The organism is Pseudalkalibacillus sp. NRS-1564, from assembly GCF_050467905.1.
GTDB classification, from domain to species: domain Bacteria; phylum Bacillota; class Bacilli; order Bacillales; family Guptibacillaceae; genus Guptibacillus; species Guptibacillus hwajinpoensis_B.
Window position 1 is genome coordinate 1 of the sequence record NZ_JBITPM010000050.1, and the last position, 56,068, is coordinate 56,068.

At 39.8% G+C, this 56,068-nt stretch carries 63 protein-coding genes (1 of these 63 cut by a window edge); 44 read left to right on the plus strand and 19 right to left on the minus strand.

From position 1 onward, the window contains the following. The 3 genes from ACIFPW_RS21240 to ACIFPW_RS21250 all read left to right on the plus strand — a co-directional run. Positions 1-1,226: cytochrome ubiquinol oxidase subunit I (locus ACIFPW_RS21240; RefSeq protein ID WP_430247059.1), on the plus strand; the 1,226-nt coding region annotated here is incomplete at its 5' end. Between the two features lie 26 nt (positions 1,227-1,252). Continuing rightward, a complete protein-coding gene (locus ACIFPW_RS21245; RefSeq protein WP_194221262.1) occupies positions 1,253-2,278 on the plus strand; it encodes a cytochrome d ubiquinol oxidase subunit II in 1,026 nt (341 codons plus the stop codon). Between the two features lie 104 nt (positions 2,279-2,382). Further along, positions 2,383-3,048 carry a potassium channel family protein gene (locus ACIFPW_RS21250; protein ID WP_430247060.1) on the plus strand — a complete coding sequence of 222 codons (666 nt, stop codon included), beginning with the start codon at positions 2,383-2,385 and terminating at the stop codon, positions 3,046-3,048. A 51-nt stretch (positions 3,049-3,099) separates the two neighbouring features. Here the strand turns inward: ACIFPW_RS21250 and rnjA are convergent, their stop codons facing one another. Both rnjA and ACIFPW_RS21260 read right to left on the minus strand, forming a co-directional pair. Further along, complete coding sequence (rnjA, locus tag ACIFPW_RS21255; RefSeq protein WP_194221264.1) at positions 3,100-4,767, minus strand: ribonuclease J1; 1,668 nt, start codon at positions 4,765-4,767, stop codon at positions 3,100-3,102. A 3-nt stretch (positions 4,768-4,770) separates the two neighbouring features. Continuing rightward, the gene (locus tag ACIFPW_RS21260) at positions 4,771-4,980 is read right to left on the minus strand and encodes a DNA-dependent RNA polymerase subunit epsilon (protein WP_194221265.1); all 210 of its coding nucleotides are present in this window, start codon (positions 4,978-4,980) and stop codon (positions 4,771-4,773) included. Between the two features lie 430 nt (positions 4,981-5,410). Here ACIFPW_RS21260 and ACIFPW_RS21265 point away from each other — a divergent pair, with 430 nt between their 5' ends. Then, on the plus strand, positions 5,411-6,316 hold the full coding sequence (locus ACIFPW_RS21265; protein WP_430247061.1) for a DMT family transporter: 906 nt from the start codon (positions 5,411-5,413) through the stop codon (positions 6,314-6,316). Between the two features lie 57 nt (positions 6,317-6,373). Beyond that, entirely contained in the window at positions 6,374-7,150 is a 777-nt protein-coding gene (locus tag ACIFPW_RS21270) for a Cof-type HAD-IIB family hydrolase (RefSeq protein WP_430247062.1), read from the plus strand. A gap of 48 nt (positions 7,151-7,198) precedes the next feature. Here the strand turns inward: ACIFPW_RS21270 and def are convergent, their stop codons facing one another. Next, positions 7,199-7,741, minus strand: a complete 543-nt coding sequence (gene def / locus ACIFPW_RS21275) for a peptide deformylase (RefSeq protein WP_430247063.1) — start codon at positions 7,739-7,741, stop codon at positions 7,199-7,201. A gap of 421 nt (positions 7,742-8,162) precedes the next feature. On the opposite strand from def, the gene ACIFPW_RS21280 reads away from it, so the two are divergent. The 6 genes from ACIFPW_RS21280 (at position 8,163) to ACIFPW_RS21305 (ending at position 14,780) form a co-directional block, all read left to right on the plus strand. After that, positions 8,163-8,834: a YkyA family protein gene (locus tag ACIFPW_RS21280; RefSeq protein ID WP_430247064.1), complete on the plus strand. Its 672-nt coding sequence runs from the start codon at positions 8,163-8,165 to the stop codon at positions 8,832-8,834. A 537-nt stretch (positions 8,835-9,371) separates the two neighbouring features. Next, positions 9,372-10,454 (plus strand): pyruvate dehydrogenase (acetyl-transferring) E1 component subunit alpha, encoded by a 1,083-nt coding sequence (pdhA, locus tag ACIFPW_RS21285; RefSeq protein ID WP_194221270.1) that lies wholly within the window; start codon positions 9,372-9,374, stop codon positions 10,452-10,454. Positions 10,455-10,457: 3 nt separating this feature from the next. Then, complete coding sequence (locus tag ACIFPW_RS21290; RefSeq protein ID WP_159782242.1) at positions 10,458-11,435, plus strand: alpha-ketoacid dehydrogenase subunit beta; 978 nt, start codon at positions 10,458-10,460, stop codon at positions 11,433-11,435. 99 nt (positions 11,436-11,534) lie between these two features. Then, complete coding sequence (locus tag ACIFPW_RS21295) at positions 11,535-12,848, plus strand: dihydrolipoamide acetyltransferase family protein (RefSeq protein WP_430247065.1); 1,314 nt, start codon at positions 11,535-11,537, stop codon at positions 12,846-12,848. Between the two features lie 4 nt (positions 12,849-12,852). Then, positions 12,853-14,262, plus strand: a complete 1,410-nt coding sequence (gene lpdA / locus ACIFPW_RS21300) for a dihydrolipoyl dehydrogenase (RefSeq protein ID WP_430247066.1) — start codon at positions 12,853-12,855, stop codon at positions 14,260-14,262. Positions 14,263-14,546: 284 nt separating this feature from the next. Then, on the plus strand, positions 14,547-14,780 hold the full coding sequence (locus ACIFPW_RS21305) for a hypothetical protein (protein ID WP_194221273.1): 234 nt from the start codon (positions 14,547-14,549) through the stop codon (positions 14,778-14,780). 121 nt (positions 14,781-14,901) lie between these two features. On the opposite strand, the gene ACIFPW_RS21310 is transcribed toward ACIFPW_RS21305, so the two are convergent. Further along, a complete protein-coding gene (locus ACIFPW_RS21310; RefSeq protein WP_430247067.1) occupies positions 14,902-16,416 on the minus strand; it encodes a glycine betaine uptake BCCT transporter in 1,515 nt (504 codons plus the stop codon). 355 nt (positions 16,417-16,771) lie between these two features. Here ACIFPW_RS21310 and ACIFPW_RS21315 point away from each other — a divergent pair, with 355 nt between their 5' ends. Further along, a complete protein-coding gene (locus ACIFPW_RS21315) occupies positions 16,772-17,647 on the plus strand; it encodes a polysaccharide deacetylase family protein (RefSeq protein WP_430247068.1) in 876 nt (291 codons plus the stop codon). A 16-nt stretch (positions 17,648-17,663) separates the two neighbouring features. Here the strand turns inward: ACIFPW_RS21315 and ACIFPW_RS21320 are convergent, their stop codons facing one another. Next, positions 17,664-18,044: a DUF1885 family protein gene (locus ACIFPW_RS21320; protein ID WP_430247069.1), complete on the minus strand. Its 381-nt coding sequence runs from the start codon at positions 18,042-18,044 to the stop codon at positions 17,664-17,666. A 199-nt stretch (positions 18,045-18,243) separates the two neighbouring features. On the opposite strand from ACIFPW_RS21320, the gene ACIFPW_RS21325 reads away from it, so the two are divergent. Further along, positions 18,244-18,357 (plus strand): GapA-binding peptide SR1P, encoded by a 114-nt coding sequence (locus ACIFPW_RS21325; RefSeq protein WP_098443236.1) that lies wholly within the window; start codon positions 18,244-18,246, stop codon positions 18,355-18,357. Between the two features lie 39 nt (positions 18,358-18,396). Here the strand turns inward: ACIFPW_RS21325 and ACIFPW_RS21330 are convergent, their stop codons facing one another. Continuing rightward, positions 18,397-19,872 (minus strand): aminotransferase class I/II-fold pyridoxal phosphate-dependent enzyme, encoded by a 1,476-nt coding sequence (locus ACIFPW_RS21330; RefSeq protein WP_430247070.1) that lies wholly within the window; start codon positions 19,870-19,872, stop codon positions 18,397-18,399. Between the two features lie 388 nt (positions 19,873-20,260). Between ACIFPW_RS21330 and ACIFPW_RS21335 the strand changes: the two genes are divergently transcribed. Continuing rightward, positions 20,261-21,214, plus strand: coding sequence for an NAD(P)H-dependent flavin oxidoreductase (locus ACIFPW_RS21335; protein ID WP_430247071.1), 954 nt, complete (start codon positions 20,261-20,263; stop codon positions 21,212-21,214). Positions 21,215-21,234: 20 nt separating this feature from the next. Then, positions 21,235-21,507 (plus strand): UPF0223 family protein, encoded by a 273-nt coding sequence (locus ACIFPW_RS21340; RefSeq protein WP_430247072.1) that lies wholly within the window; start codon positions 21,235-21,237, stop codon positions 21,505-21,507. 23 nt (positions 21,508-21,530) lie between these two features. On the opposite strand, the gene ACIFPW_RS21345 is transcribed toward ACIFPW_RS21340, so the two are convergent. After that, complete coding sequence (locus ACIFPW_RS21345; RefSeq protein ID WP_430247073.1) at positions 21,531-22,160, minus strand: YktB family protein; 630 nt, start codon at positions 22,158-22,160, stop codon at positions 21,531-21,533. A gap of 262 nt (positions 22,161-22,422) precedes the next feature. On the opposite strand from ACIFPW_RS21345, the gene ACIFPW_RS21350 reads away from it, so the two are divergent. From ACIFPW_RS21350 to ACIFPW_RS21360, 3 genes are all read left to right on the plus strand, one after another. Next, the gene (locus tag ACIFPW_RS21350; RefSeq protein ID WP_194221280.1) at positions 22,423-22,611 is read left to right on the plus strand and encodes a hypothetical protein; all 189 of its coding nucleotides are present in this window, start codon (positions 22,423-22,425) and stop codon (positions 22,609-22,611) included. Positions 22,612-22,702: 91 nt separating this feature from the next. After that, a complete protein-coding gene (locus ACIFPW_RS21355) occupies positions 22,703-23,545 on the plus strand; it encodes an inositol monophosphatase family protein (protein ID WP_430247074.1) in 843 nt (280 codons plus the stop codon). A gap of 2 nt (positions 23,546-23,547) precedes the next feature. Then, entirely contained in the window at positions 23,548-24,000 is a 453-nt protein-coding gene (locus ACIFPW_RS21360; RefSeq protein WP_430247075.1) for a GNAT family N-acetyltransferase, read from the plus strand. A gap of 53 nt (positions 24,001-24,053) precedes the next feature. Here ACIFPW_RS21360 and ACIFPW_RS21365 read toward each other — a convergent pair whose 3' ends face one another. Beyond that, positions 24,054-24,227, minus strand: a complete 174-nt coding sequence (locus ACIFPW_RS21365; protein ID WP_430247076.1) for a DUF5325 family protein — start codon at positions 24,225-24,227, stop codon at positions 24,054-24,056. Between the two features lie 151 nt (positions 24,228-24,378). Here ACIFPW_RS21365 and typA point away from each other — a divergent pair, with 151 nt between their 5' ends. The 3 genes from typA to ACIFPW_RS21380 all read left to right on the plus strand — a co-directional run bounded on the left by typA (position 24,379) and on the right by ACIFPW_RS21380 (position 27,066). Further along, the gene (gene typA, locus ACIFPW_RS21370; RefSeq protein ID WP_194221284.1) at positions 24,379-26,211 is read left to right on the plus strand and encodes a translational GTPase TypA; all 1,833 of its coding nucleotides are present in this window, start codon (positions 24,379-24,381) and stop codon (positions 26,209-26,211) included. A gap of 239 nt (positions 26,212-26,450) precedes the next feature. After that, a complete protein-coding gene (locus ACIFPW_RS21375; RefSeq protein WP_194221285.1) occupies positions 26,451-26,771 on the plus strand; it encodes a YlaH-like family protein in 321 nt (106 codons plus the stop codon). Positions 26,772-26,793: 22 nt separating this feature from the next. After that, entirely contained in the window at positions 26,794-27,066 is a 273-nt protein-coding gene (locus ACIFPW_RS21380; RefSeq protein WP_430247077.1) for a hypothetical protein, read from the plus strand. A 44-nt stretch (positions 27,067-27,110) separates the two neighbouring features. Here ACIFPW_RS21380 and ACIFPW_RS21385 read toward each other — a convergent pair whose 3' ends face one another. Both ACIFPW_RS21385 and ACIFPW_RS21390 read right to left on the minus strand, forming a co-directional pair. Then, positions 27,111-27,548: a hypothetical protein gene (locus ACIFPW_RS21385; RefSeq protein ID WP_430247078.1), complete on the minus strand. Its 438-nt coding sequence runs from the start codon at positions 27,546-27,548 to the stop codon at positions 27,111-27,113. Continuing rightward, complete coding sequence (locus tag ACIFPW_RS21390) at positions 27,538-27,738, minus strand: YlaI family protein (RefSeq protein ID WP_194221287.1); 201 nt, start codon at positions 27,736-27,738, stop codon at positions 27,538-27,540. Before ACIFPW_RS21390 ends, ACIFPW_RS21385 begins: the two co-directional genes overlap by 11 nt. A 100-nt stretch (positions 27,739-27,838) precedes the next feature. Here ACIFPW_RS21390 and ACIFPW_RS21395 point away from each other — a divergent pair, with 100 nt between their 5' ends. Further along, the gene (locus ACIFPW_RS21395; protein WP_430247079.1) at positions 27,839-28,306 is read left to right on the plus strand and encodes a pyridoxamine 5'-phosphate oxidase family protein; all 468 of its coding nucleotides are present in this window, start codon (positions 27,839-27,841) and stop codon (positions 28,304-28,306) included. Between the two features lie 56 nt (positions 28,307-28,362). Here ACIFPW_RS21395 and ACIFPW_RS21400 read toward each other — a convergent pair whose 3' ends face one another. Then, entirely contained in the window at positions 28,363-28,953 is a 591-nt protein-coding gene (locus ACIFPW_RS21400) for a YhcN/YlaJ family sporulation lipoprotein (protein ID WP_430247080.1), read from the minus strand. Between the two features lie 172 nt (positions 28,954-29,125). On the opposite strand from ACIFPW_RS21400, the gene ACIFPW_RS21405 reads away from it, so the two are divergent. Next, positions 29,126-30,454 (plus strand): PhoH family protein, encoded by a 1,329-nt coding sequence (locus ACIFPW_RS21405; protein ID WP_430247081.1) that lies wholly within the window; start codon positions 29,126-29,128, stop codon positions 30,452-30,454. Here ACIFPW_RS21405 and ACIFPW_RS21410 read toward each other — a convergent pair. Continuing rightward, entirely contained in the window at positions 30,451-30,945 is a 495-nt protein-coding gene (locus tag ACIFPW_RS21410; protein WP_430247082.1) for a peptidyl-prolyl cis-trans isomerase, read from the minus strand. The two genes, ACIFPW_RS21405 and ACIFPW_RS21410, sit on opposite strands and share 4 nt — an antisense overlap. A gap of 118 nt (positions 30,946-31,063) precedes the next feature. On the opposite strand from ACIFPW_RS21410, the gene glsA reads away from it, so the two are divergent. The 5 genes from glsA (at position 31,064) to pyc (ending at position 38,232) form a co-directional block, all read left to right on the plus strand. Beyond that, complete coding sequence (glsA, locus tag ACIFPW_RS21415; protein WP_430247083.1) at positions 31,064-31,993, plus strand: glutaminase A; 930 nt, start codon at positions 31,064-31,066, stop codon at positions 31,991-31,993. Between the two features lie 105 nt (positions 31,994-32,098). Beyond that, positions 32,099-32,368 carry a YlaN family protein gene (locus ACIFPW_RS21420; RefSeq protein WP_098445722.1) on the plus strand — a complete coding sequence of 90 codons (270 nt, stop codon included), beginning with the start codon at positions 32,099-32,101 and terminating at the stop codon, positions 32,366-32,368. 183 nt (positions 32,369-32,551) lie between these two features. Beyond that, positions 32,552-32,986, plus strand: a complete 435-nt coding sequence (locus ACIFPW_RS21425; protein ID WP_430247084.1) for a site-2 protease family protein — start codon at positions 32,552-32,554, stop codon at positions 32,984-32,986. Positions 32,987-33,613: 627 nt separating this feature from the next. Beyond that, positions 33,614-34,774: a putative lipid II flippase FtsW gene (ftsW, locus tag ACIFPW_RS21430; RefSeq protein WP_430247085.1), complete on the plus strand. Its 1,161-nt coding sequence runs from the start codon at positions 33,614-33,616 to the stop codon at positions 34,772-34,774. A gap of 17 nt (positions 34,775-34,791) precedes the next feature. Further along, positions 34,792-38,232, plus strand: a complete 3,441-nt coding sequence (pyc, locus tag ACIFPW_RS21435) for a pyruvate carboxylase (protein WP_430247086.1) — start codon at positions 34,792-34,794, stop codon at positions 38,230-38,232. A 33-nt stretch (positions 38,233-38,265) separates the two neighbouring features. Here the strand turns inward: pyc and ACIFPW_RS21440 are convergent, their stop codons facing one another. Continuing rightward, a complete protein-coding gene (locus ACIFPW_RS21440; RefSeq protein WP_430247087.1) occupies positions 38,266-39,159 on the minus strand; it encodes a COX15/CtaA family protein in 894 nt (297 codons plus the stop codon). 386 nt (positions 39,160-39,545) lie between these two features. Between ACIFPW_RS21440 and cyoE the strand changes: the two genes are divergently transcribed. The 5 genes from cyoE to ACIFPW_RS21465 all read left to right on the plus strand — a co-directional run bounded on the left by cyoE (position 39,546) and on the right by ACIFPW_RS21465 (position 44,449). Further along, on the plus strand, positions 39,546-40,487 hold the full coding sequence (gene cyoE / locus ACIFPW_RS21445; protein WP_194221298.1) for a heme o synthase: 942 nt from the start codon (positions 39,546-39,548) through the stop codon (positions 40,485-40,487). Between the two features lie 108 nt (positions 40,488-40,595). Beyond that, positions 40,596-41,621, plus strand: a complete 1,026-nt coding sequence (coxB, locus tag ACIFPW_RS21450) for a cytochrome c oxidase subunit II (protein WP_194221299.1) — start codon at positions 40,596-40,598, stop codon at positions 41,619-41,621. Positions 41,622-41,647: 26 nt separating this feature from the next. Next, complete coding sequence (ctaD, locus tag ACIFPW_RS21455; RefSeq protein ID WP_430247088.1) at positions 41,648-43,486, plus strand: cytochrome c oxidase subunit I; 1,839 nt, start codon at positions 41,648-41,650, stop codon at positions 43,484-43,486. Further along, positions 43,483-44,100: a cytochrome c oxidase subunit 3 gene (locus ACIFPW_RS21460; protein WP_430247089.1), complete on the plus strand. Its 618-nt coding sequence runs from the start codon at positions 43,483-43,485 to the stop codon at positions 44,098-44,100. The genes ctaD and ACIFPW_RS21460 overlap by 4 nt, the downstream gene beginning before the upstream one ends. Positions 44,101-44,104: 4 nt before the next feature. Then, positions 44,105-44,449: a cytochrome C oxidase subunit IV family protein gene (locus tag ACIFPW_RS21465; RefSeq protein WP_430247090.1), complete on the plus strand. Its 345-nt coding sequence runs from the start codon at positions 44,105-44,107 to the stop codon at positions 44,447-44,449. 47 nt (positions 44,450-44,496) lie between these two features. Here ACIFPW_RS21465 and ytvI read toward each other — a convergent pair whose 3' ends face one another. Next, complete coding sequence (ytvI, locus tag ACIFPW_RS21470; protein WP_430247091.1) at positions 44,497-45,555, minus strand: sporulation integral membrane protein YtvI; 1,059 nt, start codon at positions 45,553-45,555, stop codon at positions 44,497-44,499. Between the two features lie 154 nt (positions 45,556-45,709). Here ytvI and ACIFPW_RS21475 point away from each other — a divergent pair, with 154 nt between their 5' ends. After that, positions 45,710-46,075 (plus strand): Asp23/Gls24 family envelope stress response protein, encoded by a 366-nt coding sequence (locus ACIFPW_RS21475; RefSeq protein WP_430247092.1) that lies wholly within the window; start codon positions 45,710-45,712, stop codon positions 46,073-46,075. Positions 46,076-46,117: 42 nt separating this feature from the next. On the opposite strand, the gene safA is transcribed toward ACIFPW_RS21475, so the two are convergent. Beyond that, on the minus strand, positions 46,118-46,747 hold the full coding sequence (safA, locus tag ACIFPW_RS21480) for a SafA/ExsA family spore coat assembly protein (protein ID WP_430247093.1): 630 nt from the start codon (positions 46,745-46,747) through the stop codon (positions 46,118-46,120). A 218-nt stretch (positions 46,748-46,965) separates the two neighbouring features. Here safA and ACIFPW_RS21485 point away from each other — a divergent pair, with 218 nt between their 5' ends. Together ACIFPW_RS21485 and ACIFPW_RS21490 are read left to right on the plus strand one after the other, a co-directional pair. Beyond that, positions 46,966-47,697 (plus strand): YugN family protein, encoded by a 732-nt coding sequence (locus tag ACIFPW_RS21485; RefSeq protein ID WP_430247094.1) that lies wholly within the window; start codon positions 46,966-46,968, stop codon positions 47,695-47,697. Between the two features lie 130 nt (positions 47,698-47,827). Then, complete coding sequence (locus ACIFPW_RS21490; RefSeq protein ID WP_430247095.1) at positions 47,828-48,910, plus strand: CAP domain-containing protein; 1,083 nt, start codon at positions 47,828-47,830, stop codon at positions 48,908-48,910. Here the strand turns inward: ACIFPW_RS21490 and ACIFPW_RS21495 are convergent. Continuing rightward, the gene (locus tag ACIFPW_RS21495) at positions 48,897-49,391 is read right to left on the minus strand and encodes a PaaI family thioesterase (RefSeq protein WP_430247096.1); all 495 of its coding nucleotides are present in this window, start codon (positions 49,389-49,391) and stop codon (positions 48,897-48,899) included. The genes ACIFPW_RS21490 and ACIFPW_RS21495 overlap by 14 nt on opposite strands. Before the next feature lie 147 nt (positions 49,392-49,538). Here ACIFPW_RS21495 and ylbD point away from each other — a divergent pair, with 147 nt between their 5' ends. The 3 genes from ylbD (at position 49,539) to ACIFPW_RS21510 (ending at position 50,675) form a co-directional block, all read left to right on the plus strand. Then, a complete protein-coding gene (gene ylbD, locus ACIFPW_RS21500; RefSeq protein WP_226612721.1) occupies positions 49,539-49,928 on the plus strand; it encodes a YlbD family protein in 390 nt (129 codons plus the stop codon). 11 nt (positions 49,929-49,939) lie between these two features. Further along, on the plus strand, positions 49,940-50,173 hold the full coding sequence (locus tag ACIFPW_RS21505) for a YlbE-like family protein (protein WP_226612723.1): 234 nt from the start codon (positions 49,940-49,942) through the stop codon (positions 50,171-50,173). 109 nt (positions 50,174-50,282) lie between these two features. Then, positions 50,283-50,675: a hypothetical protein gene (locus ACIFPW_RS21510; protein WP_430247097.1), complete on the plus strand. Its 393-nt coding sequence runs from the start codon at positions 50,283-50,285 to the stop codon at positions 50,673-50,675. A 23-nt stretch (positions 50,676-50,698) separates the two neighbouring features. Here the strand turns inward: ACIFPW_RS21510 and ACIFPW_RS21515 are convergent, their stop codons facing one another. Then, positions 50,699-51,502: an ATP-grasp domain-containing protein gene (locus ACIFPW_RS21515; RefSeq protein ID WP_430247098.1), complete on the minus strand. Its 804-nt coding sequence runs from the start codon at positions 51,500-51,502 to the stop codon at positions 50,699-50,701. A 297-nt stretch (positions 51,503-51,799) separates the two neighbouring features. Between ACIFPW_RS21515 and ACIFPW_RS21520 the strand changes: the two genes are divergently transcribed. Continuing rightward, positions 51,800-52,240, plus strand: coding sequence for a YlbF family regulator (locus tag ACIFPW_RS21520; RefSeq protein ID WP_194221313.1), 441 nt, complete (start codon positions 51,800-51,802; stop codon positions 52,238-52,240). A gap of 22 nt (positions 52,241-52,262) precedes the next feature. Here ACIFPW_RS21520 and ACIFPW_RS21525 read toward each other — a convergent pair whose 3' ends face one another. Further along, the gene (locus ACIFPW_RS21525) at positions 52,263-52,583 is read right to left on the minus strand and encodes a hypothetical protein (protein ID WP_194221314.1); all 321 of its coding nucleotides are present in this window, start codon (positions 52,581-52,583) and stop codon (positions 52,263-52,265) included. Between the two features lie 115 nt (positions 52,584-52,698). Between ACIFPW_RS21525 and ACIFPW_RS21530 the strand changes: the two genes are divergently transcribed. Further along, positions 52,699-52,974, plus strand: coding sequence for a YlbG family protein (locus ACIFPW_RS21530; protein WP_098443273.1), 276 nt, complete (start codon positions 52,699-52,701; stop codon positions 52,972-52,974). A gap of 240 nt (positions 52,975-53,214) precedes the next feature. Beyond that, complete coding sequence (locus tag ACIFPW_RS21535) at positions 53,215-54,444, plus strand: MFS transporter (protein ID WP_430247099.1); 1,230 nt, start codon at positions 53,215-53,217, stop codon at positions 54,442-54,444. A gap of 44 nt (positions 54,445-54,488) precedes the next feature. On the opposite strand, the gene ACIFPW_RS21540 is transcribed toward ACIFPW_RS21535, so the two are convergent. Next, positions 54,489-54,875, minus strand: coding sequence for a DUF7147 family protein (locus ACIFPW_RS21540; protein ID WP_430247100.1), 387 nt, complete (start codon positions 54,873-54,875; stop codon positions 54,489-54,491). A 114-nt stretch (positions 54,876-54,989) separates the two neighbouring features. Here ACIFPW_RS21540 and ACIFPW_RS21545 point away from each other — a divergent pair, with 114 nt between their 5' ends. Further along, positions 54,990-55,310, plus strand: a complete 321-nt coding sequence (locus ACIFPW_RS21545; RefSeq protein ID WP_430247101.1) for a hypothetical protein — start codon at positions 54,990-54,992, stop codon at positions 55,308-55,310. A 302-nt stretch (positions 55,311-55,612) separates the two neighbouring features. Next, on the plus strand, positions 55,613-56,068 hold the 5' portion of the coding sequence (rsmD, locus tag ACIFPW_RS21550) for a 16S rRNA (guanine(966)-N(2))-methyltransferase RsmD (protein WP_194221318.1). It continues 123 nt past the right edge of the window; only the first 456 of its 579 coding nucleotides appear in the window; it begins with the start codon at positions 55,613-55,615; the stop codon falls past the right edge of the window.

Consider the following 56,068-nt stretch of genomic DNA (forward strand, 5'->3'; position numbering starts at 1 on the left):
CTGAATGGATAGGGATTAAACGGAACGATCCTTATTACACATTGCTAGCGCGCCGCTGGGCTAGAGGATTCGTTGTTACCGTTGCTGTTGGTGTTGTAACTGGTACAGCAATAGGGCTCCAACTATCACTTTTATGGCCGAATTTCATGCAGTTAGCAGGGCAGGTCATTAGTTTACCGTTATTCCTTGAAACGTTCGCTTTCTTCTTTGAAGCAATTTTTCTTGGAATTTATCTTTATACGTGGGATCGATTCAAAAAACCGATCTATCACTGGTTTATATCAATTCCGGTTGTAATTGGCTCTACACTGTCTGCTTTCTTTATTTCCACTGTAAATGCTTTTATGAACTCTCCGCAGGGGTTTGATATAGTTGATGGTGTATTAACAAATATTGAACCACTCGCAGCGATGTTCAACCCAGCAACACCAACGAAAGTAGGCCACGTGGTCATGTCGGCATACCTTACTTCTGCTATTGTACTAGCTGCCATAACGGCATTTAAAATGCTTAAGGGTAAGCGTAGTACTTATTATAGGAAAGCTCTAAAGCTTACAATGACCGCAGGATTTATCTTTGCGGTTGGGACGGCCGTGATTGGTGACTTTTCTGGTAAATTTTTAGCTGAATATCAACCAAGTAAGCTTGCAGCCGCAGAATGGCACTTTGAAACATCTGAAAATGCAGATCTTGTCGTGGGCGGATTTCTCGATAAAGAAACGGATGAAGTCAAATATGGGTTAGTATTACCAAACTTTTTAAGTATCCTTGCTCATGGTAATCCAAATGCGGAAGTAATGGGACTTGATCAAGTACCTGAAGATGAAGTGCCACCGCTATTTATTCATTACCTTTTTGACGGGATGGTCGGAATCGGAATGTTTCTCGCTGCTTTAACCTTTTTCTACGTGATTGCGCTAAGATTAAAACGATTTAACACGGAAAACAAATGGTTTTTACGGTTAATTGTTTTGGCGGGACCACTCTCAGTCCTTGCGATTGAATTTGGATGGATTTTCTCAGAAGTAGGCCGCCAGCCATGGATCTTATGGGATATTCTCAGAACAGGACAAGCTGCAACAACTGCGGATAGCGTCGGATGGATGTTTATCTTATTCCTTCTTCTTTACATTGTTCTTGGAACGCTTACTGTTACTGTTCTTAAGAAAATGTTCAATACTAATCCAGCTGAGAATGAACTTGAGGAAATCGCTAAATTGAAATAATTGCTTCGATTGAGAGGGGTGAAAATATGGACATTCAATTAGTAGGAATAACGGTACTATGGGTTTTTCTATATGGGTATTTGATCACAGCCTCGATAGATTTCGGGGCAGGATTCTTTGCCTATTATGGAGAACTCTCAGGAAAAGATCATATTATTAATAAAATTATTAGTCGTTATTTATCCCCGGTGTGGGAAGTGACGAATGTGTTCTTTGTTTTCTTTTTTGTTGGCCTAGTAGGCTTTTTCCCTGATACTGCCTATTATTATGGAACAGCTTTGCTTGTTCCAGGTAGTATCGCGATCATACTACTTGCCATTCGAGGCTCATTCTATGCCTTTGGAAATTACGGCGCAAAGAAAAGCAGAGTCTATACTTTTTTATATGGAGTGACAGGATTACTAATTCCAGCTTCTCTGTCCACAGCGTTAACTTTATCAGAAGGTGGATTTATTGAAGAGGTGAACGGTGAAGTTAAGTTTTTGGCAGGGGAATTATTTTCAAGCTTTTACTCCTGGTCAGTCGTGCTCTTAGCGATCGTATCGGTTCTATTTATTAGCGCCGCCTTTCTAACTTATTATGCTAGTCGAGCGAATGATCAACCTGCGCTTGAGCTTTTAAGAAAATATGCACTGTTCTGGAGCGCTCCAACCATTTTATCTAGTATACTTGTGTTCGTAGCTCTTCAGCAGCATAATCCAGTTCACTTTGAGCGAATTCTTGATTATGCCTGGTTCTTTATCGCATCTCTTTTTTGTTTCCTTGTTGCAACATATCTCATTTTCAATCGGAAAAGATATGGTACGGCTTTTATCTTTGTTATGTTGCAATTTTTCTTCGCGTTCTTTGGATACGGTATATCACATCTACCGTGGATTTTGTATGACTATATTACAATCTATTCAGGATATACGAATGAAACGACGGGGATCTACCTAGTCTTCGCTTTTATTGCAGGACTCTTTCTCCTAGTTCCTTCTTTAATATTGCTGATGAGACTCTTTTTATTTGATGCAGAGTATGTCAAAGGGAATAAGAATAATAAGTCTTAGAGAGAATATTGACACTGATGATAAGAGTGGTAGGATAGTATTGATAGTGCGTCAGCATATTTGCTGGCGCGCGTTTCTTTCTGAATGAGTAGGAGGAGTGTGCGTTGAAAAAGCAGTTTGCCGTAATTGGACTCGGCCGTTTTGGAGGAAGCATTTGTAAGTCACTAAGTCAGCAGGGGATGGAAGTCCTCGCAATTGATATGGATGAAGATAAAGTGAATGAATTTTCTTCAGTGGCTACACATGCTGTGATCGCAGATTCAACAGATGAGAGTGTTCTAAAGAACCTCGGTATTCGAAACTTTGATCACGTTATCGTAGCGATCGGGGGTAACATTCAATCAAGTATTTTAACAACTTTAATTCTAAAAGAGCTTGGCGTTAGCAAAATTACGGTTAAAGCACAAAATGATTATCACGAGAAGGTTTTGAATAAGATCGGTGCTGATAAGATTGTCCACCCGGAACGTGATATGGGTGTCCGAATTGCACACAGTATGGTCTCAAATAGCGTTTTAGACTATTTAGAGCTATCTGATGAACACAGCATTGTTGAGCTTATTGCTAACTCTAGAATGGATAATAAGACGATTATTGAACTTGATATTCGAGCGAAGTATGGTGCCAATATTGTCGCCATTAAAAAAGGTGATGAGATTATTGTATCTCCTCAAGCTGATCAGAAGATCTCCAAAGGAGACATTCTTATTGTAATAGGATCAGATCAGGACATTAATCGCCTTGAACGCCAAATTTTGAACCGAGATTAGTGAATAACAAAAAAGAGCCTGTCGCTTTTCGCGACAGGCTCTTTTGTATAATTAAATTTCCATAATGATCGGAAGGATCATAGGGCGACGTTTCGTTTTCTCGTATAGGAATGGTGCAAGAGTATCTGTAATTTCATTTTTAATTTCAGACCACTGACTTGTACGCTTTTCCATGACACCATTAAGATGTTTCGATAATAGCTCTTGAGCATCATTAATCAAATCACCAGATTCTCTCATATAAACAAATCCTCGTGAAATGATATCTGGACCTGAAAGAATCTTAAACTCTTTCATGTTAATGGAGACAACGACAATAACTAGACCTTCTTCAGAGAGAATTTTACGGTCTCTAAGAACAATGTTTCCAATATCCCCGATCCCTTTACCATCTACATAAACAGATCCAGATGGAATCTTACCGCTAATTGAAGCTTCATTCTCACTTAGAGCAAGTACTTCACCATTATCCATAATAAAGGAATGGTCTTGTGGAATTCCGCAATCCTGAGCAAGCTTCGTATGCATCTTCAGCATGCGATATTCACCGTGAATTGGCATAAAGAATTTTGGCTTAATGAGACGAAGCATAAGCTTCTGCTCATCTTGGCCACCGTGACCAGATGTATGAATGTCACTTAGTTTATGATGAATCACGTCAGCGCCTGCACGAGAAAGCTGGTTAATGATTCTTGATACACTTACCTGGTTACCAGGGATAGGTGAAGAAGAGAAGACAACTGTATCTCCAGGAATGATTTGAATTTGACGATGCGTTGCATTCGCAATTCGAGATAGAGCAGCCATTGGCTCACCCTGACTTCCTGTACAAAGAATTGTTACTTTGTTCTCAGGTAGTCGATTAATTTGATTGGCATCAATGAACGTATCTTTAGGCGCATTAATATAGCCAAGTTCCTGTCCAATTGTAATGTTGGACTCCATACTACGACCAAATACAGCTACTTTACGTCCATTTTCGACAGCTGCTTCAACCACTTGCTGTAGGCGGTGAATATTGGATGCGAATGTTGCGAAAATAACGCGTCCGTCTACTTTTCTAAAGATATCTTGAATGGTTTCACCAACGCGACGCTCGGACATTGTGAATCCAGGTACTTCACTGTTTGTACTGTCAGAAAGAAGGGCTAGAACGCCTTCTTTACCAATCTCAGCCATCTTTGTTAAGTTAGCTGGTTCACCGACTGGTGTGAAATCAAACTTAAAGTCTCCTGTATGAACAATATTACCTGGAGGTGTCTTAACAACAACCCCAAAGGAATCCGGAATACTGTGTGTTGTTCTAAAGAACATAACAGAAGTCTTTCTAAATTTAATAATATCTTCTTCTGTAATTTCATTTAGGGATGCTCCACGTAGAAGGCCATGCTCTTCAAGCTTATTTCTAATAAATCCTAAAGCGAGCTTTCCTCCATAAATAGGAACATTAATTTCACGAAGTAAGTAGGGGATGCCGCCTATATGATCTTCGTGACCGTGCGTAATAAAAAGACCTTTAATCTTATCCTGGTTTTTTACGAGATAAGAATAATCAGGAATAACGTAGTCAATTCCTAATAATTCTTCCTCAGGGAACTTAATTCCCGCATCAACAAGAATAATTTCGTCTTGAAACTGAATACCGTACATGTTTTTACCGATTTCTCCGAGTCCACCTAAAGCGAAAACGGCGGTTTGATGATTTTTAACAAATTTCATAGTCTATACATTCTCCAATTCAAAGTGCTCTGATTTTTGCTCAAACTCTAAGAAGTCATCTTCCACGGTTTGAATAAATTCGATATTGATATCGCGTTCCTTAAGCTTGTAGCGAACTTCCCGTTCAGAAGTAGCCTCTACGTAAAGGCTCATTGTTCGCTCTCTTACAGGAACCTCCTTTTTAGTGCCTTGATAAAATACCTTATAAATCATTCTAAATCTCTCCTTAACTCAGACAATTTGTGTGCATCTTCGTTTATTATATAGGAAATTGGTTTCTTTTTCATGTTTCTAACCACATTTCCATAAGAAATAGGAGAATTTGCATGAATTTATGTGCAAATTAGGTTAATCAATGGAATATTTCGGTTGTGGAAATAGCACATTTCTCCAGGTTTTAATCAGTTTACGTTTCATTTTACGATACATTATGCTCATCCTTCCTTTTTTTGATAACTAAGCCTAGTATTTATCAACGATGGTTGAATTAATTTGGGAAAAGGTGGATGTCATAACCGAAGACACTTGGTGCCATTTAATGTAACATAAGATAGTGGTATAGCATAAGGGATGATTAGCTTTACGTAAAGCTATAAATATATAGGGCTATTTATACAGGAGTACACATACAAAGGAGGTACCAATGAGACTTTATGCCGCACTTATTTCACTTAGCTTAATATGGGGCATGTCATTCATGTTCATAAAATTAATAGTACCTGTTGTAGGGCCATGGGGAGTAGTGTTTTTTAGATGTTTGCTAGGCGCACTGGCTTTATTCATGTACTTACTGATTAGAAGACGTCTTAAACAAGTGAGGAAGGACCTACCCTGGGTAAGCCTTATCACCATTGGGATAATGAATGCGCTCATTCCCTGGGGAATGATTGCATTAAGCGAAGAGCGAATTACAAGCAGTCTCGCTGCTACACTTAATGCAACGACACCCCTTTTTACAAGCGTGATTGGTGCGCTTTTCTTCGGAAGAATTCTATATCAAAAGCAATGGTCGGGAATCATCGTAGGGTTTATTGGAATTCTCTTTCTCATTGACCTGGATGTTCAAGAATTAGTTCAGGGAGATGTATGGGGGATCTTACCTATGCTCATTGCAACAGGGTGCTATGGCTTTGCTTCTCAATACACGAAAAAGAATTTGAAAGATGTGCCTGTTGATGTTTTGTCATTTATAACCCTTACGATTGGCGCAGTGGGCGGGGGATTATTAATGGTCCTGTTTGGAGACGGGGGCATCGAGTTTACCTTCCTGCTTCAACGTGATATTCTAATATCGCTTATTGGACTAGGTGTGTTTGGCTCAGGTCTCGCTTATTTACTTTTCTATTATATGATTCAGAAGGGGAGTGCAGAGTTTGCCACTCTTGTGACATATCTTGTACCAGTGACAGCTTTGATTTGGGGTAGTGTTTATTTAAATGAAGTGATTACGTTCCCTATGATTATCGGACTGCTTTGTATTTTTACTGGCGTCTACATGTCGGGTAGGAAAGCAAATCGCGAGGTAAAGTCTATAAAGAAGTCAGCTTGATTACCTGTATAGTTTGGCTAGTGTTTATAGAAAAATTAGTGAAGATAGGTGAAAATAATGAACAATGAGAAAATTGTATTTTTTGATATCGATGGGACCCTTCTTGATCATAATAAACAAATCCCATCTTCAACACGAGAGTCATTAAAAGCTTTAACGGAAAAAGGTGTCCATGTAGCGATTGCTACCGGAAGAGCTCCTTTTATGTTTGCAGATTTAAGAGAGGACCTTGGGATAGATACGTTTATTAGTTTTAATGGTCAGTATGTGAAACATCAAGAAAAGGTTGTTTTAACGAACCCTCTTAGTCGTGACGAAATCACTGTACTTGAAGAAGAAGCAAGGAAAAATGGTCATCCAATGGTCTTTCTCGATCATGAAGCAATGATGAGTAATCACGATGAGCACCCACATATTATAAAGAGTATGGATGATCTTAAGATGCACTATCCTGGATATGATCCTTCTTATTATCATTCAAGAGATATTTACCAGGCGCTATTGTTCTGCGAGAGTAAAGAAGAGGATGGATATCGCGATGCATATGGTAACCTCGATTTTATCCGCTGGCATGATTATTCAATGGATGTGATCCCTCCTGGTGGTTCAAAGGCAAGAGGAATTGAAGCTATGATCGACCATCTCGGTTTTAAACGTGAAAATACGTATGCTTTTGGAGATGCGTTGAACGATTTAGAAATGTTGAGATTTGCAGGAACGGGTATAGCGATGGGAAATGGATATGATGAAGTAAAGGCAGTGGCTGATATAGTGACTGACCCAGTTGACCAAAACGGTATTCAAAAAGGTCTTAAAAAAGTTGGACTACTATAATAGAAAAGGATCGCAATAATTGCGATCCTTTTTTTAATGCTTCTTAAATTAGTTTCCTAATGGAGAAAGTTCACTTGCCTCTTCATTATTAATTCGATCATAAAACATAACCCCATCAAGATGGTCGATTTCATGTTGGACAACAATGGCAGGTAGCCCTTTCAATCTTAGCTTAAGAGGATTTCCTTCAGCGTCCACACCTTTTACGGTAATGCGTGCATAACGCGGTACTGCACCAGGTACTTCACGATCCACAGATAAGCACCCTTCGCCACCATCTAAATAGGTTTTTTCAACTGAATGGCTTAAGATTTTAGGATTCATAATTCCATAGCTGTATAAAGTGCCTCTGTGATCAGACACATGGACAGCAATCATCCGTTTACTAATGCCAATTTGTGGTGCTGCAATACCAATACCTGAGCGCAGTTCATATTCAAGTGCAGTTTCAGGATCCTGACTATTCTTAAGAAACTCAAGCATTTCTCTTAAAGTTTGTTTATCGTCTTCTGATGCAGGAAGATCAACCTCTTTCGCTTCTTTCTCAAGAACTGGATCTCCTTCTCTGCGAATATCTTTCATAGTTAACATATCATCATTCACTCCTATTCAAAAACGGTCATTCTAATATTAAGTATATTCAACTTTATGGAGGGAATAAAGAAATTGCTCTGACTCAAGCAAACTTTTTTGAAAAGTGGTTTTCCTTATTTCATCACCATTAAAATCTTACAATAGTGATAGTTTAGCACAACCCAACATAACTGAAAATCCTTTTAAATTGCATGTCTTACTAACCTTATATAATAAAGATGATGAGCTTAAAAGGAAAGTATAGATGAGCAAGGCTCTAAAATAAAAGTCTAGAACGATTAGTCTATGAATGGGAATGCAATCTGATTATTTTTGGAGGTTATAAAAATGGAGTATTCTATTGAGAACTGTCTTGTGGTATAGTAATCAGTGATGTAAAATCAATTGGTATGAATTGGATATGTGGGGGGGACTTTTTTTGCTACGTAAATATCGTTTGGGAATTATTTCTCTTTTTTTCTGTTTTCTTTTAATTGGTTTAGCGGGTTGTCAATTAGGTGGTAGTACAGAAGAAAAAATGTATGATCATTTAGAAGAAGCGGTCGCACTTGAAGATCAGTTTCGGGAACAACAAGAACCGTTAGCTAAAGCAGAAAAAAAGGAACAAGAAATTTATGATGACATTGTTGCACTAAGTATGGATGAGTTCGATGAAGTCGAAAAGCTTTCAAAGCAAGCAGAAGAAAATACGGATAAAAGACTTGAGTACTTAAAAAAGGAAAAAGAAAGTATAGATGAAGCTTACAAAGAATTTGAAGAAATTAAAGATCTAACAGAAGATCTTGAAGATGATGCTGCTAAAAAGGACGCTAAGGCTCTTATTGAGACGATGGATAAGCGATATGAAGCTTATGAAAAGCTCAATAAAGAATATGAAGAAGCAGTGAAACAAGACAAGAAGCTCTACAGTTCACTTCAAGATAAAGAACTTACATTAGAACAGCTTCAGGAACAAATTAAGGTTGTAAATGATCAGTACAGTAAAGTGTCTGAGCATAAGGAAAAGTTCAATAAATATACAACTGAGTTTAATGAAGCGAAAAAAGCGTTTTATCAATCAGCAGAATTAGACGTAAACTATTCAGAATAACCAAAGAACCGCTCAAGTTGAGCGGTTCTTTTTAGATCGTTTTCTTCCGTTTTAGCCCGATTTTGATAAAGCGGGTGATAGTCCACCACCAAAGAAAAAAGGTAAAGTGTTAACAAAATGAACGACTTCAAATATGGTGTTCCTAATTATTTACACTAGTACAGTGTGGGATTATGTAATGTAACAGTTTGGTTTTCATCTTTTAACACGCAATAATTAAATCAATTAATTGACTTGAAACTTACTGTATTGTAAACTTAAAAACGAACTTACTCATGAAGAGAAGCACTTCCTTAATCTTACTGATACAGACTATTATTCGCAGTAATACATAGCGCTAGGGATTATTTCTTCAGGATTAAGGGTATGACATTGAGTGTTGTCTTAAGTAATCCAATTTAATGAATGCTATTTGTCATTTAATAACGTTGAAATGGACATGCTAGTTATGTCTGTAAACTGAACGACCCACTCACAATTGCACTATTGCAATTCAATAATCTATCTCTTTATGAATGAAAGGATGAGGTGAAAGGTATGGGAACAAAAACCATCGAAAACATCGAAGGCCAATTCGAAATGTTCCAGATTCTAAATGAAAATGGCGAAATCGTGAACAAAGAAGCAATGCCTGAACTATCAGATGAGCAGCTTCAAGAACTAATGCGCCGCATGGTGTACACACGTATTCTTGATCAGCGTTCAATTTCTTTGAACCGTCAAGGACGTCTTGGCTTCTACGCACCAACTGCAGGACAGGAAGCTTCACAACTAGGAAGTCAGTTTGCACTTGATAAAGAGGACTGGATTCTTCCAGGTTACCGTGATGTTCCACAGATCATCTGGCACGGTCTTCCATTATATAAAGCATTCTTATTCTCTCGTGGTCACTTTGTAGGGAACCAGGCTGATGGCCTGAACGTGTTGAGCCCACAAATCATCATCGGTGCTCAAATTACACAAACTGCTGGTGTTGCACTTGGACTTAAGAAAAAAGGCAAGAAAAACGTAGCGATCACTTACACTGGTGACGGTGGTGCTTCACAAGGTGACTTCTATGAAGGAATGAACTTTGCAGGTGCATATGCTGCTCCAGCTATCTTTGTTGTGCAAAACAACCGCTTTGCAATCTCTGTTCCAGTTGAAAAGCAATCTGCAGCGAAAACAATCGCTCAAAAAGCAGTTGCAGCTGGTATCCAGGGTGTTCAAGTAGACGGTATGGACGTTCTTGCTGTTTATAAAGCAGTTACTGACGCTCGTGAGCGCGCAATTAATGGCGAAGGTCCAACTCTAATCGAGACAATGACTTACCGCTATGGTCCACATACAATGGCTGGTGACGATCCAACTCGTTACCGTTCTGAAGATCTAGATAGCGAGTGGGAAAAGAAAGATCCAATCGTTCGTTTCCGCAAGTATCTTGAGAGCAAAAACCTTTGGTCTGAAGAAAAAGAAAACGAAGTAGTCGATAAAGCGAAGGAAGAAATCAAAGCTGCTATTAAAAAAGCAGATGGCACTCCTAAGCAAAAAGTAACGGATCTTATTTCTAACATGTACGAAGAGCTTCCACAGAACCTTCGTGAACAATACGAACAATATAGTGCAAAGGAGTCGAAGTAAGCTATGGCGCAAATGACAATGATTCAAGCAATCACTGATGCGATGCGTACGGAGTTGAAAAATGACGAGAACGTACTCGTATTCGGTGAGGACGTAGGTCAAAACGGCGGCGTTTTCCGTGCGACAGAAGGACTTCAAAAGGAATTTGGCGAAGATCGCGTATTCGATACTCCGCTTGCTGAATCAGGTATCGGTGGTATGTCTATCGGACTTGCACTTACTGGATTCCGTCCAGTCCCAGAAGTTCAGTTCTTTGGATTTGTATACGAAGTAATGGATGCTATTTCCGGTCAAATGGCTCGTCTTCGTTATCGTTCAGGCGGCTCTTTCCACGCGCCGATTACTGTTCGCTCACCATTTGGTGGCGGCGTTAAAACACCAGAACTTCACGCGGATAGCCTTGAAGGTCTAATGGCGCAACAGCCAGGACTAAAAGTCGTTATCCCTTCAAACCCTTATGATGCAAAAGGACTTCTTATTTCTGCGATTCGTGATAACGATCCAGTTATTTTCCTTGAGCACATGAAGCTTTATCGTTCTTTCCGTCAGGAAGTTCCTGAAGAAGAATATACAATTGAAATTGGTAAAGCTGAAGTAAAACGTGAAGGTACTGACATCACAATCGTAACTTACGGTGCGATGGTTCAGGCTTCTCTTAAAGCTGCTGAAGAGCTTGAAAAGAACGACATTAGTGCAGAAGTAATCGACCTTCGTACGGTTAGCCCGCTCGATATCGATACAATTATTGCCTCTGTTGAAAAAACAAACCGTGCAATTGTTGTTCAAGAAGCACAAAAGCAAGCAGGAATTGCAGCTAACGTTGTAGCAGAAATCAACGACCGCGCAATCCTAAGCCTTGAAGCACCAGTTCTTCGCGTAGCTGCACCTGATACTGTATTCGCATTCTCAGCTGCTGAAGATGTATGGCTTCCTGATCACACTGATATCATCGAAAAAGCTACACAAGTAGTTAATTTCTAATTAACATTTTATAAAAAAACATGAAGTGAAGCCGCACTATGCGCTTCGCTTCAGATCTTATATGAGCAAAATTTTTCTACAATTAGGAGGCGAAGTCCCGTGGCATTTCAATTTAAGATGCCGGATATCGGTGAAGGTATCCATGAAGGCGAAATCGTAAAATGGTTTGTTAAATCCGGAGATGAAGTAAAAGAAGACGATATTCTTGCAGAAGTACAAAACGACAAAGCTGTTGTTGAAATCCCTTCTCCAGTAGACGGAACAGTTAAAGAAGTTCACGCTGAAGAAGGTGCAACTGTTATTGTTGGAGATGTAGTCATCACTTTCGACGCAGAAGGTTATGAAGATGCAGAAGAAGAACCAACAGCTGAACAGCCACAAGCTGAAGAAGAAGCTCCTAAAGCAGAAGCTAAATCAGAAGCGAAAGAAGACAGCGCTGGATCAAAACCACTTCCTGAAGCTGAAGAAGAAACAGATCCTACTAAGCGAGTTATCGCTATGCCAGCAGTACGTAAGTATGCTCGTGAAAACGGCGTAAGTATCTCGAAAGTATCTGGTTCTGGTAAGAATGGTCGCGTTGTGAAAGAAGATATCGACACTCACTTGAATGGTGGAGGCGAAGCAGCTTCTGAAGCTCCAGCAGCGACAGAAGAAAAAGCTGAAGCGAAGCAAGAAGCTTCTACTACATCAGCACAGCCACAAGCATCTGCACAACCAGAAACTCGTGAGAAGATGAAAGGTATGCGTAAAGCAATTGCAAAAGCAATGGTTAACTCGAAGCATACTGCTCCACACGTAACTCACATGGATGAAATTGTTGTAACAGATCTTGTTGCTCACCGTAAGAAGTTCAAACAATATGCTGCAGACAAAGATGTGAAGCTAACTTACCTTCCATACGTTGTAAAAGCACTTGTTTCTGCACTTCGCGAATTCCCAATGTTGAATGCATCTATTGATGATTCTACTGACGAAATCGTACACAAGCATTACTACAACATCGGTATCGCTGCTAACACTGACGCTGGACTAGTTGTTCCAGTTGTGAAAGAAGCAGACCGTAAGCCACTTCTTAATGTTTCATCTGAAATTAATGAGTTGGCTAAAAAAGCTCGCGATGGTAAACTATCAGGGGACGATATGAAAGGTAGCACATGTACTATTTCTAACCTGGGTTCTGCTGGTGGTCAATGGTTTACACCAATCATCAATAACCCGGATGCTGCTATTCTTGGTATTGGTCGTATTGAGGAGAAGCCAGTTGTTATCGACGGAGAAATCGTTGCAGCACCTGTTCTTGCTCTATCGATCAGCTACGACCACAGACTTATTGATGGCGTAACAGCACAACTTGCTCTTAACCACATCAAGCGTCTGTTGAACGATCCACGACTCTTAATGATGGAGGCGTAATAATATGGTAGTAGGAGATTTTCCAATCGAATTAGACACACTTATAGTAGGAGCTGGACCAGGTGGATATGTTGCTGCAATCCGTGCAGCACAGCTTGGTCAGAAAGTTGCCATTGCTGACAAAGGAACTCTAGGCGGAGTTTGCTTAAACGTCGGCTGTATTCCTTCAAAAGCAATGATTAATGCATCTCATAAATATGAGTCTGCAAAGCATTCCGATGATATCGGAATCACTGCTGAGAACGTGAGCGTTGACATGAAGAAAGTTCAGGAGTGGAAGTCTTCTGTTGTTGACAAGCTTACTGGCGGCGTAGCAGGACTTATGAAATCAAATAAAGTTGATGTTGTTAGCGGTGAAGTTTATTTCGTCGATAAGAACACAGTTCGTATCATGGACGAAAAGAACTCTCAAACGTATACATTCAACAACTGCATCATCGCAACAGGGTCTCGCCCAATCGAACTTCCAAGCTTCAAATGGAGCAAGCGCGTTATTTCTTCAACTGGTGCACTTGCACTTGACGAAGTTCCTAAGAAAATGGTTGTTATCGGCGGAGGATACATCGGAATCGAACTTGGTACTGTGTACGCAAACTTCGGTACTGAAGTAACAATCCTTGAAGGTACGAAGCAAATTCTACCTGGATTCGAAAAACAAATGAGCTCTCTTGTTTCTCGTCGTCTTAAGAAGAAAGGTAATGTAGAAATCATTACTCAAGCTCTTGCACAAGGCGTTGAAGAAACAGAAGACGGCGTAACAGTAACAGCAGAAATCAAAGGTGAAACGCAGACGTTTGACGCTGATTATGTACTAGTTACAGTTGGTCGTAAGCCTAATACAAATGAAATCGGTCTTGAAGAACTTGGCGTTGAAATGACGGACAAAGGTCTTGTGAAGATTGACAAGCAGTGTCGTACAAACTTCGATAACATCTATGCTATTGGTGATATCGTAGAAGGTCCTGCACTTGCTCATAAAGCTTCTTACGAAGGTAAAGTAGCTGCAGAAGCGATCAGTGGTGAAAACTCTGTGATTGACTATCTTGCAATCCCAGCGGTTGTTTTCTCTGACCCAGAACTCGCTTCAGTTGGTTACACTGAACAAGAAGCAAAAGATCAAGGATTCGATGTGAAAGCATCTAAATTCCCATTCGGTGCTAATGGCCGTGCATTGTCTCTTAACGACAGTGAAGGATTTATGAAGCTTATCACTCGTAAAGAAGATGGCCTAGTGATCGGCGCTCAAATTGCTGGTCCTAACGCTTCTGATATGATTGCTGAGCTTGGTCTTGCAATCGAAGCTGGTATGACAGCTGAAGACATTGCGCTTACAATTCATGCTCACCCAACACTTGGAGAAATTACTATGGAAGCTGCTGAAGTAGCTCTAGGTACTCCAATTCACATTGGTTAATAATTAATTGAAAAACTCCAGAGACTCTTGTCTCTGGAGTTTTTATATGGAGAATGAGCAGTCCCGCTCATGATAATTTTATGATTCATTTAAGTGGATTCAATTGCTTTTATTAGTTAATAGAGGTTGGAAATGGACCACATTCATAAATATAAACGAATGGATTAGGTATGTTCAGTTTTCTTTCTTTATTGGAAACTAAATATAGAAATGAAGCGATTAGGAGATTTACTTGCACATACATTTGAGAATAGGACACTTGTATTATGCGGAGGTGCTGTTCTATGTATGGAAAAGTTATTTGCATTCAGCTTTTGATCTGGTTTGGTTTTTTTCAACTTATTTATTATTCTCCTCGAGATCATATTGGATTTAAGATTTTATTATTTTTAGTTTTTCTTTATCTTATTTGTACGATTTCTGTTCAAATGGTTAGAAGAGGAAGAGAGCTTATCTATTTGATTTCTTTTTCTTCTACTCTGGCATTCATCATTATCTATCTATACCATTTAATTTGATGGACGTAACTATTTAAAATTTAAGCTGACTAATGAATGTTATCGATAACCTTCATTAATATAATAGATAGAAGGTAAATGAAAAAGCGTCCTACCAAGAGGGTAGGACGCTTTTAGTGTTTTATGATTTTGGATCATCTTTCTTAGGTGGTCTAGGAGGTATTTTCTCTTGTTTAAAGGCTTTAACGAGAGAAATGATCATTCCTATTATAATAATAGCAAACGGGAATGCAGCGATGATAGAAGCCGTTTGAAGAGCTCCTAATCCTCCAGACCAAAGCAGAACTGCAGCAGCAGATGATTGAATCACACCCCAAGTTAATTTCACTTTGGTGGAAGGATTCATGCTTCCGTTCGTCGTTTGCATTCCAAGGACGAATGTTGCTGAGTCAGCTGAAGTAATAAAGAATGTGCTGATTAATAAAATGGCAATAATCGACATGGCTGTTCCAAGTGGATATTGCTCAAGTACAGCGAATAGCGCAACTTCCATACCCTGGTTATTGATAATGTCGTAAATACCTGTTCCTGCCATATCAAGTGAAATAGCTGACCCTCCAAATACGGAGAACCATAATCCACCAAAGATTGTCGGAACTAAAAGGACACCAAGAACAAATTCTCTGATCGTTCGACCTTTTGATACTCGAGCAATAAATGTTCCAACGAATGGCGCCCAGGCAATCCACCATGCCCAATAGAAGATTGTCCAGCTCTGGATCCAAGACGACCCTTCAAAAGGTCTCATACGGAGACTCATACTTGGTAGGTTTTGAATATAAGATCCAAGTGTAGATGTGAAGAGGTCCATAATAAAGTTTGTAGGTCCTGCGAATAACAGGAAGAACATGAGCAAGATCGCTAGGACAATGTTTGTATTACTTAAGTACTTAATCCCTCTTGAAATCCCCGTTGAAGCAGAGATCATATAGAGGACAGTTACAATAAGAATAATGATTAACTGTGTTGTAAACGAATTTTCAATGCCAGTTAAATAGGAAATTCCTCCGCCTATTTGAGAAGCACCAAAGCCAAGGGACGTCGCGACACCAAATACAGTCGCAATGACAGCAATAACGTCGATTAGTTTACCAATTGGTCCATTTACACGTTCTCCAAGAATCGGATAGAAAATCGCGCTGATTAAGCCTGGCGCACCTTTTCTAAATTTAAAGAAGGCAAGTGCGAGAGCAACGACTGTGTAAATTCCCCACGGGTGAAGTCCCCAGTGGAAGAAGCTGTATTGAAAGGCTAGTCGCGCTGCTTCATCTGACTGACTAGCTGCCCCAGCTGGAGGATCATAGTAGTGGAACATCGGCTCTGCTACACCCCAGAATACAAGTCCAATTCCCATTCCGGCTGAGAAAAGCATAGCAAACCATGTAATTAGGTTATATTCAGGTACATCGGTTTCTTTACCAAGTCGAAGTCTTCCATACTTCGAAAAGATAAGATAAATCGCAAAGATAAGAAAGCCTGACGCTGCTAATAAATAAAACCATCCAAACTTCACTTGAAGAAAGCTTTGAAGTGAGCTTGTAGTCGAATCTAATGACTCAGGAGAAATCGTACCCCAAGAAATAAAGATTAGAGACAGAAGTACAGAGATAACAAAGACTGCTGTAAGCTTATTCAAATTTCATCATCACCTTTCTAAAATAATTCCAAAAAATAGCACTGTCATCTGAAAGCACTTTTATACACAGGAAATAAAATGTATGTGTACTCAATGTTACCTGTCGATACCAAAACTATGCAGGTAAGCGCCCTATTCCCTTTTGTTAACAGGCTTCAGGACAAGTCAAGCAAAAGACACGTTGTCTAGTATATTTGTTGTTTTAAACGTTGTAAAGGGAAAAACCATGTCAGAAAGGAAGTCGGAATAGTTGAAAAATAGATGGGTAGATAGTTGGTTATTTGTGACAATTTCCTCTTTATACTGTTCATGAATTCGTATATGATGAAATGAGACTAGATAAGGGGAGAGAGAAATGACAAACACATTGAAATGGATGACATTAGCGCTTTTGCTTTTTGTAGCTGCGTGTTCAACAAATGCTGGTTCACAAGAAAATTCAGAAGCATCAACGAATGAAGCAAACAATAGTGAAGCTTCAAATGAGCAAGAGACAAACGAAGAAACAAATAAGGAAGAAACAGATTCAGACGCGGCAGGTAATGCTGAGTTAGAGGATCAGAAAGAAGAAGAAGCTACTGCAGAAGAAGTAAAGCCTGAATATCGACTTAACGAAGCTTTTTGGGGCTTTGAACCGATAAATGATGCACCTGCTGAAGCGGTTCTACTTACAATTGACGATGCTCCGGATACGAATGCCGTAGAAATGGCAAAAACGTTAAAAGAACTAGATGCTCCTGCCATTTTCTTTATTAACGGTCATTTTATTGATACAGATGAAGAAAAAGCAAGGTTAAAAGAAATTTATGATATGGGCTTTGAAATAGGAAACCATACGATGACGCACGCTGATCTCAAAACATTATCAGAAGAAGAGCAAAAAGAAGAGATATTGAAGGTAAATGAAATGATAGAAGAAGTAATTGGAGAAAAGCCGAAGTTCTTTAGAGCACCTTTTGGATCTAATACTGACTTTTCGAAGTCATTAGCCGAAGAAGAAGGTATGCTCGTAATGAATTGGACATATGGCTATGATTGGGTAAAGGAATATCAAAGTGAAGATGCAATCAAAGACATTATGGTAAATTCACCGCTACTTCAAAATGGGGCAAACTTACTTATGCATGACCGTGATTGGACAGCTGCTGCATTAGGAGATATTGTGAAAGGATTAAGAGATAAAGATTATAACTTAATTGATCCGGAAGAAATTGAACCTTTACAAAAATAAACAGCCATTTGGCTGTTTATTTTTTTGCGTAATACATTGTTCTACCGTTGAAGAGAGTAAGATCGGCCTGTAATTTATTTGCAAGAAATTTACATAATTCATTCGCTTTCGCTTTATCACCGTGAGTGGATTGATCTGGTAGAACAATCTGAAGTTTGCTGTCTACTAAACCGATGATAATCATCCGATAATCACTTTGTTTTCCTTTTAAATAAAACCAAATGTCTCCATCCACTTGTTCAATCAAAGTATAGGGGAAAGCAGACTCACTATAGGACCAAGAAAGTTGCTCTCCGGTTTTGGATGTTATGTCCATGTAGTAGGAAAGTAAGCTTTTAATATGATCAAGTGATAGTTCATCTTCCGTTTTTGGTTTTAAGTAAGCACTTTGAGGCATGATCATTCCTCCCATCGTCATATAATAAAGTGTACAGTGTAAGTTGTATTCTGACAATTGGTCGTTCATCCACACATATTGGACACAAAAAGAATATAATGTGATATACAATATAGTGTTGACAAAACAATTGTGACACACTATTATGAAGTTAAGCGAATCGGAAGCGTTTTCAAAACTAACTTAAGGGGTGTTGAGAATGGGTATTATCATTTGCCAAACTTGCGAAAAAACAATTGATCACGTACATGAAGAGAAGGTAAGTACACTTTATAGCAGATGCCCGGAATGCAATAAAAAAGATAAAAAATAACGTATATAGCAAAGAAAGAGGCGGCCAATTGGCAGCCTCTTATTTAATGGCTTTATATTCTTTAATGACCCGAATGTGAACTAATTCGTCGTCCTCAGGCCCCTGAACCGGTAGTCCAGCTTCAATGTTTTCTTCGATATATGTTAAGTTTTCTTCTGTAATGATTTCACCTGGGATGAAGATTGGAATTCCGGGTGGATAAACCATCACAAATTCTGCAATGACACGACCTGCCGATTCTTTAAATGGAATCACCTCTGTTTCAGAATAAAAAGCATCTCGAGGTGAAACAGCTAGAATCGGGATATCTGGAGCGTGAACATCAAACTTTTTAGTGATTGAACCTTCTGTCTCTTTGAAGGCGTCTACCATGTCTTTTAGAGCATGAACAAGAGCGGTGGTTGTTTCCTCGGTATCGCCAGGAGTTACAATACATAATAGGTTATACAAATCAGAGAGCTCTACTTCAAGGTTCGCTTCTTTTCGAAGCCAAACTTCAGCTTCATAACCAGTAATTCCAAGGTCATGAACAGAAATGATTAATTTCGTTGGATCATAATCGTAAGTAGCGTTCGTTCCAAGGATTTCTTGCCCAACACAATATAGAGGAGAAATATCATTTATTTGCTTTCGCGCTTCTTCTGCAAGTTGTATGGAGCGTTCAATTAAATCATATCCATCCATGACCAATCTTTTTCTTGCAACGTCAAGAGAAGCAAGAAGGATATACGAAGTGGAAGTAGTTGTTAGCATGCTAATAATGGTTTGGACGCGTTTTGCAGAAACAAGCCCTTCTTTTACATTAAGGACGGAACTTTGTGTCATTGATCCCCCTAATTTATGCACACTTGTAGCTGCCATATCTGCACCTGCTTGCATAGCTGAAACGGGCAGTCGCTCGTGGAAGTGAATGTGAACACCGTGAGCTTCATCAACTAATACAGGAACGTCATACTCATGAGAAATCGTGACAATCTCTTCAAGATTAGCAGATATACCAAAATAGGTGGGGTTAATGACAAGGACACCTTTTGCGTCAGGGTGCTGTTCTAATGCTTTCTTAACGGCTATAGGAGTAATGCCGTGGGAGATGCCAAGCTTAGGGTCAATTTCTGGATGAATAAATACAGGTGTTGCGCCGGAGAAAATGATTGCAGACATAACAGACTTATGAACATTTCTCGGGACAATAATTTTATCTCCTGGTGAACATACAGTCATGACCATTGTCATGATTGCTCCGCTTGTTCCTTGAATAGAGAAAAAGGTTGCGTCAGCGCCAAAAGCTTCAGCAGCTAGATCCTGTGCTTGCTTAATCATACCGTGTGGATGATGGAGGTCATCAAGTGGTTGAATGTTAATTAAATCAATTGACAGGGCGTTTTCGCCTATGAAAGAACGAAATTCAGGATCTATGCCAGCGCCTTTTTTGTGGCCGGGTATATGAAATTGAATAGGGTTTTTGTTAGCGTGGTTTACTAAACCAGTGAACAATGGTGTTTCGTGTTGTTGCAAATCCAGCACCTCTTTATTTATACTTTGGTTAAATGAATAACGTTGTAGATCGTCTGCTCTTTTATATCGAATGAGCCGAAAATCTTGAAATCAGTAGTATAGCTTATACGTTACTAGATAAAGCCCTCCACAGTAGTTTGTGGAAAGCGGGTTTGGTCTAAGTGAACTTTTTGTATAGCCAGATATGACGCTTAAAAGAAGAACATTAGTTATAGGACTTCTTTCTTCCTTAAACAAACTGAGTATAATCACATGAGGGATAATTTGCAAGTTTTATTTTAAACCCATGCTTATCGATCAACTATATAAGGAAGCATCGTTCCTAGAAGAGAAAAGAGGAGATCACTTCTAACTCTCGAAATGGGTTATCATAAGGAGAGGATTCATTATGAAGTGGAATACGCGAATTACTCAGTTATTAGGTATTGAAAGACCAATCGTTCAAGGGGGTCTCGCCTATCTTGCATATCACGAGTTAGCTGCTGCTGTTAGCAACGCAGGAGGATTAGGGCAGCTCGCAGCTATGTCTATGGAGTCAGCAACACAGCTTAAAGAAGAAATCGCCCTTACTAAAAGTCTCACCGATCAGCCATTTGGAGTGAACTTTGCGATTGGTCAACATGGAAGACCCTTTGAGGATATGCTTGAAGCAGCCATTGAAGAAGGAGTGGAGATCATTTCGGTTACCGGTGGAAACCCCAAGCCGGTATTTGATATGGTAGAAGGAACGAATGTGAAAGTTGTTGTTTTGACTGCTAGTAAAAGACAAGCAGTAAAAGCAGAAGAGTTAGGAGCTACTGCCGTAATGGTTGTCGGGCAAGAAGGTGGAGGACATCTTGGAAAGGATGATATTGGTACGATGGTACTCGTTCCTCAAGTAGTTGATGCTGTGTCTATTCCGGTTATTGCTTCAGGAGGAATAGGTGATGGAAGAGCGCTAATGGCTTCTCTCGCACTTGGCGCTGAGGGAATTGAAATGGGTACACGATTTATTGCTACAAAAGAATGTACCCATGCTCATGATGTTTACAAGCGTCGTTTGCTTCAAGGGTCTGAAACGGATACTATGATTATTAAGCGTAGTATTGGAGCACCTGCAAGAGTTATTAGGAATGTGTTTGCTCAAGAGATTTTACAAATTGAAGCAAATCAGGGAGGATATGATCTTCTTAAAGAATACATAAGCGGTAAAGCAAACAGGAAATTTATATATGATGGAAAAGAAGAAGAAGGCTTTGCATGGGCAGGTCAGGTTATGGGAGCGATCAATGATGTTCCTTCAGTAGCGGAGTTATTTGATCGTATGGATAAAGAAGCAAACGAAATTCGATTAAAATGGTAAAGTGAGAAAGGAGATTGAAAATGGAAGTACAATACCCTATTTCAATTGATTGGAGTAAAGAAGAAGTCATCAAAGTTGTAGACTTTTTCCAATTAATTGAGCAAACATATGACAGAGGGGTGCATAAGGGCGAATTGATTAGTAGCTATCACGCATTTAAAGATGTCGTTCCCTCTAAATCAGAGGAAAAGCAAATCTTTAGACAGTTTGATAAAGAGACAGGATTTTCAACTTATCATGTTGTAAAAGAAGCAAGAGAAACAGAACGCGATAAAGTGAAAATGAATAAATAAAAACCAGGGGAGAATCCCCTGGTTTATTTTGTGGCTTGAAGTGAAAGTTGATAGATAGGCATTAAGGTCTCAAAAGTTTGTTTAACCTCTTTAATAAATTTCTCTCCATCATTCAATAACGGGTCGTCACTGGCAAAATGACGGCCAACTAGAAATTCGCCCTTTTTTACATCTCTAAAGCGGGTAAGTACTTTATCGAGATCACTATCCTTGATGGGGTGGCTTGCCTTTTTCTTAGTGTGGTCAGTAGAGATCCAATATGAAGTTGGAATATCTTTCTTTAGTTCATTTAAGTGATCTAAAAATAAGGAAGCCATTTGTGGCTTTCCTGGAAGCTCGTAAATGTATGCAAGCCATACAAAGACATGATCATCAAAAAGGCCGATTTGAAAGTGAGGGTGCATTTTGTACCCGCGTTTGTTATGCGAAAACGCCATCCATGTATCAACGGGAGGATTCTTCGTTCGTCTTGCATGACGAGCAATGTGAAGGTGCATCTCATTTCCAGCAAGAATCTCGAGATCGCTTTTAACTTCCTCGCTAATGGCAGCGAATTTTGGTTGAATCCGCTCTTGTATGGCTTCCATTCGAGCCTCAAGTCCATCAATTTCGAATGATTGAAAATCAGTTTGAGTAAATCCTTTAAAAGACATATTATCCTCCAATACGACAAAAAATTTATATTCTTATAGTAACATAGACCGAACATTTGCATATAAAATGACGATTGGTGTGTCATGTTAGGTTTGAAATGTGCGAAAAAGAGGAAAAATAGAAACAAATAAAGAGGTTGCATAGTCGACAGGTAAAGCATAAGATATATTAATCAAAGCAGAAATATCAGAATATTCCGTCTTATAGCCGGATCTGATGACTATGACTGCTTAATCGAATTTGAGAGGGGTGTAGGTTACCATGAAACAAGTGATTCAGTCATTGCAAAGAAACGAGGCAGAGAAGCGGATCCCGGTGCTGAGAATGGAAATTGACTATGAGCTGGCAACACTACACGATGCAATGACGGCTAGTGATCAGGATGAAATGAAGAGATGTAAAGTGAAGCTAGAGGAGCTTCGAAAAGAAATGGTCAGATTAGAAGCTTAATGAAGCGAACCTTGCAAAAAGGTTCGTTTTTTCTTCTTTTCCTGTCATAATAAGAGGTAGAAAGAAAATTAAGGCAAAAGGAGATCGAACCATGACACAGCACACAAACTGGGACAATGTATATGAAGATGCAATCAGATGGATACGAGAAGCGGGTCAAGAGATCATGGCTTCCTTCACAACTTCCTTTAAGATTGATACTAAAAGCAATCCAAACGATCTCGTAACGGACATTGATAAACAAACGGAGAAGTTTTTTATTGAAAAAATTAAGGAAGGTTATCCAAGTCATCGAATCATGGGCGAAGAAGGTTTTGGTGATAATATAGAACAGTTGAACGGCGTAATTTGGTTTTTAGATCCTATTGATGGAACGATGAATTTCGTTCATCAACAAACTAATTTCGCTATATCGATCGGAATATACGAAGATGGAGTAGGGAAACTGGCGTTTATTTATGATGTTACGAAGGACGAACTGTATCATTGTAAAAAAGGTTCAGGAGTTTATTTAAACGATGAGAAAATCAAACCATTGAAAACGACTAACCTTTCAGAGTCACTTCTAGCTATAAACGCGACCTGGGTAACAGAAAATCATCGAATAGATCCTCGCACGTTCTCACCACTTCTAAAAAAAATCCGGGGAACACGTTCTTATGGTAGTGCAGCTATTGAATTGGCGTACGTAGCCGCCGGTCGACTTGATGGGTATGTTTCCCTGCGACTTGCTCCGTGGGATTTTGCTGCTGGTAAAATGTTAATCGAGGAAGGCGGAGGGATATGTACAACAGTTGATAACAAAGAGATTGATTTACTTGATAAGAATACAATTTTTGCTGGTACTGAATTATTCCATACTGAGGTTCAAAAAGAATACATTCAGCCTGCGCTTGATCAAAATTATTACTTAAGAACCCCTTCTTCAAGATGAGATTGTTAGCAGCTCCTGAATCTCAAGAAAATATTGCTGAACTTCTTTTTGACTGGACGCAAGAAGACGAAACATGGCTTCTTACAGAATTTGGTCGAAATCCATTATTCGAAGATATGATTTCATACATACAAACATATGAAGGAATGGGCTGCGAGTTTAATGTATGGTTCTACGGCGATCTACCGGTAGCGATTACGGCCGTTCTTGACGATGCACCGTCTAATCAAAAACCATGGTTAGGGACAATTGTCGTTCATCCTATGAAGCGAAAGTCTGGTATTGGTTGTAGCGTTATTCGCACCTTATTAGGTGAAAAAAACGATGTTGTTTTTTTAGGTATTCCTTATGAGCTGAACGAATGGAGTCTTTTTTTAGGTAAGTGTGGATTCGAGCAATACGGAATTGAAGAAGAGGGGAAAAAATATTTGATTTTGGTCCACCCAAATGGGTGAAAGGTAAATAGATAAAAGAGCTGTTCTACTTGAACAGCTCTTTTCATGTGATCTTATAGTTCTGCTTTACGTTTAATACGAAAGCCCATTCCCATAAAGAAACCTACTCCGATAAATGAAAGAAGCCCGCCGATCCAGCTTTGTTCAGCTATAGATACGCCGATTGCACACATGCTTGCAACCGCTAGAATGGCCATTAAGAGTAAAAGGAAATTATGCTCGTTCATGTAGAAAGCCCCCTTTATAGTACTAGTGTACAATAACCATGTTGCTGGTGAAAGAAGAGAAATTTCGCGTATAGCGATATCTGTGTTATAATGGTCTAGTTATTGAGTTTATCGTCAGAAATAAGGCGAGAATACGAGGAGAGAATAATTAATGGCAATAAGAGAAGATATTCGTAACATCGCAATCATTGCCCACGTTGACCACGGCAAAACGACGTTGGTAGACCAAATGCTACACCAGTCTGGAACGTTTCGTGATAACGAGCAAGTAAGCGAACGTGCGATGGATTCGAACGACCTTGAGAGAGAACGCGGGATTACAATCCTTGCTAAAAATACGGCAATTAACTATGAAGACAAACGAATCAACATCATGGATACACCTGGACATGCCGACTTCGGTGGTGAAGTTGAACGTATCATGAAAATGGTAGATGGCGTTCTTCTAGTTGTTGACGCTTATGAAGGCTGTATGCCACAGACACGTTTCGTGCTTAAGAAGGCTCTTGAGCAGAAGCTTACACCAATTGTCGTTCTTAACAAAATTGACCGTCCTGCAGCACGTCCTGAAGAAGTTGTGGATGAAGTCGTTGATTTATTTATTGATCTTGGTGCGGACGAAGATCAGCTAGACTTCCCAGTAGTTTATGCTTCAGCAATCAACGGTACAGCTAGTCTTGATCCTGAAGTACAGGATGACGATATGAAAGTTCTTATGAACACAATTATTGATAACATTCCTGCACCTCTAGATAACAGTGACGAGCCTCTTCAATTCCAGATTACACTTCTTGATTACAACGACTATCTTGGAAGAATTGGAATTGGTCGTGTGTTCAGAGGAACAATGAAGGTTGGCCAACAGGTAGCCCTGATGAAGGTCGATGGAACAGTGAAGCAATTCAGAGTGACTAAGCTCTTTGGTTTCATTGGATTGAAGCGTACTGAGATCGAAGAAGCGAAAGCTGGCGACCTTGTAGCGGTTTCTGGTATGGAAGAAATCAACGTAGGTGAAACAGTTTGTCCTTACGATCATCAGGAAGCACTTCCTATTCTTCGTATTGATGAGCCTACTCTTCAGATGACGTTCCTTGTAAACAATAGTCCTTTTGCTGGTAAAGAAGGTAAATACATTACAAGTCGTAAAATTGAAGAGCGCCTTAGAGCTCAGCTTGAAACTGACGTAAGTCTTCGCGTTGAGAATACAGATTCTCCAGATGCATGGGTTGTCTCAGGACGTGGTGAGCTTCACCTTTCAATCCTGATTGAAAACATGCGTCGTGAAGGATATGAGCTTCAAGTTTCAAAACCTGAAGTTATCGTACGTGAAGTAGACGGCGTTGCAAGTGAGCCTGTTGAACGCGTTCAAATTGACGTACCTGAAGACTACACTGGTTCTGTAATGGAATCACTTGGTGAGCGTAAAGGTGAAATGGTCAACATGGTAAACAACGGTTCAGGCCAAGTTCGCCTTGAATTCATGGTTCCTGCTCGTGGTTTGATTGGTTACTCAACTGAGTTCCTAACACAAACACGCGGATATGGTATTATTAACCATACATTTGAAACGTATATGCCTCTTATTAGCGGGCGTGTAGGTGGACGTCGTGCTGGTGTACTTGTTTCAATGGAAAAAGGAAAAGCATCAGAATACGGTATTATGGGTGTTGAAGACCGCGGTACAATTTTCGTAGCTCCAGGTACTGAAGTTTACGAAGGAATGATCGTTGGGGAACACACTCGTGAGAATGATATCACGGTTAACATCGTTAAAGTGAAGCAGATGACGAATATGCGTTCTGCCAACAAAGACCAAACGGTTTCTATGAAGAAGCCTCGCGTTCTAACTCTTGAAGAAGCGCTTGAGTATTTGAACGATGATGAGTATTGCGAAGTAACACCGGATTCAATCCGTCTTCGTAAGAAAATCCTTGATAAGAACGAACGTGAAAAGAACGCTAAAAAGAAAAAAACAGCCCAATAAGGGTGTCTAATGCGATTCAAAAGGGGCATCCCTTTTGGATCGTTTTTTTATTGTTTAGCTATGTTCCCAGTTATGTATGGGGTTTTTAAAGAGCTATGTTAGGCTTTACTGTTGATTCTCGATTTTCGGCTCAATTGAGTGAAACCTTTAGTAACATAGCTTTTTTTAAAAAGAGAGAAGAAATCGTTTACTTTTATTTATGGTTTGTTTTATTATGCTTTTATACCGGGGGTGAATAAATGAATACGGAACCTACCATTGCATCGGAAGATTTATCATTTTTCGCTAAGTTGGTCGGCATTGAAGACAATATGACCCTGGGGTTTTATTTGCTATATGCGATCATCGTTATCCTTTGTATTGTTGTCTATCGTCTTGGCTTTGCCAAAAAACTTCCTCTACTAAAAAATGTCATCGTATACGCTGTTCTTGTTATTGGATGTTTTCCGCTAACCTTTTTTGGAATCGGTTTGCCGGTTGCTGAAGGATTAGTAGCTTCTGCTGTCGTATTAATTATTTATAAGGTGCGACTCAATCAAGCGAAGAAAAAAGAAGCGTAATGTCATAAGGTGGAGGGACACTTTGAATCTTCAGGATACGATGTATAATTGGCTTAGTATTAAAGTTGTCGCTGATCATCGTAAGGATGATCAGGCAGCGCAAGATACGTGCAGTTTTTTTATGGACATCTTAACAGAAGATCATAATGTTGCGGACTTATCTGTGGAAGTGACTGAGGAATACTACGTCGTTAATTATGTGAAGGATGGGGAAAGCGATTCGAAGAAATTTCCATCTGAATTAATTGAAGCGCTGTTATCCTCGATTGAAAATGAACCAAAGTATAACCAATGAATGAGAAAAAGACGTGCTGAAAGCACGTCTTTCTTAACACAAGGCTATTTCTCATTAAGGGCATAAACACCAAACAAAATCGCTGCATAGATTAAGTGCCCTATTGTCCAGTATCCAATCGCAACGAGGTCAAAGAGATCCGGAGTGGGCTTGATAGCAAGGTATGTTAAAGGAAAATAGAGAAAAACGGTTGGTAGAGTTAATACGTAAGCAAAGATCGCCTGATATACTTTCTTATTAGAGAAAAATCTTGAGCTCCCTAAACTGAAAACAACACCGATGATAAGGGAGATAATAAGATGAAAAACAAATTCAATAAGTTCTGGCCAGTTTATGCTCCCAATAATCGGTATGAAATCAATGTTTAGAAGGAGTGTATAAACGAGTTTGCCAGTAGTGAATTGAATAACCTTTAATATTAGTCCGAGGGCAATCCCAGAAATCGTTCCAGCCAGTAGACCAAGCTTTATTTTACCACTCATCGTTCGATTCATCCTGGTGGAATAATTTAAATTCCCCCGTATCTTTACGTTCTTTTGTTCGCGTCTCAATTCGTTCATTACATGTGTCACACATATAGGTATGGATCGGTCTGTTGCGTAGTTTTTTAGCAAGCGGACTCCCGCTATCGATTTTTTCGATTTTATCACATAATACACATTTTACTCGCATCTTTTACACCTCTCATTCCATGTTGCTAGTATAGCATGAATAACGGTATCCTTTGCAGTATAATGCGTTAGATAACAGGTAATAAAATGGAGGGAATATCATGCCAAATAAAGTCGACCAAACTTTAACGAATGATCTTTTAACGTTACTTAAGAGAGAACAATATGCGCTCCTTTCAACGATTGATTATGAAACAACAGGACCAAATATTAGTGCTATCTCCTGGTTATACGCTGTCAATCGTGAAACTATCGTATTCGCTGTGGATCAGAAATCGAGAATTGTGACAAATATTCAGACCAATGATCATGTTTCGATTACGCTAATTGGAAACGAAAGTACCTATGCGATTACCGGTAGAGCTTCATTAGCGGAGGAGAGGATGCAGGACGTTCCGCTGAAGCTTACGATGTTTAAGCTTCAGATTAAAGAAGTGCGAGATGTGATGTTTTATGGTGCGAAAATGTCTGTTGAACCTGTCTATGAAAAAACGTATGATCCTGAAGCAGCTGCAAAATTAGATCGCTCCGTCATGGCTCAACTAAAAAAATCCACCGAAACAAATTAACCGACCCGTTGGGGTCGGTTAGTTTGTTTTATTAGATATCAGTAATAGCCGAAGAATTATTTATCTAAGTCTTGTTTCTCCTGCTGCTGTTTCAATTGTTTTTCTTCTTTTGCGGGTATTTGCTTATCATTTGAGCGAATGGGATCAGGTTCAGATTTGTTCGTTTTACTAGGCACTTCAGGCATTAGCCTTCCGACAATATCAGCAAGCTCTTCCATAACGCCTCCGATTGGATGCCCTCGTTTAATTTCAGTTGCCATTTGCTTCAATCGATAAGTAGTGTCGGCATCAGCTGTAATCACTGCATTAGCTCCATATGGATCCTTTTGAAGTGCTTCAGCTACTGTATATTTGATGGAGCTAACACGAGAACGATCGAGCTTTTGGTTTACATCAATACCGACTACTGCGTATTTTCCAGTAACAATAGCTGTAGCATCATTCACATCAGGTACTTGTTTAGCGATTGTAACAAGATTCTCAGCAATATCTGTAGCTGATAAGTTTTTATTCTCTGGTGTTTTTACGGACTGTTTGACATATTGAACTCGCTCCGTTTTTTCCTTATTTGTAGCAACAGGATCATCATTTGCCTGACAAGCAGTAAGTAGACAAATCACGATGAGACTCCATCGAATCTTAATCATTTCGATTACCTCCGTAATAAGCGATTTATAATAAATCCCTACAGTTTGTTAATTATTTTCTGAATAACCGTCTAACTTTATACACTAGTTCATAGATTATAGAAAACGTAGATAGTCCCAACTGTTTTTCGTACCTGTTAGAGCAACTTAAATTTGGTCAGGAGGCGAAGTGTTGGATAAGGTTTACGTCCTAGATACTAACGTGTTACTCCAAGATCCAAATGCGATTTATTCGTTTGAGACGAATGAAATTGTCATTCCAGCTGTGGTGTTAGAAGAAGTGGATTCAAAGAAAAGGTATATGGATGAAATAGGCAGGAACGCAAGGCAAGTATCACGCATGATTGATGGTTTTCGAGAACGCGGAAAGCTTCATGAGTCGATTCCTCTTGAAAACGGCGGGACGCTTCGAATTGAACTGAACCATCGATCTTTTCAATACTTACAGGATAAATTTGTTGAGAAAACAAACGATAACAGAATTCTGGCGGTCGCATTGAATTTGTTTTTAGAAGAAGGGAAATTAAAGTCTGGTCGAACAGTGATTCTTGTTAGTAAAGATGCTTTGGTTCGTGTTAAAGCGGATGCAATGGGCATACAAGCTGAGGATTTTTTAAGCGACAGAGTTGTTGAATTTAATCAGATTTATACAGGATATGAAGAAAGGTATGTTGATTCAGAAGTACTCAATCAGTTTTTTGAGAAGCATTATATTGACGTCAAAATGTTAAAAGGAAGACCGCTTTATCCCAATCAATACATCATCTTAAAAGACCCGGTTCAAGCCTCGTCATCCGGAATTGGCAAAGTAGATAAGAACTGTAAAAAAGTTGAAAAGACAGCGATGGAAACGGAATATATGTGGGGAATAGGTCCGAGGAATGTACAGCAAAGAATGGCGCTAGATTTGCTTGTTCGTAGCGACATCCCACTTGTAACACTTGTAGGTAAAGCAGGAACAGGAAAAACGCTTTTAGCGATGGCGGCTGGATTAATGCAAACAGAAGATTTAAATCGCTACAAAAAACTTTTTATTGCGAGGCCGATTGTTCCAGTTGGAAAAGATATTGGATTTCTGCCAGGGGAGAAAGAAGAAAAGTTACGTCCGTGGATGCAGCCTATATTTGATAATCTAGAATACCTGTTTAATGTTAAAAAGACGGGGGAGCTTGAAAAGATCCTCTCGGGAATCGGTTCCATTCAAGTAGAAGCATTAACGTACATTCGTGGAAGAAGTTTACCTGATCAATATATTATAATAGATGAAGCACAAAATTTAACCAAGCATGAAGTGAAAACGATCTTAACAAGGGTTGGTGAGGGAAGTAAAATTGTTCTCCTCGGTGATCCACAGCAAATTGACCATCCTTATCTTGATGAATACACGAATGGACTAACTTATGTCGTCGAAAAATTTAAAGACCAGCCGCTTAGCGGACATGTTAAGCTCGAGAAAGGTGAACGTTCTCTGCTTGCCCGCATTGCAGCTGATCTACTCTAGATGACAGTTATACCTGTAACGTATTTAAATGGTTCCGAAGCGTTCGAGCCATTCCCGAAATAGAAATGGGTAGGGCCATCTTCTCTGAGCGGTTTTCCATCTTGGGAAAAGCGAAGAAAGCCGTTCATGGCTTCATCCATTGTCATACTCTGCTTAGAGCCATCTTTAAAATCTAGCTGAACCTTCTCGCTATCGTTAGTAGGATCAGCATTAGATAAAAATGGTTTGAGTGGGATAACGAAACTTCCTGTTAGAATGCGTTCTTTCTCAAACCTTTTGATACTTTTGTTAACAGGAGGTTTAATTCCTGTAAGTTCTCTTTCAAAGCGTTCAGCCTGAGTATGGATGTAATCGTTCTCATTCTTTTCGCTTGAACCATCAAATTTCAAAAATTCCTCTAATTCAATCTTACGATCATCAAATATCCATACGCTTGCGTCTAAAGTAATGGAATAATTGACTTTCCCCTTAATAGGTAGAATCGTCTCCATCTTGTACACCCCACAATCAAAATCTTTTGCAAACCAAGTATACCGGTTATGCTTGCATTTGTCACATTTGGGGAACAGTATGGTGAGAGTCAATTTGTTCCGAGCGGGAGGATTTAAGATGAGATGTCGTACAGAAGAAGAATTAGTGGAACTAGTTAGGAAAAGCAAGCCATTTACGAAAGATGGAAAAGTGGCAGATTATATTCCAGCCCTTGCAAAATCCGATCCAGATAAGCTAGCAATTGCAATCTACTCCAAGGAAGACGGATGTTTATCAGCCGGAGATGTAGGCGAAACGTTTACCCTTCAAAGTATCTCTAAAGTTCTAACACTAGCCTTAGCAATCATGGACTCAGGAGAGGAGCATGTTTTCTCAAGGGTAGGAATGGAGCCTACGGGAGATCCATTTAATTCAATTGCCAAACTTGAGACGATGGTACCCTCAAAACCACTCAATCCAATGATTAATGCGGGTGCTTTAGTTGTTACAAATATGATTCATGGTAGTTCAGTAGAGGAAAAAGTTGGACGCATATTGCAATTAATTCATGACATGACGAATAACACTAGCATTGGAATTAATACTGAAGTAGCTGATTCGGAATATGAATCGGCGAATTTAAACCGAGCATTAAGTTATTTCATGAAGCAGCACGGCATTATTGATGATAATGTTGAGATGCTTCTTGAAGCATATACAAAACAGTGTGCAATCGAAGTAAACTGTAAAGATCTTGCTAGAATAGGGATGGTTCTAGCCAATGAAGGAAAAGACCCTGAAACGGAAAGAAGGATTATTCCAAGATATATAGCGAGAATCGTGAAAACGTTTATGGTTACATGCGGCATGTACAATGCATCTGGTGAGTTTGCGATTAACGTGGCCATCCCTGCAAAAAGTGGTGTCTCAGGTGGGATTTTAAGTCTTGTTCCAAATGAAATGGGAATTGGTGTTTATAGTCCACCACTTGATGCAAAAGGAAATAGTATCGCTGGAAACAAACTTCTTGAGAATCTTTCTTCACAATATGGACTAAGTATTTTCTAAACACATCCGCGTTTACCCTGCTTTTTCTTGCAATTTTGTTGCATTCCTTTTATGATAATAGAAGGAATGGGAAAGGGAACGGAGGGATCAGATTTGTCAACTGGTATGGCAACAGGACATCGTGAAAAAGCATACGAGCTGTTAAAAGCCGATGCGCATAAGATCCTAAAACTTATCGAAGTTCAAATGGAGAATTTGACGATGCCTCAGTGTCCTCTGTATGAAGAGGTTCTTGATACGCAGATGTTTGGTTTATCTCGCGAAATTGACTTCGCGGTTCGTCTTGGATTAGTAAATGAAGAGGATGGCAAAGAATTGCTTGAATCACTTGAGCGTCAGCTTTCGGCTCTTCATGAAGCTAGTATGAGGAAATAATGAAAGCTCAAACTATCAATGATAGTTTGAGCTTTTTGTTTATTTTCAGTGTTCCTTTACATACAATATATTTTTGACTCATTCACTTTGCAGTTCCGCATTAAGTGATAGTAGCAAGTAGAAAATATGATAGAATACGAATAGGCCGTAAAAGAATTCAGAAGATTTTAGGAGTAGATATGAATGTATGATTTGCTCATGGTGATCCTTGTTATATCTCCCATCAGTTTATTACTTCATGAGGCGGGCCACACAGTGGCAGCCAATGTTTTTACGAAAGCTGGTGCGAAACTACACCTGGGCATAGGTCCAAGAATCTTTACATGGAGACACCCGAGAGGAGAAGTAGCCGTTAACGCTATTTATTTCGCTGGAGGAATGACCATCAGCTCACAACCTGATAAAGCCTATGGGAAACTCGCCATTGCCATAGCTGGTCCACTCATGAATCTTATCGTCGCCGCACTCGCTCTCATTCTGCCATTCCATCCCTCCATCATAGCCTGGGTTCTTTTCTTTAACCTCTGGCTAGGAATAACCAATCTGATCCCATTTAAAATTCTCGGGAAAGAATCAGACGGATGGACCATATTAAAAGTCCTTCTCAAAAAAACTTAATTTCAAAAGGATAGCAGGTTTCACCCAAATTCCATCGAAACCTATACATACTTCGAAAAGCGGAGACGAGCGTTTAGAAACGGAGATATTGGAGCTCTTGAACTAGAACACGCCCTTTGTGTTCTGGTGAAAGAGTGAAATATCGCAGTTTCTGCGAGTCATAGCTGGACACAAGAAAAGCGGAGGTGGGCGTTTAGGGTCGACAAGCGCTGGAGGCCCATAAAAAGAACACGGTCTTTGTGTTCATTTTATGGGGTGAAGCGATCGAGACCCTGCCCACTGCAGCTGGACACAAGAAAAGCGGAGCGGGCCCGTCTAAATCCGCAGGGTGTTGGAGGCCATGAGAGTGAGACGCTTTATGTCTCATTCGAATGGGTGAAACAGTCGGAGGATTTGGCCTGCGCAGCTGGATCACCGAAAAGCGGAGACGAGCGTTTAGAAACGGAGATATTGGAGCTCTTGAACTAAAACTGAAAGTTAAACGATCTGGGGTCTGGCTACGGGAATCCTTCAACACCACCAATACTTTTAGTTTCCAAAAGGCGAATAAACCAACAAGTGATTATGAAGTTAACAGTGAGCTGATGCAAACTTCTTAATAGAAAATAAATAGGTAGGATGACGTTTATGATTAAAAAATTATTTAAGCATTATGATTACTCTCTAATCATTAGTGTATTACTTTTGTGCGGGTTTGGGCTCGTTATGGTTTACAGTGCAAGTATGGTATGGGCTGTGATGCGACATGAAGCAAACAGTGCTTACTTCTTCAACAGACAAATCATCTGGTTAGCGGTATCACTCGTTATGTTCCTACTGGCGATGGTCTTTCCATATAAGGCTTATAGGAAATTTATCGTTCCTATACTAGGACTCTCTGTTTTGTCACTACTGCTCGTGAAATTGATCGGATCCACTACGAACAATGCACAAAGTTGGATTGAAATCGGCTCGTTTAGTTTTCAGCCTTCTGAATTCGTCAAACTAGGGTTAATCATTTACCTTGCGGCTATTTACTCCAAAAAACAAGCCTATATTTCTAACTTTGTAAGAGGGGCAATGCCTCCTTTAATGGTCATTGGATTGATTTTTGCGTTAGTTGCTTCACAGCCAGATCTTGGGACGGCAATGATTATCGCATTAACTTCAGGTATTGTCATTGTTTGTTCTGGAATGAAGTGGAGACACATTTTAGGGCTTATCGTCATTGGCGGGATTGTCTTCGCTCTTGCGTGGATGACGCTCTCACCTGAACAGGCATCAAGATTTACTGGAGCTTATGATCCATTTTCGGACCCAGAAGACAGTGGTTTCCATTTAATTAATTCTTATATCGCTATAGCATCAGGTGGAATTACGGGTCAGGGGTTTGGCCAGAGTATTCAAAAATACGGTTTTTTACCTGAACCACATACAGATTTCATTATGGCCATTGTGGCTGAAGAGTTAGGGTTACTCGGTGTTGTATTTGTAGTAGGTTTGTTAGGTTATATCGTATTTAAAGGTTTTGTTATAGGTATTCGCTGTAAGGATACATTTGGTAGCTTACTAGCTATAGGCATTGCTGGTATGATTGGTGTACAAACAGTCGTCAATCTTGGTGCTATAACAGGCTGGTTACCAGTAACAGGTGTCCCACTTCCGTTTATCAGTTACGGTGGATCTTCATTAATTTTGCTGATGATATCAATGGGGATACTAGTGAACGTTTCTGCTTTTGTGAATATAAGGAAAGAGCAGAAAGAAGGTTACGTTAAAAAAGATAATACGATTCAAATGGAGCTTTAGTTTAAGGAGGAAATTATATGCCAGCTATTTCAAAAATTTTAGTTGCTAACCGTGGTGAAATCGCCATTCGAATTTTCCGTGCTTGTACCGAACTGAATATTCGAACCGTAGCTATTTATTCTAAAGAAGATAGTGGATCGTACCATCGTTATAAAGCAGATGAAGCTTACCTTGTCGGAGAGGATAAAAAGCCGATTGATGCCTATTTAGATATTGAGGGGATTATCGAGATTGCGAAGGCGAACGACATTGATGCTATTCACCCTGGTTACGGCTTCCTTTCTGAGAATCTTCAGTTTGCTAAACGTTGTCAGGAGGAAGGTCTTATTTTCATAGGACCTGAACTTGACCATTTACGAATGTTCGGAGATAAGGTAGAGGCTAGAAAACAAGCCATATTAGCAGGGCTTCCAGTCATTCCAGGAACGGATGGCCCTGTAGAAGGACTTGATGAGGTTAAGGCGTTTGCAGATGAGAATGGGTACCCTCTTATGATTAAAGCTGCCCTAGGAGGCGGCGGAAGAGGCATGCGAATCGTCCGAAGTGAAGAATCTTTGGCGGAGGCTTATGATCGTGCTAAATCTGAAGCAAAAGCAGCCTTTGGGCGCGATGAAATTTATGTGGAGAAATTTGTAGAAAATCCGAAGCATATCGAAGTTCAAATTCTTGGAGATAAGCATGGTAATACGATTCACCTCTATGAGAGAGACTGCTCGGTGCAGCGTCGTCACCAGAAAGTTGTCGAGGTAGCACCAAGTGTTTCACTGACACAGGAGTCTAGACGAGACATTTGTGAAGCTGCAGTGAAATTGATGGAAAACGTACAGTATGTCAATGCAGGTACTGTTGAATTTCTTGTTAACCAAGAGGGAGAGTTCTATTTTATTGAAGTAAACCCTCGAGTTCAGGTAGAACATACCATTACAGAAATGATCACGGGAATTGATATTGTTCAATCTCAAATTATGATTGCTGAGGGTGAACACATTCATGGTGATCGACTCGGTATACCGAAACAAGATGACATTGACTGTCACGGGTACGCTATTCAATGTCGTGTAACGACGGAAGATCCTGAAAATAATTTTATGCCTGATACAGGGAAGCTAATGGCGTACAGATCAGGTGGCGGATTCGGCGTTCGTCTTGACGCAGGGAATGCTTATCAAGGTGCTGTCATTACTCCTTATTACGATTCACTTCTTGTGAAGCTATCGACATGGGCACTTAATTTTGACCAAGCCTCATCTAAAATGGTCAGAAACTTAAAAGAATTCCGTATTAGAGGAATTAAAACGAATATTGCTTTCCTTGAAAATGTAATGAAACACGAGAACTTCCGATCAGGCGAATATAATACATCTTTCATCGATTCATCACCAGAGCTATTTGTGTTTCCAAAGCGAAAAGATCGTGGAACAAAAATGCTTTCATACATCGGGAACATTACAGTTAACGGTTTCCCGGGTCTTGATATAAAGAAAAAACCTGCGTTTACGAAACGGAGAGTACCGCATTTAAAATACAGTGAGCCTATACCAAAAGGAACGAAACAAATTCTTGATGAACAAGGTGCAGATGGTCTTGTTAAATGGGTGAAAGAACAGAAGAAAACGTTACTTACCGACACGACATTCCGTGACGGTCATCAATCTCTTCTTGCGACAAGAATGAGAACGACTGATTTATTGCATATTGCAGAGCCGACTGCCCGCATGCTACCCGAACTGTTCTCAATGGAAATGTGGGGCGGGGCTACCTTCGATGTCTCATTACGATACTTAAAAGAAGATCCGTGGGATCGCTTAATTAAGCTTAGAGAGCAAGTGCCAAATGTGATGTTCCAGATGTTGTTACGAGCATCAAACGGAGTAGGATATAAGAATTATCCAGATAATCTCATTCGAGAATTTGTTCAAAAGTCTGCTGACGCAGGAATTGATGTATTTAGGATATTTGATAGTTTGAACTGGGTGGACGGCATGACAAAAGCGATTGAAGCGGTTCGTCAAACAGGAAAAATTGCTGAGGCATCAATTTGCTACACAGGTGACATCTCAAATCCGGATAAGTCGAAGTATAACCTTGAATATTATCAACAGCTCGCAAAAGAACTTGAAGACGCCGGTGCTCATATTTTAGGAATTAAGGATATGGCAGGGTTACTCAAGCCTCAAGCGGCATATAAACTTATTTCAACGTTAAAAGAAACTGTCTCTATACCTATTCATCTTCATACGCACGATACGAGCGGTAACGGGATCTATACATACGCGAAAGCCATTGAGGCTGGTGTAGATATCGTAGACGTAGCCGTAAGTTCCATGGCTGGCTTAACATCTCAGCCAAGTGCCAATTCTTTGTATTATGCAATGGATGGTTCAGAGCGACAGCCGGATATTAGTATTAAAGCGTTAGAAGAATTGTCTCATTACTGGGAAGATACACGTAAATACTATAGTGGATTTGAAAGTGGTATGACCGCTCCACACACGGAAGTATATGAGCACGAAATGCCTGGTGGCCAATATAGCAATCTTCAACAGCAGGCAAAAGGCGTCGGTCTTGGAGAGCGCTGGGATGATGTGAAACGCATGTATCGAAGAGTTAATGAAATGTTTGGAGACATTGTAAAAGTTACGCCTTCTTCTAAAGTTGTAGGCGATATGGCTCTTTATATGGTTCAAAATAATTTAACCGAAGATGATGTGTATGAGCGTGGAGAATCTCTAGATTTTCCTGATTCAGTTGTAGAACTCTTCCAGGGATACCTTGGCCAGCCGTATCAGGGCTTTCCTAAAGAACTTCAGCAAATTATTCTTAAAGGTAGAGAGCCGATTACTTCAAGACCTGGAGAGTTTCTAGAACCTGTTAACTTTACGGACTTAAAGGAAACTCTTTATCACAAATTGAATCGTCAAGTAACTAGCCATGATCTGATCTCTTATGCTCTTTACCCGAAAGTCTATCTAGAGTATGCAGAGGTTCAAGAGATGTTTGGGGATGTATCCGTTCTAGATACACCAACCTTCCTTTATGGCATGCGACTTGGAGAAGAAGTTGAGGTCGAGATCGAACAGGGGAAAACGCTTATCGTCAAGCTTGTCTCGGTTGGAGAGCCTAATCTAGAAGGCAAGCGCACCCTTTACTTCGAATTAAATGGTCAGCCGCGTGAAGTTGTGATTAAAGACGAAAATATCAAAACGGCAATTGCGGCTAAACCAAAAGCGGATCGCACTAATCCAAATCATATTGGAGCAACGATGCCGGGAACTGTCATTAAAGTTCTAGTTGAAAAAGGAGAAAGAGTAAACAAAGGTGATCACCTCATGATCACAGAAGCGATGAAAATGGAGACAACCGTCCAGGCACCTCGTAGTGGCACAGTGGAACATATTCATGTGGCTAATGGAGAGGGAATTGAATCGGGAGACTTATTGCTAGAAATGAATGAATAAGAAAAAAGCTGCGCAATTTTGCGCAGCTTTTTTCTATTGCCTGCCACTTCGAAGTGAAAGCATAACAAGGTAGAGAAGAACTGTAAATAAACCAGATATAAAGAGTCCGTGGAAAAGCGCGAGAAACAAATTCAGGTTTGAAACGACTACTAGAATACCGCTCAACGCCTGTAAACAAATGAAAACAAAAGCTAAAATAATACCAGTTCGCATCGTTCCTTTGTTTTTAAACTCTCGTAATCCTATGATGAGAATGTAGAGTAACCATACAAAGATGAGTACGGCTGCCGTTCGGTGTAACATCTGAATCCCCTGTGGTCCAGAGAAAGCGAACAGCTGACCATCGCTACAAAATGGAACTTTGTCACAGGCCATACTGGCGCCTGTATGGCGTACGAGGGCTCCTGTATAAACGACTATATATGAATAGATTGTAATCGCGTATAAATGAAAACGAATACGTTTAGGAACATGAGGCGTTCTTTTATTCCCAGACGCTTCAAAAACGAGTATAGTTAGCAAAACAACACTCGCAAAACTAGCAAGTGAGAAACCAAAATGAGAAGCAAGAATAATATCTGATTGGCCCCATACTACAGCGGCAGCGCCTAACAAACCTTGAAACACGATTAAGAAGACAGAAGCAATCGCTAAAAATTTTGTTTCTCGAATGTGTCCGATTTTTCGCCAAGCCCATATGGCAAGAATAATCACGAGCAGACCGAGGGCTGCTGAAACAATCCGATGACTGACTTCGATGATCGTTTCTATCTCTGGTGCTTCAGGTAGAACCTTTCCATAGCATAAAGGCCAGGAGTTCCCACAGCCATCACCCGACCCTGTTTTCGTTACAACTGCACCCATTAAGAGTACGAGAAGCATTCCAAGTGACGTAATAATCCCGAATAATTTCAACAATTTATTCACAAATAACACCTTCTTATCTAATTGTGTGTAAATCATAGTACAATGAATGTGTGAAGAGGCAAGCACATCTTTGCACGAATGAAAGGATGAGCTCCCATTATGAAACGACGTATACAAAACAATTAGATTCGTTTATAATGGATAAGGATTGCGGATACTGCTTCCTTTCACAAAACCAACATTATCTTACCATAGCTGTTAGCGAGTTTTAATAGCAAGATGTGAAGATTGAATTACATTTTGTTTAACAGCATGTGAGTAACCTGGAGGGGTAGACGTGATACAACATAATGATCAGGGCTTACACAGTCTTCTAATAAGATTGTCTAACATGAACGATAGAATGACTGATTTACTTCAGTCAAATGAAAAAGGAGGTGTGTAGATTGAGTAAAGCTAGAACTGCATACGAAGCATCTAATCGCGTTATGGAGCCAGGCCCGCTATCAGAAGCAAATCCATCTGGTACGTGGAAAGATTTTCTGACACTTACGAAATTAGGCATTGTATTTGATAATTTAATTACAGCTTTTACTGGCTTATGGGTGGCATCAGTTGCTGCAGGATTTGATCTATTCGCTAATCCAATGGTACTCATTCTAACGATGTTGGGAACAGCTTTTGTTGTTGCCGGGGGAACATCTTTGAATAACTACATTGACCGTGATATTGATCAAGTGATGGCGAGAACGAATACGCGTCCCTCAGTTACAGGTAAAATTCCTGCTAACCAGGTATTATTTGTAGGTCTTGGCTTAGCCATTGTAGGTACGATAATGCTATTGATTGTTGAGCCAATGGCTGCTTTATTGGGTCTTTTAGGACTTGTTATATACGTTGTGTTATATACAATGTGGACAAAGCGTACAACTTCTTTAAATACAGTAGTCGGGTCATTTTCAGGTGCACTTCCGCCGCTTATTGGCTGGGCTGCAATTGATCCTAACTTAAGCCCTGTAGCATGGGGAATGTTTTTAATCATGTTTATCTGGCAGCCTCCACACTTCTTAGCACTCGCTATGAAGCGTGTAGATGATTATCGTGATGCTGGAATTCCAATGCTACCTGTTGTAGCAGGTTTTCCAATGACGAAGCGCCAAATCGTTTTATATACGGCTGCTTTAGTACCAGTGTCACTATTGCTATACAGCTTTGGACCAGTGTACATCACTGTCGCAGCAATCCTTGGTTTTGGATGGCTAGCGATAGGAATTGCAGGATTTTTCATGAAGGACGATATTAAGTGGGCGAGAATTATGTTTGTTTATTCGCTTAACTATATAACAATCCTGTTTATTGTTATGATTGCAGTAAATATTAATCCTTAAAAGGATGATTAATGTATGGTCAGACAAGGTGGGTAGGATGCCCTCCTTGTCTTCCTATAACTCAATTTTGAGTAAAAGCTACTAAAGAAAGTGAGGTTTAAGGTGCAAATGAAACGTTGGAAAAATGTTTGGCGTTTTTTACCACTGCTATCGGTAATTGCGTTAGCGCTTACGGGTTGCGGTAACGAACAACTAACAGCTATGCTCCCTAAGGGAGAAGGGGCTGAAATGCAATTTAATCTCATGATGTTAAGCCTTTACATCATGATCGGGGTTTTCGTTGTAGTAGCACTCATTTATACAGTTGTGCTTGTTCGTTTTAGACGACGTGGTGAAAGCGACAATGAAATTCCAGAACAAACGGAAGGTAATGTCGTTCTTGAGATTCTATGGACTGTAGTTCCTATTATCCTTCTTTTGATCCTTGCCGTTCCGACAGTAATGACTACGTTTGCATTAGATGAGGGCACTGAAAAAGTACCTGAAGGTGCAACCGTTGTCAAAGTAACAGCTCATCAGTATTGGTGGGAATTTGAGTATCCTGATCTTGAAGTGAAGACTTCTCAAGATTTACACATTCCAACAGGAGAAAGAGTTTATTTTGAACTCGTTTCTAAAGATGTCACACACTCTTTTTGGGTTCCGACTCTAGGTGGAAAAATGGATACGAATACAGCTACAGAGAATAAAATGTGGCTAAATGCTCAGGAACCAGGTACATATTATGGGAAGTGTGCTGAGCTGTGTGGACCATCACACGCTTTGATGGACTTTAAAGTAATTGCTCAAGAAAAAGAAGATTTTGAAGCATGGGCAGAAAACATGAAAGAAGCTGGTTCACAGGCAGCTTCTGATCAAGCAGCTCAAGGGGAAGAAATCTTCGCAAACAGCTGTATTGGCTGTCACGCCGTCGGAAGTGAAGGCGGTAACACAGGTCCGAACTTAACAAACTTTGGTGACCGCGAGAAAGTAGCGGGCGTTCTCGAGCATACAGATGAGAACATTAAGGGCTGGATTAGCGATCCATCGGAATACAAACCTGGTAATAACATGCCTGCGTTTGGAGATCAGCTAAAAGATGAAGAGCTTGATGCTTTAGTTGTTTACCTGCAAGGACTAAAAGTTGAAGAATAGTCATCGGAAATAAGGAGGTTTAATACGTGTCAGCACATGCTTATAAAAAGAAAAATCCTGTATGGGATTGGCTTACTACCGTTGACCATAAGAAGATCGGGATTCTCTATCTCGCTTCCGGTGCTTTCTTCTTTCTACTCGGTGGTTTAGAAGCAATCTTACTGCGGGTGCAGTTGCTTTATCCAGAATTTGATTTTGTGGGAGCTGAAACATTTAACCAGCTGCTTACGATGCACGGGACGACAATGATCTTCCTGGCAGCCATGCCGCTCATATTTGGGTTTATGAATGCGATCATTCCGCTTCAAATTGGAGCGCGAGACGTAGCGTTTCCATTCGTTAACTCATTAGGCTTTTGGCTATTTACAGCGGGTGGTATCCTACTGAACCTTGGTTGGTTCATGGGTGGAGCACCGGATGCTGGTTGGACCGGTTATGCACCACTATCAACAACAAGTCCAGGGAACGGAGTCGATTTTTACGTTCTAGGGCTTCAGATCTCAGGTATCGGAACGTTAATCGGGGGAATTAACTTCCTAGTTACCATCATAAACATGCGGGCACCGGGTATGACATTTATGCGTATGCCGCTGTTCACATGGTCTAGTTTTATTACTTCTGGTCTTATTCTTTTTGCCTTCCCTGCTCTAACAATTGGTCTAGCGCTACTCATGTTTGACCGTTTGTTCGGATCGCAGTTCTTCGCAGCTGAAGCGGGAGGTAACCCGATTATTTATGAACATCTATTCTGGATCTTCGGGCACCCGGAAGTTTACATTCTAGTTCTACCTGCATTTGGTATGTTCTCTGAAATCATTGCAACATTCGCAAGAAAGCGTCTGTTTGGTTATTCAGCAATGGTTTTCGCAACAGCTCTTATTGGTTTCTTAGGCTTTATGGTATGGGTTCACCATATGTTTACAGTGGGACTAGGACCAATTGCCAACTCTATTTTTGCTGTTGCAACAATGTTAATCGCAGTTCCGACTGGGGTTAAGATCTTTAACTGGCTCTTTACAATGTGGGGAGGAAAAGTGAGCTTCCCAACCGCAAACTTATTTGCAGTAGGATTTATTCCTTCTTTCGTACTTGGTGGTATGACAGGGGTAATGCTAAGCGTTCCACCTGCTGACTATCAGTACCACGATAGCTACTTCGTTGTAGCTCACTTCCACTATGTAATTGTTGGTGGGGTAGTGTTCGGTCTATTTGCCGGTATGTACTACTGGTGGCCGAAGATTTTTGGAACAGTATTGAACGAATTTCTCGGAAAGCTTCATTTCTGGTTATTCTTTATCGGTTTCCATTTAACGTTCTTCCCGATGCACTTCCTCGGACTTATGGGAATGCCGCGTCGAGTTTATACGTATCTTTCTGGTCAAAGTCTTGATGAAGCGAACTTCGCAGCAACGATGGGTGCTTTCTTAATGGGACTTGCAACAATCATTATGGTTTGGAACATTATCCAAACTTCTGTTAAAGGTAAAAAAGCTGGAAATGACCCTTGGGACGGTCGTACGCTTGAATGGGCGATTTCATCACCAGCTCCAGAATATAACTTTGCACAAACACCGCTAATACGTGGTCTTGATGCATGGTGGTTAGAAAAACGAGCAGGTAATAAAGCTATGGTTGCCGCGGAACCTTTAGATGATATCCATATGCCGGATTCTTCTATTCTTCCACTTGTTCTTTCTCTTGGGTTGTTTATTGCGGCTCTTGCAGCGATCTATTCAAACTGGATAATTGCAATAGGTGGACTTGTGATCACGGCATTAGCGATGATCCTTCGCTCTGTCATTGATTATCACGGATACCATATCCATAAGGAAGATCTGCCTGATGAAGGGAGGGAAGGCAAATGAAATCGAACGAAGCAATGACTAAGTTGCCTGCCAATCCAGAACGGGCTACGTTAGATGGTAAAAATAAATTTCTTGGTTTCTGGTTCTTCCTTGGAGGCGAAACCGTGCTTTTCGCCTCGCTTTTTGGGGTATACTTAGGACTAAGGAATGCAACAAACGGTGGCGTTACATCGAATGAACTGTTTGAACTTCCACTTGTTTTTATTGCGACAATGCTTTTATTATCAAGTAGTTTAACATCGGTGTTTGCTACGATGGCACTTAAAACAAATCATTTTAAGCGTATGATTGGCTGGTTTGTGGTGACTGGACTTCTAGGTCTTGCTTTCCTAGGTCTTGAAATTTATGAATTTAATCACTATGTACATGAATACGGTCATACGATTAAAAGCAGTGCATGGGGATCTGCTTTCTACACGCTTGTAGGTACTCACGGAGCTCACGTATTAGTGGGGATTTCCTGGATTACGATTCTTATTATTCGTAATCTAAGAAGAGGAATGGACCTGTATACAGCACCGAAGTTTTATCTCTTTGCTCTTTACTGGCACTTTATTGATGTTGTATGGATCTTCATCTTTACAGTGGTTTACCTAATGGGAAAGGTGGGTTAATTTTATGGCACATCATGAAGGTCACGATACTCTGTCAGAGCACGATCAAAGTCATCTCGACATTCATCACGAGATTGCTCATGAGGAGGAATTTAAGCAACAACTTGTTTCCTTTGCCATGATGATTTTCCTGACGATGATTGCGTTCGTAGCAGTAGCTAGCGATGCGATATCTGATGCTTTTACAGTTGTTTTTATCATGATCCTAGCTGGTATCCAACTCGTATTTCAGCTATACATGTTCATGCATTTAAGCCACAAAGGGCATCAGTATCCTGCATGGGGAATATTCTTTGGAGTATTCGTAGCTGGCACGTGTGTTGTCGCCCTAATGGGTATGATTTGGTAAAATGATCCAAAAGAAGCTGTTTCCATATGGAAACAGCTTCTTTTTCGTTAAACTTTGAAATTAATTTTAATTAGCCCGGCTTCTCTTGCAGAGTTAAAGGCAATGAGAAGGATTGGCCCGATGATGAAGCCCATAATACCGAGGAGTTTCAAACCAATGTACATGGATATTAACGTAGACAACGGAGATAGTCCGATATGTCTTCCCATTACTTTTGGTTCTACTGTTCGACGAATGACTAGAAGCACAACCGCTAGAATCGCCATTTGACTTCCAGTGGCGATATCGCCAGTTATTAAATAATAAATCGCCCAGGGTCCGAGTATAACGATCGAACCTATAATCGGTATAAAATCAATGACCCAAATGATAAACGCCATTAGAAGGGCAACCTTCGGCGTAATGAATAAGAGTCCAATTAAACTAACAAAGAAAATGATGATGCTGACAAGAAACTGAGCTTTAAAAAAACCAAAAATGACGTAGGAAAGGCGCCCGGTCATGAATTGCACTTTTTCTGCCGTTTGTTGTGATAAGTAAGAATAAGATTGCTTCTTCAGTCTCGGAAGATCCATCAAGAATAAGAAGAGGGCAATTAAGTATACAACAATGCTAACTAAATAATTTGGAATTCCTGTGACAATGATGGTAATGATTTTTAAGTAATCAATGCTACTGATGGTATCCTTTGTATTTTCAAGAAATCGATCAACCTGATTGGTGAATTCTTGAACAAATTCAGGAGGAAAACTTTTGGATACGGCCTCCATGTTGGATTCCATACTATCCCACATCTGGGTGATGTTTTGTATGTACAGAGGGGAGTTCTCGACTAGCACTATTCCTTCAGTAATCACTTTTGTAATAAGGAAGTAGCCTAGTAATGAAATGAAAATAACAAATAATGTAAAGACAATAATCACTGGAAAGTACCGTTTTATTTTCGTATTCTTTTGAATCAGTTTAACAGCTGGATCAAGAGCTAGAGCACTGAAAAACGCGAGAATAAGCGGAATGGAGACGGGTAAGATCCAGAAAGCAAGCACTGCTAAAATCGCAATGACAAGTAAAATTAATATAAATCGCTTTGTGAGGAACTTTGGCAATCTTGTTCTCCTTTCTAAGTCAAACCATCTTCTTATATTATAGTACGGACGATTACGCTTTACCAGTAGAGAGAAATGAATTATTAGACGAATATTTCATTTTCAGCTATTCATATAATATTAAGAGTGTATGCAAGAGGGGGGAAGGATCATCATGAGAAAATCATTCCATCAAGGAAGCCTAACCATCTCAGAGAGCGTCATTGACTTTATTTTAGAAGTAGCAATTAATGAAACGCCGGGCGTGAAATTTATTCAAGCACCTGTTAAAAAGACATTGAGAAAGATGGTTGGGAAAGGGAAGAAGTCCTCTTTTCAATTTGATAGTTACCAGGAAGACGCGGGTTTATCACTTAAAGTAGAAGTGGCAATTGGTTTTGGAGAAATCATTCCCTATACATGCTTTGTTCTTCAAGAGAGAATTAAAAATGATATAGAAAAAATGACGGGGTTACACGTGGAAGAAGTGAATGTGCTTGTATCAGCCTTATCTATTACAGACGAGGACCTTAAAGAATAAATCCATATAGAAAAGCCTCTCTAGACAAAGAGGCTTTTCTGATTACTTTGAGATGAACATTTGTGTCCAGTAATGACCGTATGAACCACCTGAGATGTATCCGACGCCAATCTGTGTATAACCAGAATTTAAAATGTTTTTTCGGTGTCCTTCGCTATTCATCCACGCTTGAACGACTTCTTCAGGTGTTGCTTGTCCAGCGGCAATGTTTTCTCCGGCACTTCGATAGGAAACGCCAAAATTCTCTAGCATAGAGAAGGGAGAACCGTACGTAGGCGACTGATGAGAAAAATAATTTTTATTTCTCATATCTGCTGATTTGTATCTGGCTACTCTAGCCACTTCCCAATTCCACGTTAGTGGCGACAATCCATTTTTCGCACGCTCTGCATTTGTTAAATCCATCACTTGTTGTCCAACGTCTTTAGACTTTCGAATCGATGGATTTGCTGTAGGTACGTTGACACGATCGCCCGGATAAATAAGATCTGGATTATCGAATTGAGGATTTGCACTGATTATCTCAGTAAGTCCGATTTTATAGCGTTTGGAAATTTTCCACAGCGTGTCACCAGATTTTACTGTGTATGTACTCTGTGCATGTGCATAAGTTGGTGCTAATAGTGAAGTTATGAGAAGAAATACCATTAAAAAAGATACTGATTTTCTCATGAAATCATCTCCTTTCTAGCGTAGTTTCACCAGAAGCGACCGATTTCACTCAGATTATTATTATTTGTTTTGATTTCATGTAATTTCTTTTCGATTGGACAGGATAATAATGTATGGATTATCCATGTGAAAACGAAGTAAACATTGCAACCACACTGCCCCTTATACTATTATTAAAGAGTGGACATGTTGTGAATTACAAAGGAGGCAAACGAATTATGAAATTTGACAAGACTGGTCTGGAATCTACGATCGTTCAATTTTCCATTCTAGATCATATTATGCATGAAAACGGTTTAGTTCTTGCTGGTCAATGGGATTATGAACGAGTTACATACGATTATAAATTTGAGGATATGACAAATGGTGACGTTTACTATCTTCGAGTTCCTGGTGTAGCTATCGAGGGAATGGTTGAATCTTCTTATGCCGTGATCAAGCTTGGTAAGCCTTACTTAGGAAAGCACTATTATCCTCACGGTGTGGAGTATGACGAAGAATTTCCTGATACGATTATTAACACATGTAACAAAAAGCTTGAAACCCTTCGTGATCAGCTAGGATCGGCACTTCAACGAAGCATGGTATCTGTTGGAGATATTGCTAAATATGTTACTCCGAGTAAGCCTTCTGATAGCGTTGCCGAAGCGGCTGCGACTATGAAGAATGAAAATGTCACGATTGTTCCCGTTTGTGATGGTGAAAATCTGGTTGGAATTGTGACAGATCGAGCAATTGCGGTTGGTGGTTTTGCTGATAATCAAGCCGGCATGACTAAAGTTGAGGAACTCCTCGAAAAGCCATCTATGACTTTGGCGCCAGATATGAAGCCTGAGCAGGCTGCTGAGTTAATGAATGAATCCCGCCTAACAGAGGTTATTGTAGTCGACGGAGAGCGTTTTGTCGGAATCGTATCTTACTTCCATCTAAAAGAAAAAATAAACGCTTAAATGAGAAGAGCCAGGTGCTCTTCTTTTTTTACTTTTAAGGTGATTAATCTAAGCGCCATAGAGGCTAACCGTTGCGGTGTACAACAGAGATAAGGCATAATAGATACAATGAAATGGAGGCGAACGAATCATGAAAAATATACTTCGCTTCACTTTGCTGATTGTTGTCATCGTGATCGGGATAGATGTTTATGACAAAATTGAGTGGAGTCATTTAGGACAGGAAGTTGAACGTATCATTAATGAAGAAAAGTTTGTTCTTGAAGAAACTACGGAAAAGTCTCCAACTCAACAAGACGAAGTGGAAAAAGATGAGCCGTTGCCAGAGCTTAAAGGACTGGAGAAATGGGTAGGAGAAGGACAAGAAACGATTGAATCTAATTTGGGGAAACCAGACAGAGTGGATCCCTCACCGTTTGGGTATGACTGGTGGATTTATGAGCAGTCCCATTCTGCTTATTTACAGGTTGGTATTGAAAATGAACAGGTAGTGACGATTTTCTTTATGGGGAATGTTGACGCTGGTGAACGATACCCAATGGGTGAGAAAGCGGCTGATATATTTAAAGAAGAGAAGCCTCTAAATGAAATCCCTGTTAAGGTAGATCAATATGATTATCGGTTTCAGCTTACTGAAGAAGAAAAACAGCTTAAGCCTTTAATTAAAATACATGAGGATTTATACGCACAGTATTATTTTGATAAGTTTAACGGTAGTTTACGTGCTGTTAGGATTGCAGAGCCGAGTGTACTAGTAAAGCAAAGACCTTATGCGGTTTCTTATCGTGGCGAACTGCTTGAAACGGAGTCGCTATCACAGGGTGAATGGGATCAAGTCGAAGATGCAATGGAAAAACAAATTTTTTCGATGACAAACGTGTTGAGAAATTTATCTGACAAGCAATCGTTAAGCTATAATAATGAAGTTTCAGAAGTTGCCTTTGGACATAGCAAGGATATGGGAGAAAATGATTACTTTTCTCATACTTCACCATCGGAAGGGGAGCTTTCCGATCGCTTAAAGAAGGGCGACGTTCTCTATAGCTATGCCGGAGAGAACATCGCTGCAAGATATCCAGATGCTGGAGCGGCGATGATTGGCTGGTTAAACAGTAAAGGTCATCGTGAAGCTCTATTGAATGAAGACTTCACTGAAATTGGTGTAGGGGTTTATCGTGAATATTACACACAGAATTTCATTAAACCTTTCTAGGAATAACCATGAAGTTTCCGGTAGCAGTAGCGATTAATTTCAGATCATCACGGTAGACGTTTGCTTTCACAACCCATCTTACGTCACCTTTAAACACTACATGAGATTGGCACCTTAACTCATGACCATCCCCTTTCGCCAGAAAGTGAATGTTCATTTCAGAAGTCACTGCTGCTTTGTCAGAAGGGAGCGATTGGTGAACAAGTGAGCCCATTGCAATATCAATTAATGAAGCGGTTATTCCACCATGAACGATATGCAATGGGTTATGAACAAGTTCTTGATTCGGAATAATACTTTCATAAGTGTCTTCATCAAGTTTTTTACTCCTAATCCCCATGAACCCAGCTAGATAGGTTTTATAATGATCTTGCTGTTTTTTTAGCACACCCTCAAGCAGGAAGCGTAGGGAGTGTTTTTCTTGCTCGTTTGCTTCATCTAAAATTTGTGAAATTAACGTATGTATTGATTCGTTTTCCATATAATCTACCTTCCTTTTCCAGTGTGCGATTATTTTTAGTTTACCAGTAATGGTCGAATACACCAATAAATAGGCGCACAATTGTTAAAAGTCTAATTATGATGTAGTAAGACCATTTTGGTTTGTATGGAAATGGAGGTGGCGAATTTGCCTGAAGCAAAAGAAAAAGGAACTCAAAAGGTTCAGGAATTTAAGACATTCGTCAAAGCTCATCCTCATGTGCTAAAAAAAGTGAAGCGAAAGGAAAAAACGCTTCAAGAGCTATTTGAGGAATGGATGCTTTTTGGTGAAGACGATGCTAGCTGGTATGAAGAAGAAATGGATGAAAATCAGGAAGAAGTTACAGAAGAGAAAAGCATTGGTGGCATGTTATCAGCATTAAAACAAATGAATTTTGAAGAAGTTCAAAAAGGGATCGAACAATTTAGTGGAGCTGTTTATTCTATTCAAGAAGTTTTATCACAATTTCGTTCGAAACCAAAACCACAATCTCCGTATTCTCAATCACACTCCCCGTTTCCCTTTCGACATGACTAGGAGGAGATCACATGCGTGAAGAAGTACAGGAGTTTCTCGCTAACCGGCAGGATCTGGTGCTATTTCTACGTAATCAGCCTAGCTGGTATCGGCGTTTAAGTAGAGAACCGTTCGCACTGAAAGAATTTGAAGAAGCCTCTAAAACATTTTATGGTCAGACGTTCCCACAACGGGTTGATCGCTTTCAAAATCAATTAAATATGGTGAATATGATGCTAGCGTTAGTGACCCAATTAAAAAATTAGGGTCTTTTTTTATGGTTGCGTAGGCTGGTTTTTTCAATTGATTTAATCATATCTTCTTATTTTTTATTATTCTTAGGGCACACTTATGTTTAAAGGGGTGTGATTGAAGATGTTGTTGAAGCGTGGTAAAAGACAGCTAATGATCATTGTGTTGATGATTGGCTGTTGTGTTCCGGTAGTTGGATTTAGTCAAGCTTTACAGGATAACGTCGCAGCTAAAGAAAACACTGAGCCTGTTGTCGTTAATCACAGAGTGAAAGATCATAACGTCTTTATTGAATGCTTAATTCCTAATTTTTCATTTGATAAAGAGAATACAGAAAAAGAGTACCATGGACATCTTAATGTATATCTTGACGGTGTGAAGCATCAAACTGTAGAACGTGCAGCTTTTGTTATTCGTAATTTACCGGAAGGCAAGCATACGATTCGTTTAGATATTATGAGAGAAGATGGAGGAAGGTATTTATCCTTGAAAGAAATGAAAGTGGAAATAAAATAAGCCTCTTTTCAGGAGGCTTTTGCTTAGGAGATTTGTTTGAAAGGTGTTGTCGGCGGTACGATAGGTGGAAACTGCTCCTGTAAATAATTAAATATCACGTTCTCTACATGGATACCCTGTTGAACAAGCGCCTGGTTTCCAAACAAACAATTGAATTCAAGAAAGTAGTACTTTCCGTTTGCATACACAACGTCAAATCCTGCGTGGTTAATTCCGAGAGCTTTGGCTGTTCGATCAACGAGCTCGAGTGCTTCGTCAGGAATTTGGTGGAAAGACAGCTTTCCTCCCTGAGCGACGTTATTAAGGAATGATTCCCCTCCAACACGCCAATAGGCCGATACAACTGTATTACCTACATAAACCACTCGGAGGTCTTTTTCTATTGGTAAATATTCTTGTACATAGAGAACGTCGTTACGCTCTGCATAAGTTAGAAATTCTTCTTCAGAACGGATAAGGAACACGCCATTTCCCATAGAACTACGTACTTCCTTTGCAACGAAAGGGAAGGGGAATGTATTTAAAATACGTTCAATTGTGTCTTTAGAGCGACCTGCAATTTCGGTGTAAGGCATTAGATCTGGTGAAAGTGACCAGAAGGCTCTTGTCATTTCCACTTTATCAAATCCAAGTTGAATGGATTGGATGGATGGAAAGATTTTTTTATTTAGACCATAAACAAGAGAGTTCACTTGCCACTTCTCTGGAAATAATAGCACATCAGCTTTTCTAATTTCATCAATTTCTTTAAACATATGATCGGGTTTAACATAAGTAATACCTGACATGCCTAGCGTACGAAACGGATTGAACGTAATAAGTTTCACAGTTTTCTTTTTCTTCCTCTCTAAAATAACCATGCTAGCTTATTGTTGAACTCTCGATTATTAGCATTTTGGAGTGCGAATGAATTTGCTCGAAACGTTAAAAAAGGCATAGATACGCCAATAACGAAGGGATCCACAATCTAACATAGCTAATACGAAAACATATAAATCTAGAAAATTATAGAGCTTACACCAAAAAAAGTCAATAACCAAATCGTGGATATTCACTTTACTAATATAGTAGAGGACTGGTCAGGAGGTTCCATGAAGTGGTAAGATAAGTGTGGAGGTGTATGTATGATTGCTACTCTAGATAGTGTAATGATTTTAGACCAGGCCGAAGAGCTTGGATTTTTGATAAAAGATTCAGAAGTAGCTCATGAATATCATGAGGCAAAGAAGGAATTATCAAAGAATAGGGAAGCGCAGCGTTTGATTAAGCGTTTCACAGAAATGAAGGAACTTTATGATGAGGTTCAACGTTTCGGGCGTTATCATCCGGACTTTATGACGATTACTGTGAAAGTACGTGAAGCGAAGAGAGACATGGATCTTCACGAAGCGGTAGCGGCATTTAAGCAAGCGGAAACGGAGCTCGAAGGCCTTCTAGTAGAGGTTTGCTCTCTATTAGCTGGTGAAGTGTCTCCTTCAATCAAAGTTCCATCTGGAAATCCTTTCTTTGATAATCAATCATGTGGGGGAGGCTGTGGCTCAGGCGGCAGCTGTGGATGTGGATAACCAGAGCTTTTGCTCTGGTTTTTCAATTTCGGTAACGTATACAGTCAGGACATAAGTTTCCGCAGCAAAACATCTTTTCTTGTGGTACAAGAAAGCGGACTCGATAGACAAGAAGATTTCTTTCTTCTCGAACGAATGAATATTCCATTCTCAATTGCTTCCCTCTCATGCATTTTGCCGCCTCTAATTTAATCAAGGTTTCAATCTCAGCTTTTATGATATCCGAATTTACTGTAAGATAAAGAAAGGGAATACCTGTGATTGTTTTTTTTGAAACAGACTTTACGGTATTTGACGTGGCTAGTTGATTTAGAAATGGACTCCAAATTTCATCAAGGTTCATTGAAGAACATCCTTTCATAAACGCAGTCTACTGTTATCCTAACTGAATCATAATAAAATGACCATCACTCTGTTCATCGAACGAGTAGATTTCATAAGTAAAGGGGAAGCGCGTCATGTTTGTAGAACGAGTTGGCCTGGCAGTCTATATTCAGTCATTGAAGCATGCCAAGCAGTTAAGAAGGTTTGGAAATGTTCACTACGTTTCCTCAAAACAAAAGTATGTCGTGATTTATATTAATCTCGATCAATTGGAAACAACGAAAGAGCGCTTGAACTCTCTCCATTTTGTAAAGCGAGTGGAGCCTTCCAAACGTCCAGAAGTGCAGACGGAATATCAAAATGCAAAGCCAGATAAAGCAAAGCAATATGATTACAAGATGGGACTTTAAAAAGCCAATCCTAAAGGATGGCTTTTTTATTTTGGTTCATCACAGCGCGACCTTTCACATGGAAGAGTCAAAAACCAAGCAATGGGACATAAGCCTTAAGAAATCTCTGTTGTTCATCCAGCGCTTTATGGAAAACCTCTTCTTTACCGTACCCTTATCCTATTGAAGAAAATCTAGCTTTAATGGTTGATTATTTCGAAGTCCAAAGGATATAATGGTCGGATTAAAGGAAGTGACAAAATGGATAATTGGAAACGTAATGTCTGGATTTTGTTTGCTAGTCAATTTTTAGTTCTTGGTGCTATGACTATGATTATGCCGTTTCTACCTTTGTACGTTCAGGAACTTGGTGTAGAAGGAGAAAGTCAAATTAGTCTTTGGTCAGGTGTTATTTTTGGTGCGAATTTTTTAACTGCCTTTTTATTTTCACCATTCTGGGGACGTATGGCAGATCGACATGGACGGAAGCTTATGCTACTTCGTTCAGGCTTCGGTATGGCTATCGTGATTATTTTAACCGGATTTGCCACAGGTCCCTGGTCTTTACTTGGCTTACGTTTGTTAAATGGAGTTGTTTCAGGATTTATACCTGCCGCTATTGCACTAGTAGCGACAAACACACCGAAGGAACACGTCGGATACGCGCTCGGAACTTTAAATTCTGGAGCTGTAGCTGGTGCTATTTGTGGTCCGTTATTTGGTGGATTAATGGCTGAAACGCTAGGATTTCGAATGATCTTTAATATTACGGGTGTTGTGATTTTACTGGCGGCATTCGTTGTGTTGTTTCTTGTTAAAGAAGAGACAAAACCAGAACCATCAGCAAAAAAGGAAAAAAGCAATGCGATTAAAGATTTCAAGAAAGTAACTGTTCATTCACCAATGTTATCGTTAATGTTAGTAGGTTTTCTCGTACAGTTCGCGCTTCTTGGAATGAATCCACTTATTCCACTCTTTGTACAACAGCTTACTTCAGGAGGAAATGTGGCTTTATTTGCAGGGATCGCTGCTTCTGTTATGGGTATTGCCAATATGTTAGCTTCTCCTAAACTCGGAAAAGTGGGAGATCGAAAGGGTTCACACCATGTTCTTTATTATTCATTAATAGGAGCGGCGATTTTCTCTATTCCGCAGGCGTTTGTTCAGGAGCTGTGGCAATTAATAGCTCTGCGCTTTTTGTTAGGGTTGTGTATTGGAGGATTGCTGCCTTCCGTAAATTCACTAGTGAAAACACTGTCACCTGCCGGAATGGAAAGTAGAACGTATAGCTTTTCTAATAGTGCCGTCTATTTGGGTAATTTACTTGGACCAGTAACTGGCGGAGCGATTGTAGCGGTTGTTGGGACAAGAGGTCTCTTTTTATTTGCAGGTATTATATTATTGATAAGTGTAGCCTATGTGAAAAGAAGAGTACTTCCAATTCTTGATCGGAAACGAGCGGTATATGAATCCAAAGAAATAACATCTTAACGTACAAAAGCAGGGGTCATTGGCCCCTGCTTTTGTTAATGAAATTATTGAAGTGGGGGAATCAGGTTATTTAAACGAAGAATACCGATGATGTAATTAAAGTATAGATCCTTCTCATTAAACTCACTTGAAGGCTTAATTTCCATTGGTATGATCGAAACGTCCAATTCCTTGCTTAAGTCTTCGAAGAGCTTTAAACGTTGCACAGAAGGCTCTTTAGAAGGGATTCCTTCTAAAGATATGTACAATGGCTGAAGGTCACCTTCTCCGGCAGGTTTTAAAACGACGACAGGTGATACGACTTGGCGGTCATTTTTGAGTGTTTTTAGTAATAACAAACGGTGAACACGATGGGAATTAGTTCTTGCAAGTTCAACTAATTCATAAATATCAGAATAGCCTTCTCCTAGTTCAATAAAGCGTTGAATCATAATGTTGTTCTCCTTTCAGTCACTTCAGAAATCCATTCATAATGTAGCATGAATTCATTATGATGGAAAGGATAAAGCGTTTGCATTAGAATGATAAGAAAGGAGGTTAACTCTATGGTCTCGATTCTGCTTCTAGTTAGTTTAGTAGGGGGATTGCTCTATTTATACTGGAAAGGACGAAATGCTAAAGAGGAAACCATCGATAAAAAATTGATTCAAGGGCTTATTATTGCGGATATTTTAGCAGCTCTAGTTTTACACGGTGTTATTACAGCTGCAGAGGCTGAAATGCTTTCTAATCAATCACTATCTGACGTTGAAGATTATTTGTTTAGTCACACTAGCATTAATGAAGGAACTTTTGGAGATTGGATTCAGCATGATTGGGATGGCATTCAGGCGATCGACATGCCACTTGATTTAGATCCTGGATAAGAAAGATCTTTCTTCTTAATTGATCGAGCAAAAGAGATTAAATATTACTTCATAAAAAAACCCGCAGGAAATCCTGCGGGTGCCTTAAGCTGTGAAGCCAAGGCAAATGGGAGAGGAGAAACCGGAGGAAGAACTTATGGGGAAACGTAAGTCTTTCTCCGCGGTTGGCAGCACCACTTCGTATGAACGATGCTACTACGTTTAGTATCACCATCACCTTTTCGTTTATACATTGATTTTAGCTTTCCCTTTTTTTGTGGTAGGATAAGTAGGAATATGGAAAGGATAAGGTTGTGAGAGAGATGCGTATTATTGCAGGAGATTGTAAAGGAAGGCATATTAAACCTGTTCCAGGAACCTCTACAAGACCAACGACAGATAAAGTAAGAGAGTCGATTTTTAATATGATTGGCCCTTTTTTTGATGGCGGAATGGCGCTTGATTTATATGGAGGCAGTGGGGCGCTAGGAATTGAAGCGTTAAGCCGTGGGATTGAGAAATGTGTGTTTGTTGATCGCGAGAATAAAGCGATTGAAACGATCAAGTGGAACCTAGAACAAACGAAGTTTACGGAATCCGCGGAAGTTTTTCGAAATGATTCAAAGCGAGCGTTAAAAGCGCTTCAAAAACGAGAAGTAGCTTTTTCACTTGTTCTTTTGGATCCTCCTTATCATAAAGAGCAAATTCTTCACGATCTTGAAAAGTTGACAGCGTATGATTTGTTAGAGGAAAATGCAACAATCGTTGTCGAGCACAAG

Bases quoted from the DNA above. Each gene is read 5' to 3' on its own strand.
- ACIFPW_RS21245 (WP_194221262.1), top strand. From the start codon at position 1,253: ATGGACATTCAATTAGTAGGAATAACGGTACTATGGGTTTTTCTATAT.
- rnjA (WP_194221264.1), bottom strand. From the start codon at position 4,767: ATGAAATTTGTTAAAAATCATCAAACCGCCGTTTTCGCTTTAGGTGGA.
- ACIFPW_RS21260 (WP_194221265.1), bottom strand. From the start codon at position 4,980: ATGATTTATAAGGTATTTTATCAAGGCACTAAAAAGGAGGTTCCTGTA.
- ACIFPW_RS21265 (WP_430247061.1), top strand. From the start codon at position 5,411: ATGAGACTTTATGCCGCACTTATTTCACTTAGCTTAATATGGGGCATG.
- ACIFPW_RS21270 (WP_430247062.1), top strand. From the start codon at position 6,374: ATGAACAATGAGAAAATTGTATTTTTTGATATCGATGGGACCCTTCTT.
- def (WP_430247063.1), bottom strand. From the start codon at position 7,741: ATGTTAACTATGAAAGATATTCGCAGAGAAGGAGATCCAGTTCTTGAG.
- pdhA (WP_194221270.1), top strand. From the start codon at position 9,372: ATGGGAACAAAAACCATCGAAAACATCGAAGGCCAATTCGAAATGTTC.
- ACIFPW_RS21290 (WP_159782242.1), top strand. From the start codon at position 10,458: ATGGCGCAAATGACAATGATTCAAGCAATCACTGATGCGATGCGTACG.
- lpdA (WP_430247066.1), top strand. From the start codon at position 12,853: ATGGTAGTAGGAGATTTTCCAATCGAATTAGACACACTTATAGTAGGA.
- ACIFPW_RS21305 (WP_194221273.1), top strand. From the start codon at position 14,547: ATGTATGGAAAAGTTATTTGCATTCAGCTTTTGATCTGGTTTGGTTTT.
- ACIFPW_RS21315 (WP_430247068.1), top strand. From the start codon at position 16,772: ATGACAAACACATTGAAATGGATGACATTAGCGCTTTTGCTTTTTGTA.
- ACIFPW_RS21320 (WP_430247069.1), bottom strand. From the start codon at position 18,044: ATGCCTCAAAGTGCTTACTTAAAACCAAAAACGGAAGATGAACTATCA.
- ACIFPW_RS21325 (WP_098443236.1), top strand. From the start codon at position 18,244: ATGGGTATTATCATTTGCCAAACTTGCGAAAAAACAATTGATCACGTA.
- ACIFPW_RS21335 (WP_430247071.1), top strand. From the start codon at position 20,261: ATGAAGTGGAATACGCGAATTACTCAGTTATTAGGTATTGAAAGACCA.
- ACIFPW_RS21340 (WP_430247072.1), top strand. From the start codon at position 21,235: ATGGAAGTACAATACCCTATTTCAATTGATTGGAGTAAAGAAGAAGTC.
- ACIFPW_RS21345 (WP_430247073.1), bottom strand. From the start codon at position 22,160: ATGTCTTTTAAAGGATTTACTCAAACTGATTTTCAATCATTCGAAATT.
- ACIFPW_RS21350 (WP_194221280.1), top strand. From the start codon at position 22,423: ATGAAACAAGTGATTCAGTCATTGCAAAGAAACGAGGCAGAGAAGCGG.
- ACIFPW_RS21355 (WP_430247074.1), top strand. From the start codon at position 22,703: ATGACACAGCACACAAACTGGGACAATGTATATGAAGATGCAATCAGA.
- ACIFPW_RS21365 (WP_430247076.1), bottom strand. From the start codon at position 24,227: ATGAACGAGCATAATTTCCTTTTACTCTTAATGGCCATTCTAGCGGTT.
- typA (WP_194221284.1), top strand. From the start codon at position 24,379: ATGGCAATAAGAGAAGATATTCGTAACATCGCAATCATTGCCCACGTT.
- ACIFPW_RS21375 (WP_194221285.1), top strand. From the start codon at position 26,451: ATGAATACGGAACCTACCATTGCATCGGAAGATTTATCATTTTTCGCT.
- ACIFPW_RS21385 (WP_430247078.1), bottom strand. From the start codon at position 27,548: ATGAGTGGTAAAATAAAGCTTGGTCTACTGGCTGGAACGATTTCTGGG.
- ACIFPW_RS21390 (WP_194221287.1), bottom strand. From the start codon at position 27,738: ATGCGAGTAAAATGTGTATTATGTGATAAAATCGAAAAAATCGATAGC.
- ACIFPW_RS21395 (WP_430247079.1), top strand. From the start codon at position 27,839: ATGCCAAATAAAGTCGACCAAACTTTAACGAATGATCTTTTAACGTTA.
- ACIFPW_RS21400 (WP_430247080.1), bottom strand. From the start codon at position 28,953: ATGATTAAGATTCGATGGAGTCTCATCGTGATTTGTCTACTTACTGCT.
- ACIFPW_RS21410 (WP_430247082.1), bottom strand. From the start codon at position 30,945: ATGGAGACGATTCTACCTATTAAGGGGAAAGTCAATTATTCCATTACT.
- glsA (WP_430247083.1), top strand. From the start codon at position 31,064: ATGAGATGTCGTACAGAAGAAGAATTAGTGGAACTAGTTAGGAAAAGC.
- ACIFPW_RS21420 (WP_098445722.1), top strand. From the start codon at position 32,099: ATGGCAACAGGACATCGTGAAAAAGCATACGAGCTGTTAAAAGCCGAT.
- ACIFPW_RS21425 (WP_430247084.1), top strand. From the start codon at position 32,552: ATGTATGATTTGCTCATGGTGATCCTTGTTATATCTCCCATCAGTTTA.
- ftsW (WP_430247085.1), top strand. From the start codon at position 33,614: ATGATTAAAAAATTATTTAAGCATTATGATTACTCTCTAATCATTAGT.
- pyc (WP_430247086.1), top strand. From the start codon at position 34,792: ATGCCAGCTATTTCAAAAATTTTAGTTGCTAACCGTGGTGAAATCGCC.
- coxB (WP_194221299.1), top strand. From the start codon at position 40,596: ATGAAACGTTGGAAAAATGTTTGGCGTTTTTTACCACTGCTATCGGTA.
- ACIFPW_RS21460 (WP_430247089.1), top strand. From the start codon at position 43,483: ATGAAATCGAACGAAGCAATGACTAAGTTGCCTGCCAATCCAGAACGG.
- ACIFPW_RS21465 (WP_430247090.1), top strand. From the start codon at position 44,105: ATGGCACATCATGAAGGTCACGATACTCTGTCAGAGCACGATCAAAGT.
- ACIFPW_RS21475 (WP_430247092.1), top strand. From the start codon at position 45,710: ATGAGAAAATCATTCCATCAAGGAAGCCTAACCATCTCAGAGAGCGTC.
- safA (WP_430247093.1), bottom strand. From the start codon at position 46,747: ATGAGAAAATCAGTATCTTTTTTAATGGTATTTCTTCTCATAACTTCA.
- ACIFPW_RS21485 (WP_430247094.1), top strand. From the start codon at position 46,966: ATGAAATTTGACAAGACTGGTCTGGAATCTACGATCGTTCAATTTTCC.
- ACIFPW_RS21490 (WP_430247095.1), top strand. From the start codon at position 47,828: ATGAAAAATATACTTCGCTTCACTTTGCTGATTGTTGTCATCGTGATC.
- ACIFPW_RS21495 (WP_430247096.1), bottom strand. From the start codon at position 49,391: ATGGAAAACGAATCAATACATACGTTAATTTCACAAATTTTAGATGAA.
- ACIFPW_RS21505 (WP_226612723.1), top strand. From the start codon at position 49,940: ATGCGTGAAGAAGTACAGGAGTTTCTCGCTAACCGGCAGGATCTGGTG.
- ACIFPW_RS21510 (WP_430247097.1), top strand. From the start codon at position 50,283: ATGTTGTTGAAGCGTGGTAAAAGACAGCTAATGATCATTGTGTTGATG.
- ACIFPW_RS21520 (WP_194221313.1), top strand. From the start codon at position 51,800: ATGATTGCTACTCTAGATAGTGTAATGATTTTAGACCAGGCCGAAGAG.
- ACIFPW_RS21525 (WP_194221314.1), bottom strand. From the start codon at position 52,583: ATGAACCTTGATGAAATTTGGAGTCCATTTCTAAATCAACTAGCCACG.
- ACIFPW_RS21530 (WP_098443273.1), top strand. From the start codon at position 52,699: ATGTTTGTAGAACGAGTTGGCCTGGCAGTCTATATTCAGTCATTGAAG.
- ACIFPW_RS21535 (WP_430247099.1), top strand. From the start codon at position 53,215: ATGGATAATTGGAAACGTAATGTCTGGATTTTGTTTGCTAGTCAATTT.
- ACIFPW_RS21540 (WP_430247100.1), bottom strand. From the start codon at position 54,875: ATGATTCAACGCTTTATTGAACTAGGAGAAGGCTATTCTGATATTTAT.
- ACIFPW_RS21545 (WP_430247101.1), top strand. From the start codon at position 54,990: ATGGTCTCGATTCTGCTTCTAGTTAGTTTAGTAGGGGGATTGCTCTAT.